At 39.2% G+C, this 46,908-nt stretch carries 41 protein-coding genes, 3 pseudogenes and 1 riboswitch; of the genes and pseudogenes, 30 read left to right on the top strand and 14 right to left on the bottom strand.

Annotated features, from left to right (window positions below):
• Nucleotides 1-80: 80 nt before the first annotated feature.
• Both B2V22_RS08470 and B2V22_RS08465 read right to left on the bottom strand, forming a co-directional pair.
• On the bottom strand, nucleotides 81-962 hold the full coding sequence (locus B2V22_RS08470) for a polysaccharide deacetylase family protein (RefSeq protein ID WP_290491931.1): 882 nt from the start codon (nucleotides 960-962) through the stop codon (nucleotides 81-83).
• Between the two features lie 214 nt (nucleotides 963-1,176).
• Complete coding sequence (locus tag B2V22_RS08465) at nucleotides 1,177-1,752, bottom strand: rhodanese-like domain-containing protein (protein WP_290491930.1); 576 nt, start codon at nucleotides 1,750-1,752, stop codon at nucleotides 1,177-1,179.
• Nucleotides 1,753-1,914: 162 nt separating this feature from the next.
• Between B2V22_RS08465 and B2V22_RS08460 the strand changes: the two genes are divergently transcribed.
• Nucleotides 1,915-2,487 (top strand): TIGR00730 family Rossman fold protein, encoded by a 573-nt coding sequence (locus B2V22_RS08460; protein WP_290491929.1) that lies wholly within the window; start codon nucleotides 1,915-1,917, stop codon nucleotides 2,485-2,487.
• 32 nt (nucleotides 2,488-2,519) lie between these two features.
• Here the strand turns inward: B2V22_RS08460 and B2V22_RS08455 are convergent.
• A pseudogene (locus tag B2V22_RS08455) lies at nucleotides 2,520-3,503 on the bottom strand (IS30 family transposase); the annotation flags it as partial.
• Between the two features lie 52 nt (nucleotides 3,504-3,555).
• On the opposite strand from B2V22_RS08455, the gene B2V22_RS08450 reads away from it, so the two are divergent.
• The gene (locus B2V22_RS08450; RefSeq protein ID WP_111857479.1) at nucleotides 3,556-4,044 is read left to right on the top strand and encodes a GH32 C-terminal domain-containing protein; all 489 of its coding nucleotides are present in this window, start codon (nucleotides 3,556-3,558) and stop codon (nucleotides 4,042-4,044) included.
• 230 nt (nucleotides 4,045-4,274) lie between these two features.
• On the opposite strand, the gene B2V22_RS08445 is transcribed toward B2V22_RS08450, so the two are convergent.
• Both B2V22_RS08445 and B2V22_RS08440 read right to left on the bottom strand, forming a co-directional pair.
• A complete protein-coding gene (locus B2V22_RS08445; RefSeq protein ID WP_016896345.1) occupies nucleotides 4,275-5,615 on the bottom strand; it encodes an APC family permease in 1,341 nt (446 codons plus the stop codon).
• Between the two features lie 411 nt (nucleotides 5,616-6,026).
• Nucleotides 6,027-6,410 (bottom strand): hypothetical protein, encoded by a 384-nt coding sequence (locus B2V22_RS08440; RefSeq protein WP_290491927.1) that lies wholly within the window; start codon nucleotides 6,408-6,410, stop codon nucleotides 6,027-6,029.
• Between the two features lie 72 nt (nucleotides 6,411-6,482).
• Here B2V22_RS08440 and B2V22_RS08530 point away from each other — a divergent pair.
• Together B2V22_RS08530 and B2V22_RS08425 are read left to right on the top strand one after the other, a co-directional pair.
• Nucleotides 6,483-7,375, top strand: a pseudogene (locus B2V22_RS08530) (IS30 family transposase); the annotation flags it as partial.
• A gap of 220 nt (nucleotides 7,376-7,595) precedes the next feature.
• A complete protein-coding gene (locus tag B2V22_RS08425; RefSeq protein WP_290491921.1) occupies nucleotides 7,596-7,892 on the top strand; it encodes a hypothetical protein in 297 nt (98 codons plus the stop codon).
• Between the two features lie 301 nt (nucleotides 7,893-8,193).
• Here B2V22_RS08425 and B2V22_RS08420 read toward each other — a convergent pair whose 3' ends face one another.
• Nucleotides 8,194-8,709: a hypothetical protein gene (locus B2V22_RS08420; RefSeq protein WP_290491919.1), complete on the bottom strand. Its 516-nt coding sequence runs from the start codon at nucleotides 8,707-8,709 to the stop codon at nucleotides 8,194-8,196.
• A 196-nt stretch (nucleotides 8,710-8,905) separates the two neighbouring features.
• On the opposite strand from B2V22_RS08420, the gene budA reads away from it, so the two are divergent.
• The 6 genes from budA (at nucleotide 8,906) to B2V22_RS08400 (ending at nucleotide 12,790) form a co-directional block, all read left to right on the top strand.
• A complete protein-coding gene (gene budA, locus B2V22_RS08415; protein ID WP_290491917.1) occupies nucleotides 8,906-9,610 on the top strand; it encodes an acetolactate decarboxylase in 705 nt (234 codons plus the stop codon).
• Between the two features lie 35 nt (nucleotides 9,611-9,645).
• Entirely contained in the window at nucleotides 9,646-10,362 is a 717-nt protein-coding gene (locus B2V22_RS08410; protein WP_290491915.1) for a M48 family metallopeptidase, read from the top strand.
• A gap of 107 nt (nucleotides 10,363-10,469) precedes the next feature.
• Nucleotides 10,470-11,696: a dicarboxylate/amino acid:cation symporter gene (locus B2V22_RS08405; RefSeq protein WP_290491913.1), complete on the top strand. Its 1,227-nt coding sequence runs from the start codon at nucleotides 10,470-10,472 to the stop codon at nucleotides 11,694-11,696.
• 214 nt (nucleotides 11,697-11,910) lie between these two features.
• The gene (locus tag B2V22_RS08525) at nucleotides 11,911-12,144 is read left to right on the top strand and encodes a VOC family protein (protein WP_396159036.1); all 234 of its coding nucleotides are present in this window, start codon (nucleotides 11,911-11,913) and stop codon (nucleotides 12,142-12,144) included.
• Nucleotides 12,114-12,263 carry a VOC family protein gene (locus B2V22_RS08520; RefSeq protein WP_396159038.1) on the top strand — a complete coding sequence of 50 codons (150 nt, stop codon included), beginning with the start codon at nucleotides 12,114-12,116 and terminating at the stop codon, nucleotides 12,261-12,263. Before B2V22_RS08525 ends, B2V22_RS08520 begins: the two co-directional genes overlap by 31 nt.
• Before the next feature lie 26 nt (nucleotides 12,264-12,289).
• Nucleotides 12,290-12,790, top strand: a complete 501-nt coding sequence (locus B2V22_RS08400) for an SRPBCC domain-containing protein (RefSeq protein WP_290491911.1) — start codon at nucleotides 12,290-12,292, stop codon at nucleotides 12,788-12,790.
• Between the two features lie 63 nt (nucleotides 12,791-12,853).
• Here B2V22_RS08400 and gpmA read toward each other — a convergent pair whose 3' ends face one another.
• Complete coding sequence (gene gpmA, locus B2V22_RS08395; protein ID WP_290491909.1) at nucleotides 12,854-13,543, bottom strand: 2,3-diphosphoglycerate-dependent phosphoglycerate mutase; 690 nt, start codon at nucleotides 13,541-13,543, stop codon at nucleotides 12,854-12,856.
• A gap of 261 nt (nucleotides 13,544-13,804) precedes the next feature.
• A riboswitch (Fluoride riboswitch) is annotated at nucleotides 13,805-13,901 on the top strand.
• A 48-nt stretch (nucleotides 13,902-13,949) separates the two neighbouring features.
• On the opposite strand from gpmA, the gene B2V22_RS08390 reads away from it, so the two are divergent.
• The 3 genes from B2V22_RS08390 to nox all read left to right on the top strand — a co-directional run bounded on the left by B2V22_RS08390 (nucleotide 13,950) and on the right by nox (nucleotide 18,644).
• On the top strand, nucleotides 13,950-15,131 hold the full coding sequence (locus B2V22_RS08390; RefSeq protein ID WP_290491908.1) for a cation:proton antiporter: 1,182 nt from the start codon (nucleotides 13,950-13,952) through the stop codon (nucleotides 15,129-15,131).
• Between the two features lie 540 nt (nucleotides 15,132-15,671).
• The gene (locus B2V22_RS08380) at nucleotides 15,672-16,892 is read left to right on the top strand and encodes an AI-2E family transporter (protein ID WP_290491906.1); all 1,221 of its coding nucleotides are present in this window, start codon (nucleotides 15,672-15,674) and stop codon (nucleotides 16,890-16,892) included.
• A gap of 414 nt (nucleotides 16,893-17,306) precedes the next feature.
• A complete protein-coding gene (gene nox / locus B2V22_RS08375) occupies nucleotides 17,307-18,644 on the top strand; it encodes a H2O-forming NADH oxidase (RefSeq protein ID WP_083068980.1) in 1,338 nt (445 codons plus the stop codon).
• 100 nt (nucleotides 18,645-18,744) lie between these two features.
• Here nox and B2V22_RS08370 read toward each other — a convergent pair.
• Nucleotides 18,745-19,487: pseudogene (locus B2V22_RS08370) on the bottom strand (alpha/beta fold hydrolase).
• Nucleotides 19,488-19,847: 360 nt separating this feature from the next.
• On the opposite strand from B2V22_RS08370, the gene B2V22_RS08365 reads away from it, so the two are divergent.
• The 11 genes from B2V22_RS08365 (at nucleotide 19,848) to B2V22_RS08315 (ending at nucleotide 33,317) form a co-directional block, all read left to right on the top strand.
• Entirely contained in the window at nucleotides 19,848-20,081 is a 234-nt protein-coding gene (locus tag B2V22_RS08365) for a fibronectin type III-like domain-contianing protein (protein WP_290491937.1), read from the top strand.
• A 95-nt stretch (nucleotides 20,082-20,176) separates the two neighbouring features.
• A complete protein-coding gene (locus B2V22_RS08360) occupies nucleotides 20,177-20,605 on the top strand; it encodes a pyridoxamine 5'-phosphate oxidase family protein (protein ID WP_290491903.1) in 429 nt (142 codons plus the stop codon).
• Between the two features lie 701 nt (nucleotides 20,606-21,306).
• Nucleotides 21,307-22,047, top strand: coding sequence for a CPBP family intramembrane glutamic endopeptidase (locus tag B2V22_RS08355; RefSeq protein ID WP_290491901.1), 741 nt, complete (start codon nucleotides 21,307-21,309; stop codon nucleotides 22,045-22,047).
• A gap of 379 nt (nucleotides 22,048-22,426) precedes the next feature.
• Nucleotides 22,427-23,962: a LysM peptidoglycan-binding domain-containing protein gene (locus tag B2V22_RS08350; protein WP_290491899.1), complete on the top strand. Its 1,536-nt coding sequence runs from the start codon at nucleotides 22,427-22,429 to the stop codon at nucleotides 23,960-23,962.
• 214 nt (nucleotides 23,963-24,176) lie between these two features.
• Complete coding sequence (yycF, locus tag B2V22_RS08345) at nucleotides 24,177-24,893, top strand: response regulator YycF (protein ID WP_290491897.1); 717 nt, start codon at nucleotides 24,177-24,179, stop codon at nucleotides 24,891-24,893.
• Between the two features lie 9 nt (nucleotides 24,894-24,902).
• On the top strand, nucleotides 24,903-26,798 hold the full coding sequence (gene walK, locus B2V22_RS08340; protein ID WP_290491896.1) for a cell wall metabolism sensor histidine kinase WalK: 1,896 nt from the start codon (nucleotides 24,903-24,905) through the stop codon (nucleotides 26,796-26,798).
• Nucleotides 26,785-28,347 (top strand): hypothetical protein, encoded by a 1,563-nt coding sequence (locus B2V22_RS08335; RefSeq protein WP_290491894.1) that lies wholly within the window; start codon nucleotides 26,785-26,787, stop codon nucleotides 28,345-28,347. Before walK ends, B2V22_RS08335 begins: the two co-directional genes overlap by 14 nt.
• A 2-nt stretch (nucleotides 28,348-28,349) precedes the next feature.
• Nucleotides 28,350-29,171 carry a two-component system regulatory protein YycI gene (locus B2V22_RS08330; RefSeq protein WP_290491891.1) on the top strand — a complete coding sequence of 274 codons (822 nt, stop codon included), beginning with the start codon at nucleotides 28,350-28,352 and terminating at the stop codon, nucleotides 29,169-29,171.
• A gap of 18 nt (nucleotides 29,172-29,189) precedes the next feature.
• On the top strand, nucleotides 29,190-30,968 hold the full coding sequence (locus B2V22_RS08325) for a DUF2207 domain-containing protein (RefSeq protein WP_290491889.1): 1,779 nt from the start codon (nucleotides 29,190-29,192) through the stop codon (nucleotides 30,966-30,968).
• Between the two features lie 65 nt (nucleotides 30,969-31,033).
• Nucleotides 31,034-31,849 (top strand): MBL fold metallo-hydrolase, encoded by an 816-nt coding sequence (locus B2V22_RS08320; protein ID WP_290491888.1) that lies wholly within the window; start codon nucleotides 31,034-31,036, stop codon nucleotides 31,847-31,849.
• 112 nt (nucleotides 31,850-31,961) lie between these two features.
• On the top strand, nucleotides 31,962-33,317 hold the full coding sequence (locus B2V22_RS08315) for a S1C family serine protease (protein ID WP_290491886.1): 1,356 nt from the start codon (nucleotides 31,962-31,964) through the stop codon (nucleotides 33,315-33,317).
• 885 nt (nucleotides 33,318-34,202) lie between these two features.
• Here the strand turns inward: B2V22_RS08315 and B2V22_RS08310 are convergent.
• Nucleotides 34,203-34,877, bottom strand: coding sequence for a potassium channel family protein (locus B2V22_RS08310; protein WP_290491884.1), 675 nt, complete (start codon nucleotides 34,875-34,877; stop codon nucleotides 34,203-34,205).
• Nucleotides 34,878-34,887: 10 nt separating this feature from the next.
• The gene (locus B2V22_RS08305; protein ID WP_290491882.1) at nucleotides 34,888-36,249 is read right to left on the bottom strand and encodes a TrkH family potassium uptake protein; all 1,362 of its coding nucleotides are present in this window, start codon (nucleotides 36,247-36,249) and stop codon (nucleotides 34,888-34,890) included.
• Between the two features lie 206 nt (nucleotides 36,250-36,455).
• On the opposite strand from B2V22_RS08305, the gene rlmH reads away from it, so the two are divergent.
• The 3 genes from rlmH (at nucleotide 36,456) to B2V22_RS08290 (ending at nucleotide 39,609) form a co-directional block, all read left to right on the top strand.
• Nucleotides 36,456-36,935: a 23S rRNA (pseudouridine(1915)-N(3))-methyltransferase RlmH gene (gene rlmH, locus B2V22_RS08300; RefSeq protein ID WP_290491880.1), complete on the top strand. Its 480-nt coding sequence runs from the start codon at nucleotides 36,456-36,458 to the stop codon at nucleotides 36,933-36,935.
• 116 nt (nucleotides 36,936-37,051) lie between these two features.
• Nucleotides 37,052-37,759 (top strand): hydroxyacylglutathione hydrolase, encoded by a 708-nt coding sequence (gloB, locus tag B2V22_RS08295; protein WP_290491878.1) that lies wholly within the window; start codon nucleotides 37,052-37,054, stop codon nucleotides 37,757-37,759.
• 356 nt (nucleotides 37,760-38,115) lie between these two features.
• Nucleotides 38,116-39,609, top strand: a complete 1,494-nt coding sequence (locus B2V22_RS08290; protein ID WP_290491876.1) for a carbon starvation CstA family protein — start codon at nucleotides 38,116-38,118, stop codon at nucleotides 39,607-39,609.
• A 197-nt stretch (nucleotides 39,610-39,806) separates the two neighbouring features.
• Here B2V22_RS08290 and B2V22_RS08285 read toward each other — a convergent pair whose 3' ends face one another.
• The gene (locus B2V22_RS08285; RefSeq protein WP_290491874.1) at nucleotides 39,807-40,511 is read right to left on the bottom strand and encodes a VIT1/CCC1 transporter family protein; all 705 of its coding nucleotides are present in this window, start codon (nucleotides 40,509-40,511) and stop codon (nucleotides 39,807-39,809) included.
• Nucleotides 40,512-40,680: 169 nt separating this feature from the next.
• Complete coding sequence (locus tag B2V22_RS08280) at nucleotides 40,681-41,661, bottom strand: DUF1002 domain-containing protein (RefSeq protein ID WP_290491872.1); 981 nt, start codon at nucleotides 41,659-41,661, stop codon at nucleotides 40,681-40,683.
• A 503-nt stretch (nucleotides 41,662-42,164) separates the two neighbouring features.
• On the opposite strand from B2V22_RS08280, the gene B2V22_RS08275 reads away from it, so the two are divergent.
• The 3 genes from B2V22_RS08275 to B2V22_RS08265 all read left to right on the top strand — a co-directional run bounded on the left by B2V22_RS08275 (nucleotide 42,165) and on the right by B2V22_RS08265 (nucleotide 44,448).
• Nucleotides 42,165-42,659 (top strand): Lrp/AsnC family transcriptional regulator, encoded by a 495-nt coding sequence (locus tag B2V22_RS08275; RefSeq protein ID WP_290491871.1) that lies wholly within the window; start codon nucleotides 42,165-42,167, stop codon nucleotides 42,657-42,659.
• Nucleotides 42,656-43,840 carry a pyridoxal phosphate-dependent aminotransferase gene (locus tag B2V22_RS08270; protein ID WP_290491870.1) on the top strand — a complete coding sequence of 395 codons (1,185 nt, stop codon included), beginning with the start codon at nucleotides 42,656-42,658 and terminating at the stop codon, nucleotides 43,838-43,840. Before B2V22_RS08275 ends, B2V22_RS08270 begins: the two co-directional genes overlap by 4 nt.
• A gap of 65 nt (nucleotides 43,841-43,905) precedes the next feature.
• Complete coding sequence (locus tag B2V22_RS08265; protein WP_290491869.1) at nucleotides 43,906-44,448, top strand: cysteine hydrolase family protein; 543 nt, start codon at nucleotides 43,906-43,908, stop codon at nucleotides 44,446-44,448.
• A gap of 364 nt (nucleotides 44,449-44,812) precedes the next feature.
• Here B2V22_RS08265 and B2V22_RS08260 read toward each other — a convergent pair whose 3' ends face one another.
• A complete protein-coding gene (locus B2V22_RS08260; protein WP_290491867.1) occupies nucleotides 44,813-46,216 on the bottom strand; it encodes a glycoside hydrolase family 1 protein in 1,404 nt (467 codons plus the stop codon).
• The coding region (locus B2V22_RS08255; RefSeq protein WP_290491865.1) for a PTS sugar transporter subunit IIA at nucleotides 46,203-46,908 on the bottom strand (706 nt) is incomplete at its 5' end. The genes B2V22_RS08260 and B2V22_RS08255, both read right to left, overlap by 14 nt.

Here is a 46,908-nt window from a genome sequence, read left to right as displayed (position 1 = left end):
CAGTTTTCGGGTAGAGATTCACCTAAACAGACACTATCTTTTTGCGTGTATAAATATTTTTTAAAAATCAAGTGGTTAGATTATAAGTCAGCCATTTCGTCTCGTGTAGCGATGTCACGGGCGTCAACAAATTCATATCCTTTGGCTTGGATACCGTCTAGTATGGCCGGCATAGCTTCGTTAGTCCAAGTTAAGTCGTGCATTAATAAATTAGCGCCTGGGGATAAGAATTCAGTGTTCACCATGACATCTGCTAGCGTTGCTGGGTCTGAATAGTTTTCGTCCCAATCAAAACCATACGACCAGTTCATCGACACCATATTTTCTTCTTCTAAAATCCCTTCTAATCCTGGGGCTTCAATACCGTGTGGTGGACGGAAGAATTGTGGGCGATAACCAATAACTTCTTCAATAATATCTTGGTTACCAATAATTTCGTGACGCAAGGTTTCTTCGTCAGGTACTTGGTCAAGACTATAATGCGTAAGCGTGTGGTTACCAATCACATGACCCATGTCGGCAATCTCTTTTAATGCATGCCTGCCTTCTTCGCCATCTTCACCTTGTAAGTACATACCGTTGACGAAGAAAATCCCGTAAATACCGCGATCGGCCATAGCTTGTGCTTCCTCTACTGACGACGTTGGTGTTTCGGGTAACTTCCTTGGTACATCATCGACAGTGGCGAGTACAACATTAGGGTTCGCATCCTCATTAGCCGGCAATACACTTGAAATCTCAGGGTCGATATAGTAGTTAGCTACTTGATTATCTGTTTCTTCATTAGTATCCTCATCTTGGTCAATGCTTTCCGCATCTTCACCATCATTAGTATTGTTAGCCTCTAAAGATTCACTAGAAGTAGCTTGTTCTTGGGACCCATCGCCATTTTCTTGTTCATTTCCAGCACAACCAGCTAAAAGCAAACCTGTTAATAATAGAATGGGTAATTTTTTCAACATGTTCTATTCCTCCCTATAAGATATAATATATGTCCATTATACACTAATGGATAAAAAATACGGAAAAAACCCATTCAAATTCCAGGAAAACAATCACGCAAATGAAAAAGATAGTGACCGCTGACTTGGCAATCACTATCTTTTTAGCAATATTAGTGGAAATTCTCCTCAGTAAAGCAACATAGCAAATTAAAATAAAATACAGCTAAAACAATTATTCCCCTTGTGGTTGAATGACTGCTTTGATGCCGCCTTCGATGACATGCGTTTTGTTGTAGCCATGTGCTGTTAAGTAGGCGTCGCCTGCTGTGGCGCGGCCGCCTGATCCACAGAGTATGTAAATATCTTTGTCGCTATCAATTTTTTCTAAGTTATCCGCTAGCTTTTCTAGTGGGATATTGACCAAGTTTTTCTCTGGTGCTGGGCGGGTAATTTCATCTGGGTGACGTAAGTCTAATAATACATAATCCTGGTCATCAGGCAATTGTAAGAAATCTGCTGCAGTGATTTCTGCACTGGTAACCAATACTTCTTGCGGGATATCTTCAAAAAGAAGATAAGCGTTTGGATCTAAGTCTTCAAAGTCAACAAGCGATTCTTCCTTATCTGTAAGGATGACGAGGTTTTCTTTGTTTTTGACCAAGCCATCCCAGTATTTGTTTTTTTGTTTGGCTGTGACGTTCAAGCTATTCGGCAAGTGACCTTGGCGGAAGGTTGTATTGTCACGGATATCCACCACTACTTGGTCTTGTAAGTTTTCATATGCGATTTTATTTAATGTTGTTGTCATATAACCACCTCTTCTACTTGTATTATGACAGGATACGTGGGGTGGGTCAATGCGGATGCTTGATAAAGAATACCAGCAGGATGCGTTTCGCCATTTTCTAGGGAGGTACTTGTCAGATGCTGATGGTTTGCCTAAAATATTGGGAAAGAAGGGGTGTTATGTATGGAACTTAAAAGTGTTGCGGTATATTTGGGATCGGCTGTTGGGGATGATCCGGTGTATGAAGAAACGGCGACAAGGGTCGGCGAAGTGATTGCTAAATCAGGGCGGACTTTGGTTTATGGCGGGTCAAATGTGGGTTGTATGGCTGCTGTAGCGAACGGGGCTTTGGCATTTGGCGGCGATGTGATGGGGGTTGTGCCACAGAAGTTGGCGGACAATAATATTCAACATCCTGACCTGACTAAATTGTTTGTTGTCCAAGGGATGCACGAACGGAAGGCGCAGATGATTGATTTGTCTGACGGGTTTATTGCCTTGCCGGGTGGTCCAGGGACCATGGAAGAGTTGTTTGAGGTGATTTCCTGGAAGCAAGTTGGTTACCACGATAAACCAATCGGGATTTTGAATGTGAATAACTACTATGATGGCTTGTTGGACTTTTTAGATTTCCAAGTCGATCATGGGTTTATGCATCAACAATACCGGGATATGTTGTTGGTTGAAACTGATCCGGAAGTCTTGTTAGAGAAAATGGCTGCTTATGAACCAACAGCAGAAGCGAAATGGAAATAGATATAAAGTCGAAATAAATGTATCTTCAATTGTCAGATTAAGTGCAACGATTCATTAAAAAATACTTCATAAGGGGTTTTCCAGTTTAGACATTTCCGTGGTCGCGTGTTTAATTTATTCGCTCATTCTTGAATTTGACTATCGAAAATACCTGAAATATCTTCACCTTTAGGTGAATATTCACGTAATAAACCATTAGTATTTTCGTTTGTACCACGTTGCCATGGAGCATGTGGATCTGGAAAATACACTTTAGTGCCATTTAATTCTAGCGTTATTCGACTATGTTGGGAGAATTCTTTTCCTCTATCGGGTGTAACGGTTTTACATTTATCTTCTCCTATATTTCTTAGTAGATTGATCATACAATCAATCACATTTTTAGAGATTTTCTTTTCAACCTTACCAAGTAGGGAAAAACGATATCTACGATCGACTAGAGTTACAATACAAGCCCTACCTGTTTTACCGGCTACAGTATCAGCTTCCCAATGACCAATCTCAAGGCGCTCATTGGCAGCAGATGGCCGTTCATGAATCGTATTCGAAATTGGTATTTTTCCACGGCGCTCTCAATAATTGTTTGTGTGTCGTGTTTTACCTCGATGTTTTAACTTACGAATTGCACCTTTATTGCCGTGAGAAAGATTCGGTTCATCAAAATCTCCGCGATATATTGCACGATAAATCGTATTATAACTAAGAGCTTGCTGATTTATTTCTAGTCTCATTCGGGCACTAATCTCCTCTGGAGACCATTGTTCTTCCAAAAAGAGTCGTTGTACCCGAGAATGAATTTCAGTATATAGAAGTATGCGTTTACGACCACACTTTCTTCTCTTTCTTTGCTGATACTTTTCTTGTGCTTTTGAGGGAGAATAACTTTTTTCTTGAATAGTATTCCGCTTTAGTTCTCTTGAAATTGTTGATTTTGCACGATTTAGTTGCTTAGAAATATATCCTAAAGACTTTCCTTGCTCATGCAATAGGAATATTATTTCGCGTTCATTAAATGAGTATCCTGTTTACCAAGATGGTTGGACAAATTGTTTAAATTTAGTGAAGGAATTGAAAGTAAAAGGAAACCAATTATATCAATATCCTGTAGAAGAAATGAACAAAACTAAACGATTGCTTGAAGAAAAAGCAGAGAAAATAAATGGTTTGGTAACTTTACACCAGCCAGATGAAAATGCTTATGAATTAGAAATTCTTCTTCCTGAAAATCAACAAGGGATCCTCTATCTTTTGGCAAATAAAGAGCGGACTCGCTACTTAAAAGTTGATTTTGACTCAGAACGAGGTTTTGTTGAAGTAGACCGCACGAATGTAGGGATTGGAAAGATGAATGAAACAAAATCAACACGTCAAAGTAAATTCCTTCCAAACAAAGAGTTGAAGATGAATATCTTCGTTGATACTTCATCCGTAGAAATCTTTTTCAATGATGGTTTGAAAGTATTATCGAGTCTTGCTTTCCCAGAAAAAGAAGATACATTTATCTTTTTGGAAATGAAAGAAAGTCATGTCAGTACGCGCCTTTTTAAAATTGAATAGAGCATTCAAATAGAGACAAGCTCCAAAATTCGGAGCTTGTTTCTATTTTTTTTCTTCGAACGTATCATTACTGCTCGTCGTCATTCATTTCTTTAGGAAATGTGTATGATACAGCTCATAAAAAAGTTCTGTACTATACAAACCTCCCCAAATCCCTATAAACCACCCCAAAAAAATGCAAAACAAGCAGCTCCCATATGGGGCTGCTTGTTCGATAATCTATGCCAATATTATTCTTCTTCAATTAAAACGGGAGCTTTTTGATTTTTTTGAGTATATAAGAAAACAGGAACACCTAACAGAGTCAAGACGATTCCCAATAAAGCGTTGAACGGCTGCGTCAGCAAAGTACTCATTAAAATAAACAAGCCTCCTGCAATTGCTACCAGCGGAATAAAGGGATAGAGTGGCACTTTGTAAGAGCGCTCAATTGCGGGTTTTCTTTTCCGCAGGATAATGACTGCCAGGAAAGTCATGGTAGAGAAAATCCATATAACGAATACAATCAAATCAGTCAGCTGATTGAACGAACCGGACAGCATCATCACGACAGAGATAGAAACAATCATTATGCCGCCATTCATTGGGACATAAGTTTTGGGATGCAAAACACCGAACCAATCAGCAAAAGGAAGCAATCCTCTTTTTGCCAGTACATAGGGAATGCGCATAGCAGAAATGAAGTAGCCATTCATTGCACCAAAAACAGAGATTAAAATTCCCACCGTGATTAATTTGCCGCCAATACCTGGAAACAGTTTAGAAGCAACAGCTGCTGCAGGGGTAGCAGTACCTGCAAGAGTAGCGCTATCGACTACAAAAAGATAGGCAACATTGATTGCAAGATAAACGGCCATCACGATGGAGAGTCCGCCGACAATCACACGAGGCAATGTCTTCCCGGGATTTTTCATCTCTCCCGCCAACGTCCCCACGTTCATCCAACCATCATAAGCAAAAAGGGTGGCAACCAGTGCTGAGCTAAGAGCAGTCAGGAAAGAATGGTCTTCTGAAACAAAAGGCATAAGGCTCTGTTGACCTCCTCCAGGATAAAGTAACCCAGCAATAATGATAATAAAAAGAGGAATAAGTTTCAGGAAAGTAGCGACATTTTGAATTCTGCTGCCATGCTTCGTTCCCATAAAATTCATGAGGGCTATAAAGAGGGCGGTCCCAATCGCAATGGGAATGATCAATTGATCGCTTAACCCGAAAAGATTGATAACTTGCGTCGCAAAGATAATGGCCAAAGCCGCAAAGTTTGCTGGGAAATAAACAATCATCTGTGCCCATCCAGCCAGAAACCCCCAAATCTTTCCATATACTTTTTCCATATACAGCATTAATCCGCCCGATTCCGAGTAAATCGTGCCAATTTCAGCAACAGTCAGACCACCAGTGATGGTAATGATACCGGCAACAAACCAAGCCAACAGCCCAACACCCGGAGCCCCGCTAGCAGAATACACCGCTGTAGGCTTAAAGAAGACCCCCGCTCCAATTACAGTACCCACTAATACTGTCAGCGCAGTCAAGCCGCTGATACTTTTTTTCAATTCCGTTTTTTCCATGTTTTCTAATTCTCCTAAATGACCTTTGTCAGTGATACGTCCATACATTCTAGGGACGAAAAAACGATTCGTCAAGAACTAGTTCATAGCAGAATCAACAAATATGGCGCAGGCATTTTTATTGCCTGTGCTACCTGCCATGAATAGACAAGAGAAGGGTTTTGATTTGCAGTCTCTGATTAAAAAAGGAAAAATCGATATGAAAGATAACCTTCAGAAAAGTATTTTATGTTTCTTTTAGATCAAATGGAATGGAAAAGTGGGAAGGCCGAGCGATTCCTACTGTCAAAAATACCTCCTTCACGTAATCAACTGCTAAGCCTTTCGTGAAGGAGGTATTTTTCTTTATATTCATTTTACATCTGTAAATCCTCTTAAAAATGATCGTCACAGCATTCTACTTCTGTCTTTCTAAGCCTTTTTATTTACGGAAGTATCAAAAATGCTATCAATTGCATCCTTTAATGCGGCGTTAAATTCCTCATCGGTCTGGTTGACGTTCAGGTCTTGGGAGAGAGCACGGGAGAAGCTGGCGATCAAACCATCATTTTCTTTCAGTTTTACGTTTGCCTCATCCCTTGAATAACCGCCGGAAAGGGCCACGACCCGAAGAACATTTAGATGGTCAATGGTTTCTTTATAAGTATTAGCCACAGTAGGAATTGTCAACTTCAACATAACATGATTGTCTTCGTGTAAGGTATCCAGATTCCGCAGCAATTCTTCTTTCAGAATAGTCTCCACTTCATCTTTTTTCTCACTATAGGTGTCGACTTCAGGTTCAATGATTGGCACAAGCCCCGCATCCAGAATCTGTCTGGCAACTTCAAATTGTTGCTCGACAACTGCCCGGATTCCTTTTGGGTTCAGCTCCAAAATGGAAAAGTGTATGACACCTACTATTCTGTTTATGACGCTGATGCAGGACAGGCCTTCTATGAAAATCAACGACTGAACTGTGGCAGACGCCCCAAATGGGCGAACACAAATGCCTTCATTGACTGGGCAGATGACAAAATGTTAAATGAAAAATGGTCGCCGGACATCGTAGTCGGATTTGCCAGAAAACACGCGCTGTTCGATTGTGCCATCATTCCTGGAACAACTGCTCTTTATCAATGGATTGACCGCGGAATCATGCGAACAAAGAACATGGACTTGCTTGAAAAACTGTCCCGTAAAATCAAAGCGGGCCGCCCAGGACACCGTCCCAACAAGCGTGTTCTCGGGACGTGAATTGAAGAACGCTCTAAAGAAGTTGAAACCCGGGAAACATTCGGTCATTGGGCAATCGACACAGTCGTGGGAAACAGACCAAGTCGGATGCCGTGCTGCTGACGCTGGCTGAACGGCAGACACGCTTTGAAGTCATCCTAAAGTTGAACGGGAAGGACACCGAATCGGTGGACCAAGCGGTTCAACAGCTAAGAGAACGGGCTGGCGCTAACTTCGATCAATTATTTAAGACCGCGACCTCCGACAATGGCTCGGAGTTTTCGGGGCTACACGATGCTCTGCAAGATGTAGCTGACGTCTATTTCAGCCACCCCTATGCTTCTTGGGAGCGTGGGACGAGCGAAAATCAGCATAAATTAATTCGCCGTTTCGTCCCCAAGGGAAGCCCGATTAGTGAGGTGAGCGAGAACCAGATTTTGCGAATCCAGCATTGGATGAACGATTACCCGCGGAAAATTTTGGGTTATGCAACACCACATGACACATTTGTTCAAGCATTCAAGCAAGAACGATTGGGGGCTTGACCTATCATTACTTGACCTCGGCATGGCTTCATGTCTGGAAAGATGGCCTGAGGCCAGACTGGTCGGAAGACCACCATCCCTCAGTTCATTATCAGAGGGTCACTGATTTAGAATAACAAGGCAGTTACGGTACCAAACAAATGAGTTACCTGTAGTGGCTAACTTAACCTTGAAATTTACGAAAAAATAAAAACATAATTTTTAGGAAGGAAGTATTCAGTTGGTTCAATTGTTTTCCATTGTTTCAAAACATAGAGGCGTGGATTTCCATCATCCCCGTTCCGAGAAAATTGGTCATCCTGAAGAAATTGATGTTTACCTTGCTCTCTTTATCAAAACAAATGCTATTTTTTATATAAATGATAAACTTCATCAAGTGAGACCAAATTCTATAGTTATATTTTCTCCTGGCACTTCTTTTTCTTATAATAACCCTGAAGGTGATTGCATTAATGATTACTTTAGATTTCATTGTTCGGATCCAGATTTTTTTAAAAAACTGTGGATCTTTTTTTGAATTTTTTATGTGTTGCACTTAAATTGTAAATTCGTCATATAGAAAAAGGGGCTTTGACATTAGTGTCAGGCCCCTAATTACTATTTACCACAAGTCGTAATATCAGGCTCTTCTTACGAAAGGCATCCGTATGTCGCTGCGTTCCGTCGGCTGTCCCACAAAAGTCAAACTCTTTCGATGCTTTCCAAAATACGCCAATTACTTCCGGTAATTGTTCGGCTTTTTAAGGTGTAAGAGCCGACACCAAGAAAGGAACCTTTGGAAGATTAGAGCAGCGACTTTTGTCGCAGCTCCAATCTATCTACCACAAATCTTCTGCTTGGTCGTAATAAGTCTGGTATTTTTTGATGATATCGTCCTTTTGCTTCAAGATGTTGGCTAATCCTTTGACCAATTCGCTGGATGTTTCTACCATAGACATGTCTTCTTTTTGGCTTAAAATGGCGTCGGAAACCCCGTCGTAGGGAACAGCTTCGTAGATTTCGTCCAAAACTTTAGTGATTTGGTGTTCTAACCGTTCTTTTCGCTGGTCTTCATAGGCCTTAATTTGCGGTAGGGCACTGATCATATAGCGAAAATCAAGGTGGCGCGTCATTTGCCCATTTTGCACGAGGACATATTCCTTCTCAAAGGGAGAAATGCCAGGAAATTGGCCATTAATTTGGTACCAACCGTCATAAATTTCCCAGACGCCGGGCCGGATCTCAGGCTGAAAATCCCGCTTCAAAACAAACGTCTCATCATCACCAGTAATTTCCGCCATCCACCGCTTCTCATCCTCGCCAATCGGCATCAAAGGCAACTCGTGCGAAATCATCCAACCACTCCTCTCAAATTTTTTGCCTCGTAAGTACTAGTAAGTATAGGAAAAAGGGTCAACAATTTCAAGCTGGCACTCCCGCAATAGCTTGCGAGACGAGGGTAAAAAAGGTAGTATGGACATGACAAGAAGTGCCATCGTTTAAATAAAATGAAAATGAACTGTGCACAGAAAGCGATATGGGGAGACAGATATGGCGAAACTATTTCAACATCAAACATTAGGTGACTTAATGGCGGGCTTTTTCGATGGGTCGATAACCATAGAATCCTTATTAAAAGAGGGTAACTATGGGATTGGCACCATGGACCATTTAGATGGGGAATTGATCGTGATTGACGGTAAGGCATACCAAGCCAAGGAAAATGGTGAATTAATCGTTTTAAAAGGGGATGAAACCGTGCCGTATGCCGCCGTGACTGACTTTACCCCTGACCAAACCTTCACTGTAAATGAATTATTTACCCTAGATGAATGGCATCAGTTTCTAAAAAGGAAATTGAAATCCTTATCGACATTTTCAGTTATCCGCATCGAAGGGTCTTTTGATTTCATGCATACCCGAGTCATTCCGCGCGTTGAAGAACCTTTCCCACGCTTTGTCGAAGCCAGTCGCAAGCAACCCGAATTCAAGCGAGAAAACGTCAAGGGCACTTGCATCGGGATTTACGGTCCTTACTTATTTGAAGGTGTAGTTAAACAAGGTTTTCATTGCCATTTTATCAGCGAAGACAAGAATTTTGGTGGTCACATCATTGATTATAGGATTAATCATGCAGATGTATCCGTCCAAACCGTCACCGACTTCCACCAGCATTTCGCAACGGATAATACAGCTTTCATGAATGCCAAAGTCAATTACGATAACCTCATTACAGAAATTAACGAGAGTGAATAAGGGCAGCCATTTTGCCAAAGTAATCACGCAAGGAGGTGCCAGCTATTAAAATTGATATGACCATCGCGGGCTATGCCGTTCAAGTAACCAAGCAGGCCAACTATAAAAATTTGACCTTAAAAGCCGTCCCGCCGCATGGGGACCTGCGCATTTCAGCACCTAAATATGCCAGTAAAGCCGCTATTGTCGCCTTCGTGGAAAATAACTTAGCACAAATTGAGCGGATGCAGGCGGATATCCAAAACCGCTATCAGGACGAAGTCAAACACTATGAAACTGGTGAAAACCATTATTTATGGGGCCAATCCTATCCTTTACTAGTCATTGAAAAACCGGGGCCAACATCTTGCCAATTAGTGGATGACCATCTAGTTTTAACTGTCAAACCAGGAATGGACCAGGATGAGCGGGCACAAGTTATGATAGCCTTCTACAGACAAGAGTTGAAAGAACAATTAGCTATTACCGGGCCTAAAATGATGGCCCATATGGATGTATGGGCCAATGAATTTCGGGTCAAGCAAATGAAAACCAGATGGGGAACCTGCAATATCCAGAAGAAACGCATCTGGATTAGTTTAAGCTTGGTCGCCGCACCGTTAATTTGCCTAGAATCAGTCGTTGTTCACGAATTAGTCCATTTACTAGAAACCAACCATACCAAGCGGTTCTACCAGCTAATGGACCAATATTTTCCGAAATGGCAAGAAGCAAATGCAATTTTAGCGAAATTACCTAGTGTGTTTCATTAAAAGTCTGTTAAAATAGAAGCAGTAATCTCATAATAATAAGTTAAGCCCCAAGTTGATTTGGGACTTTTTTCTTTTTGAGATAGAAATGATTTAGAGGAGTTGTTCATATGGCAAAGAAGGGGTTTAAAATACCGCTAGCCTTGAAATTAGTAATTGCAATTATATTAGGAATCATTGTTGGCCAATTTGGTTTTCTACCAGAAATTTTCTTCCAAGTATTAAAAACATTATCCGGACTATTCTCCGAGTTCCTGGCCTTTATCATTCCATTGATGATCGTCGGCCTGATTATTCCAGGTATCGCCGAACTAGCAGAAGGTGCGGGTAAACTTTTAGGGATCACCGTAGCCATTTCCTATGGGTCAACAATCATTGCCGGTATCCTAGCTTACATCGTTGCCAGCAATATATTCCCAATGTTTATCACCTCCGACTTGGCAAATACTATTCAGGAATCAGGTGAAGGGGCAACCGCCTTATTCTCAATTGGTCTAGAACCCATGTTTTCAGTTACCACAGCCATCATCTTTGCCTTTATGTTAGGTTTGGGGATTTCTTGGCTACGAGCTCGCGGACGTGGAGAAGCCTTGGCAAATGTCTTTACAGACTTCGGTAAGGTCATCGATTTAACCTTACAAACAGTCGTGATTCCATTGCTACCATTCTATATCTTCTTCAATTTTGCGGATATGTCATATTCAGGTTCAGTATTTGCCGTTATGTCAGTCTTTTGGCGAGTCTTAGTCACTGCCATCGTCTTACATTTACTATACCTAGCCTGCATGTTCGCCGTGGTTGGTGCTTACGCCGGTAAGAACCCAATCCAAATGATGAAGAATCAAATTCCGGGTTGGTTAACAGCCGCTGGTACCCAATCATCTGCCGCAACCATTCCAACAAACGTTGAAATTGCCCGGAAAAATGGCATCTCTGAGCAAATAGCTAACTTCGTTGTGCCACTATGCGCCACTATCCATGTAGCTGGCTCAATGATTACCATCACATCTTGTGTGACAGCCATCTTAATGATGTACTCAATGCCAATCTCAATTGGTACAATGGCTGGCTTCATCATGATGTTAGGGATCGCTATGGTCGCTGCACCAGGTGCACCAGGCGGGGCTATCATGTCAGCCTTACCTTTCTTACCAATGGTTGGTCTAACAGAAGCTTTCAACCAATTAGCCATTTCTTTATACATCACACAAGACTCATTTGGTACCGCAACAAATGTATCAGGTGATAACGCTATCGCCATCATCGTCGATGCAATCTACAAAAAAGATAAAAAGCAGCACAGGCTAAATAGATTTACTAAAAAGGATTCAGTGTAGAAGCTGGATTCTTTTTTTTATGAGGGATAGGCCTAACTGTGATAGACTGTTCGAAATTTCACTTTCTTGTGGTAAACTATATAGGTATTAGTGACGTATGACTGATTAATACCCAATAAGGAGTATTGCGCCTTGTGTATGATTTAGTGACGGCGATTGTGAAGAGGCGGTTCGCTTCTATAGATATTTGATTCCGAATTCAGAAATTTAGCGCATTGAATACTATCCGGATGCCAGTTTAGCTGAACATTTTGAGAGTATATTAGGTAAAGTTATTACGGCCGAGTTCATTTTAAATAACCAACCTTATATTGCTTTGGATAGCGGTCCATATTTCCGTTTTAATGAAGTGATATCTTTGATGCATAATTGCGAGAGTCAGGATGGAATAGATTATTACTGTGAAAACTATCCGCTATTTCTGAAGCTAAGCAGTATAGTTGGGTAAAAGATAGATATGGTTTATCATGGCAAATTGTACCGGCAAATATTGGCGCGTTACAGCAAAATCCAGCACAGATTCAAGTCATGATGCAGATAAGAATATTGATATCCAAAGGCTATTAGATTTAGCCTAAGAGAAAGGAAACACGATGTTATTTGGGCAATTAATTGAAAACGAAAGTTCGTATACACTATACTTTGAAAGGGACTTTTACCAGTCAAAAGAGGCGGTATTCAACGCATTGACTGATCCAATCATTTTTTCAAAATGGTATCCATTCGCAACAGGGGAAATGGATGGCCAAGTGGGCGGATTGATCAAATTTGACGATGGCGAAGGGAATCTTTACCAAGGTGTGATTACTAAGTTTTCACTTGAAGATGGTTTTGAGTTTATTGAAGATGGTCGCGATGTGATGCGCATGGAGATAACTGAAACGGAATCTGGTGCTAAATTACATTTTAACCATACATTTTCAGACCTTGCCTGGGTAGTGCAAACGGCTACCGGTTGGCATAATTGCTTAAATGTATTCGTGCAAATCATGAACGGTCAACCCCCACAATGGCCATTGCCAGATGAATTGGTTGAGTTAACGCAAGCTTATGAAGCACAATTTAAAGAGAAAAAATTTAAAGAAGAAAAATAGCTTAGAAGTCGAGGAATACAATGTTCCAGACTTCTAAGCTATTTATTTGCATGTGATTACATGTTATTTGGCGATGTGTTTCGTTAAGACTTTTTTGTTTGAGATATGAAGCTTTTCGTCAACGTCATAAATAATGGGTTCACCGGTTGCAATTTCTAAGTTAGGAATATCTTCATCAGAAATACCCTCCAAGTATTTGGTTAATGACCGCAAACTGTTACCATGAGCGACAACAAGGACATTTTTGCCTTCTTTTAAATCAGCTGCAATATGGTCTTCCCAATAGGGCATGGTCCGGTTTAAAGTGTCTTTTAAACTTTCGCCAGCTAATAAATGGTCGATATCAAGGTCTTGGTAGCGACGGTCAAAAGTATTGGTAGTGGCTTGAGGCGGACGGACATCATAAGAACGGCGCCAGATATGCACTTGGTCTTCACCGTGAATAGCGGCCGTTTCTGCCTTATTCAAACCTTGAAGCGCGCCGTAATGACGTTCGTTTAACCGCCAGTTCTTGTGGACTGGTAAGTAAAGTTGGTCTAAATTATCTAGCGTATAAAAAGTTGTTTGAATCGCACGTGCTAGTAGGGAAGTGTGTACAACATCAAAAATCAACCCTTCTTCTTTAAGCGCTAAACCGGCAGCCTTAGCTTCTTCCACCCCCAGAGGACTTAAAGCCGGATCTAACCATCCGGTAAACACATTTTGTAAATTCAATTCACTTTGTCCGTGGCGGATAAATACTAATTTAGCCATCTTTCTCCATCCTTTCAAGGGTACTGCCGTTTTACTTTTAGGTTCACCTATACTATACACCCGCGTAAAAACTATCGCAAGAAAAGACACCTCAAATTCTTTAATAACAAGCGAAAATGTCTGGTCGATTAGTTTTTGTATATATGATGATTTCACTGCTTTTAAGGCTATGATAGGTATGTGAAGGGCGATGGTCTTCTATAATCATACGTGTATTTTATACCTTGTATTTTTCCGAAAAAAGGCGTATGCTTAGGGAGTATAAAAAGAGGGAATGAGGTTCTCCCTGGTCAAGTAGATGGTGATTTCAGGCCATCCCATACCGAACCGCTGAAAAGCTGATGACTTCTGCAAGTAAAACTGCAGGCGTATCAGCTTTTTTTGTGCCTGCAAAAAGGAGGAAATTATGTTACTATCGTTAGGTTTTATCATTATTGTGGGGTATTTATTGGGGCGCTTGTTGAGGGCGATGAATTTACCTAGTTTAATCGGCTACATCATCGCTGGCTTAATCATGGGGCCGTCATTTTTCAATCTAATTGACCAAAGTACATTGGATATATCCAGTGATTTAAGACGGATTGCTTTAATGATCATCTTGCTTAGAGCGGGTTTAAATATCGATTTGCAGGACTTGAAGAAAGTAGGGCGCCCAGCCGTCTTGATGAGCTGCCTACCAGCTACCCTAGAAATTATCGGGACAATCATTCTGGCACCAATATTCTTTGGGATGTCATACTTATCTGCAGCTATCTTAGGGACTATTATCGCGGCCACATCACCGGCCGTTGTCGTTGCCCGCATGTTAGAATTAATGGGTAAGGGATATGGTAAGAAAAAAGGGGTACCGCAAATGATTCTAGCGGGTTCCTCTATGGATGATATCTTCGTCATCATCATATTCACTGCCTTAACAGCCCTTGCTGAAACCGGTGAATTCCATTGGGTAAGCATGATATCTATACCAACTTCTATCATATTAGGCATCGCTGGGGGATTATTAGTAGGTTGGCTACTGTCACTAGCCATTGAAAAATTTCAATTATCAGGTGGATACCCAGTCATCTTAACCTTTGGGATGGCCATGTTATTTGATGGGGTTGAAAAAGGCATGACAGGACCAATTGGCTTCTCAGCCTTACTTGCTGTGATGGCAATGGGCTTTATGATGCTTCGCGTCAATCCAGTTCAAGCCAAATCTGTTCAAGTAGGGTTTAATCATTTATGGCAAGTCTTTGAAATTATCCTATTCGTGTTAGTTGGTGCCAGCATGTCCATCGAATCCGTCAAAGATTCAGGCCTCCTTGCAGTAGTGTTAATGCTCTTGCTGTTGCTATTTAGAGGACTTGGTGTACTTTTATCTGTTTTGGGCACTCAATTAAACAAAGAGGAAAAAGCATTCGCCGTCTTTGCCTACATTCCAAAAGCAACAGTACAAGCTGCCATAGGCGCTGTGCCCTTAGCGATGGGCTTACCAAGTGGTCAAATTATTTTAACTATATCAGTCGTTGCCATCTTAGTCACCGCACCGCTTGGCGCAGTCTTAATCGACCAAACCCATAATCGACTATTGCGTGATGATCGATAAATAAGGATATAAAAACAAATAAAAGCTGGCTCTCAGAAAAATGAGGACCAGCTTTTTTGCTAGTAAGTGATTGTGTATTATAGAATGGTGCAGGGAAGCCACCATCTACAGGATTAATGTCAACGTTGATAAATTTACCGTCATGTGATGCTAAGAATACTGCTCCATTGGCGGGCGATATCTTCGGGTTGACCAACATTGGGGTTTAAGGCTCCGCTGCCACCCCAGAACTCCGGTTGCAAAGTGGGCGTAACAAACAGATACTCCTTTGGCAGGGTGACATTACCCACTTAAAAGTTGACGCCAATGTCAACGCCGCCAACAAGGATGGTCTTGGCTGTTTTATGCCAAATTATCTTTGTATTAACAACGCCATTAGCTTGATATGTTAAAATATATATAAGACTATGTGGTGAGTATCACGACTACTCTTGTTTACCAACAGTCATAATATCGGAGTTTGGTCCAACGCGTGAATTCTTAGCGATGTTAGTCACACTTCCTATGTATTAAAGAAAAGAAAAGAAAGAGTTGAGTTAATTGAAAAAATTAAATGGTCCAACAAAACAAGGGGTTCAATGGTTGGCATTGATTGCGGTATTTATATTAGCCGTCATCAACTGGTCATATCTTGTCCAAATAGTCTCTATGATTTGGTCAGTGATTTTTCCCTTAATCTTAGGTGGGATGATTGCCTTTGTCCTAAACCTATTGATGACTTGGATTGAAAAGTACCTGTATCCAAATGCCAAAAATAAATATCTAAAAGGATCTAGACGACCTGTAGCTATTATTTTAGCAATCTTAATCATTTGTTTAGTCATTGCAGCGACTGTCGTTATCGTCGTACCACAATTGGCTTCAGCAGTCATGACCTTAATTGATGCTATTCCTGAAACGATTCAAAACTTAACAGATTGGTTTAACCGTCAAGGTGCATTAATACCTTTAGTCAATGAATTGGCCAACCAAGTCAACATTGACTGGGGCAGCATGTTTTCTAGTGTAGCTAGTGGGATTAATAGCTTAGCATCTAATCTCGCAACCACTTCTGTTTCCGTATTGACCACTTCTGTTGGGGCAGTAACCAACATTTTCTTGGGTATCCTATTCGCCATTTATATTCTTTTTTCAAAGGAGAAATTGGGCAAGCAAGTGGACCGGTTGCTGACCGTTTATGTCAGAGATGATATTCAGCAGTTAATTGAGAATGTGGCGCATGTGGCCAATGAAACATTTTCTAAATTTATTTCTGGTATGGTGACCGAAGCCATCATTTTAGGGGCTCTGGTGACAGCTGGATTGTTCATTCTGCAAATTCCTTATGCGGCTATGTTAGGTGTCCTGCAAGGTGTTATGGCTTTAATTCCAATTATTGGGGCCTTCCTATCGGGTGCGGTTGGCGTCGTGATCCTACTCGCTTTAAACCCAACTTATGCTGTGGTTTATCTCATTTTCGTTTTCTTTGTCCAACAATTAGAAGGGGACTTGATCTATCCACGAGTTGTAGGGGACTCAATTGGCCTACCATCTATGTGGGTCCTGTTCGCTGTAACTGTTGGTGGGGGCTTGATGGGTATTCCTGGTATGTTAATCGGGGTGCCGGTCCTAGCTTCTATCTATAAGATTATCAAGATTGATGTCCAATACCGTGAGCAAGTTCGTCAAGAAGCAGGGGAACAAGATGTTGAACCGGTTGTGCGGTTCCTAGAGAGTCTACGCCACCGAAATCTAACAGACGAAGAGATTGATAAGATGTAACATCGTATGAAAATGCACAAACTTTTTCACATGCGACACATTCACAAGTGGAAAATACGGTAAATGTTGATATATAAAGAAAAGACGCCACTTAATTGTGAGTGTCTTTTTCATTTGTATAGGTTCAAAACCAATAAAAATACAAAAAATGTACAAAAATGCCTGGATTTGTGAAATAACGAATTTGAAGTTGAAAAGATTATTTTTAGTGAAATAACAAAAATTGCAATAATCAACCCACAAATAAAGGGGTTAAATAAGTTTTTCACAAACTCTCTTTTAAAATTGCTTGCTAGTGACTTTGTGAGCTTTTATAAATTATACAACTTTGGTTTGTCATCCCAAAAAAATGGTGTTATTCTAAGCTTGTAAATAAATGAGCAAACGATATATACATCGAGGAGGAAACATTTAATGAAAGTTGTAGTAGTAGGGACTAACCATGCAGGTATCTCAGCAGCAAATACATTATTAGATTCAGATCAAGACGTAGAAGTTACATTAATAGACCGTAACTCAAACTTATCATACTTAGGTTGTGGGACCGCATTGTGGGTAGGACGTCAAATCGATAGCTACGAAGGGTTATTCTACACAAATGCTGCAGATTTCGAAGCTAAAGGTGCTAAAGTATCTTTGGAAACGGAAGTAAAAGAAATCGACTTTGAAAATAAAGTTGTATACGCAGAAACTAAATCAGGTGAAAAATTAGAAGAAAACTATGACAAATTAGTTTTAGCAACTGGATCTCTTCCAATCGCACCTAAATTACCAGGTAACGACTTAGAAGGATTACACTTCCTAAAATTATTCCAAGAAGGTCAAGCAGTTGACAAAGCCTTAGCAGCAGACGACGCAAACGTTGTATGTGTTATTGGTGCTGGTTACATCGGTGTTGAAATCGCTGAAGCAGCAGCTCGTCGTGGTAAAGAAGTACACATCTTCGATGCTGAAGAACATTCATTAATGAACTACTACGATGTAGACTTCGCAGTAGCAATGGACGAAAACCTACGAGCTAACGGCGTTCACACTCACTTTGGTGAATTAGCTGAAGAATACTTAGGTGAAAACGGTAAAGTAACAGGTCTTAAAACGACTAACGGCGAATACAAAGCTGATGTTATCATCAACTGTATCGGTTTCCGTCCAAATGCTGGATTAGGTGCAGACCACTTAGATACATTCGTTAACGGTGCTTACTTAGTAGACCGTACATTCAAAACAAACGATGACTCAGTATATGCAGTAGGTGACTGTGCAACTAACTACTCAAACGCTGTAAATGACACAGCTTATATTGCATTAGCTTCAAACGCTGTTCGTTCAGGTATCGTTGCAGGTCAAAACATCTTAGGTAATCACGTAGAAGGTGCTGGTATTCAAGGTTCAAACGGTATCGAAATCTTTGGCTTGAAATTAGTATCTACTGGTTTATCAGTACGTGCAGCAGAGAAAAATGGCTTGAAAGTGAACTACACAGACATCGAAGATACACAACTACCAAGCTTCATGCCAGCAGAAGAAAATGGCGAAGTTAAATTGCGTATTGTATACGAAGAAGAATCTCGTCGTATCGTAGGTGCGCAAATGGTATCACGCTATGATATATCAATGGGTATCCACATGTTCTCATTAGCAGTGCAAGAACAATTAACAGTCGATAAATTAGCATTATTAGACTTGTTCTTCTTACCTCACTTCAACCAACCATACAACTACATCACAAAAGCAGCGTTAAAAGCTGAATAATTAAAATCTAAAAATTAAACTTTAAATCATTGAAAAAGGGCAACCCTCTTAGCTAACCTCAGCTAGGAAAGGTTGTCCTTTTTTCGTGATGTTGGCAATCCTATAAGTGGCCTAAGAAGAATGTCGTCATCATATCCATTGTTTTTGTCCTAACCAAATGGTCTTCATCCTCGTGTACAAAAATAATATTGTCCAAGTGGCTGTTGTCTTTTACGAACCCCACAGTCTGGTCATAAGGGACCCGCCAATCCCGTTCGCCGTGCCAAATGAAGAAAGGACTGCCTGCTAAGCTGTCAACCTGGGTGGACAAATCATACCGGTCAACCCAAGCCGTCAAATCTCTTAAATCATCTGGAACAAACCGGTTAGATAATCTGCTGGCATGTTCAATTAGTCGCTCTCGGTATTGGATAGGGGTAGGTGAACCCATCATACAAGACGCTACTTTAATTTCTGGATGGTGGGTCAGTAAAGCAGATGATGTAAACCCGCCCATAGAAGTCCCACCAATCCCGATCCGGTCATCTAAGACCAAACCCAGTCGTTTGAAATGTTGGATAATAGCCCCGAATTCAAATAAATTAGATTGGATACTTTGCCAAAAAGTCAATGACGGGATGGCAGATATAGCTTGCTTGCGACGACCATGGTTCATAGCGTCTGGTAAGAGGACCCGAAAACCTACTTGGGCCAACTTTCGGCCTGGGTCAAATTCAGTTCCTTATTGGATTGCCAGCCGTGATAGTAGACAATCAAGGGTAATGGGGCATTTCGCTGGTCTAAAGGGACGACTTCAAGCAAAGGTATCTCGCCAATTTGTCGTCTTCTAATGGTTGTTTTCAATGGCACTTCCTCGCATTCAATCACTGGTTACAGCTACTGTTCACTTGCTAATATAGAGGCAGCTAAGAGCAAATGCAAACATTAAGAACTAGCTGATAGTGGGTGATTTAAGCAATTTAGCAGACGCTAAAGAAGTGGTTAAGAAGCAAATATTTATTATCATGGCCAGATTAGTAGTCCCAGAAGGGGCAGACATGAAGACGGCCACTGGTTGCTGACTTAGTATTTGCCCTGGCTAGTCCATCTGGTAAAGTCCCAATAACTTACCCAGCTTGCGATGAAGAAACCATTTTCTACGGTCACTAAGAATGTCACCCAGGTGTCGACGACGGTGCGGAATTGCTATAAGTTTATGTAGCTATCCCAGTCGACAGGCAACCACCAATGCGGTTAGTTGGATTCAAGAAAAGCTACTTAGAAGCAGTAGAAACAACAGATATCATTATCACAATTGATCCATTTACAACCAACCACCCACTAGGTGTGTGGGTCAACAAGGCCCGCGACTTTATCATCAATCCCGGTGAGGATAATTTCAACCTAGATAACGATAGTGATAATACACCGTTCACTTTATCCATCACCATTCAATAGTTTTTTTATGGATTTTTGATTTAGATTCTACTAAAGAAATATGAGGTTTTGCGATACAATAGAAGAAAGTAGAATGATGAAGGAGATGTTGAAAAATGGCATTACAAGATTACATGACAATCTTAGAAAATATAGGTGCAGCGGTTTTTGCGACGGTAGACAGTGAAGGGAAACCTCGTACACGGTTTGCGAATGTTGGTGTGGCGAACGAAAATGGGATTTTCTTTATGACAAAACCAGGTAATGAATTCTATACTCAATTACAAGCAAATGAGCATGTATCGATTTCAGCTATGTCAAATGACGAAAATGGGATTCAAGCCATTACCATTGACGGTAAAGTGCGCGAAGTTGATCAATCTTACTTAGAGGATATTCTAAAAGACAACCCATATGTAAAAGATGTGTATCCTGATGAAGAAGACCGGAAATCAGTTGTTGCTCTTCAAGTATATGAAGGTAGTGGCTTCTACATGAACTTAAAAGAGCATAAAAATGACACATTCGAATTTTCAGCAGAATAATAAAATTACTAGGAAGCCTTGGACTTCAGTTTTTTCTATCATTGTCTTAGATATAAGATGCAATTCAGGGCGTCTAGGCAGGAGAAGCTGGCAGAAAAATGAAGTGGCCCATAAAATGTGACGCGAGCGATTATGGAGAGGATACCTAACTGCTCTTAAGTACTTTACTAGCGGCGAGACTGGCTACAGCTTGGGTTTGATAACTTGTTTGACGGTTCAGACTGTAACGGAGTGTCCCAAACATGCTCATATAGGGCAAGACATCCTTGCTTCACCGCGAAGGCATGATAGCGAAACTTCCGCCTATGGGTTAACTTAAAAACCAAGCATACTGCAAATCATACAATTGGAACTGAAATTGGGGAGAGACAAAAAATCTCTTCCCGTTTTATGTACTTATTGATTGAATGAATTTCATATTGAAGAGATGCTATGTTTTCAATGCTACAGTTTTTCTAACTTTTATTTTCATATTCTTGTCACAACTACAATTACATAAACTTCTAACTGCAGTACCATCGTTCTAAATATCTTTACGCTTGTTCATAGATATTAGTTTTTGAAAGTATCTTCACTAGTCTAGTGAATTCATTTTTTAGGTATGGTAAGGTTAGGGTAATTTATTTTGATATAAAAAATAAGTAAGTCTTTTATCCTATATAGAAGAAAGTTTTAATCAATAAAAAAGTTAGGGGTATTATATGGGGAAAAGGAAGGATCGAAATACGGATGCTTATTACCAAGATTCAACTAGGCAGAAGTGGACAGGTTGGATAGTTGGCGCGGCTAAGGTTGTTTTGTGGACGATTGCTTATACTATAATGGTCTCAGTTCCTCAATTATACGTTATGTTTGCTAGCTATTTGGATAATACCTGGTTAACGTTATTAGGCATTCTAAGTATTGTTTATATGTTTGCTGTGAGCTATTGGTTTTATCGCCGATATCAAAAGCAAAATCCAGAAAATGTTGTGGGATTAACTTGGGATGATATTCTAAAGGACTTGGCCATTTTTGCAGGTGTTTTAGCCTTTAAGATAATTATGTCAGTCATTATGGGTAATATGTACGGAGTAGAGACGACGGTAAATGATGATATGATTTTTGGTTTGCTAGGTAGTAATAGCAATATCCTAGTGGCCTTAAACCTGGGCTTGACCGTGATTACTATGGCCCCAGTGATGGAGGAAATCATTTTCCGCGGTATGATCAGTAAAGGGATGTTCAAGGATAGCTTCTTCACTGCAGCTATTATCATCTCTTCAATCTTCTTTTCAAGTATGCATCTTTCAGGAAACTTCATTTCTTTCATTATATATGCAGGAATCGGGGCGGCTTGTTTTATGGCTTATTGGCGGAAGAAAAATATCAATGATGCCATCTTTATTCATTTCTTGAATAATGTACCGGGCGCAATCGTGATTATATTTGGTTTATTTTAGGAAAATTTATTTGAATAATGCCTCTTTGAAGCGTGTTGATGAGATATCGGTACTACTTTAAAGAGGTTTTTTTACATTTATTGCATCTAATATTACATTATTGTTACAGAGATATGGCGTTTATATTTAAAATAGAAATCTTTAATTTGAATTTAAGAATTTCTTAAAAGATTGATTTATTAACCTTTTTTAAAGTTTTTAAATAATATTTTTGTGATTTTAGTACAAATAAGGTGAAATTTATTAACGAAATGTAGCGTAAGAATAAGGATTTGCGTAAGAAAGAGTAAATGATTTGTAACCTGATTGTTACGGAAAATTGCAGTTTGCTTGTATATAATAGCTATTGTAATTAGAAATTTCAGGGGGTAGAAATTTAATGAAGTTTTCAGTAAAAAGAATGGTAGGGACATCGTTAGCGACGTCAGCGGCTTTAGCAGCCTTTGCAACCACTAATGTTTCAGCAGACGAAGTATATACAATTGAAACGGGAGATACTTTAACTGCTATTTCACGTAAATTTGATTTATCAATCGCTGACTTATTAGAAGTGAACACAATTGATAACCAAGATTTAATTATCGCAGGTCACGCTTTAAATATTCCAACTGTTGATGCGCCAGTAGTAGCAAGCACTAAACGTGTAGCAGATGCAACTAACGTATACACAGTTGTTGCAGGCGATACTTTAAACAAAATCGCTGCAGATTTTGATACAACAGCACAAAACTTACGTGATTTAAATGGTATTTCAGGGGACTTGATTTTAGTTGGTCAACAATTAAAAGTTCAAGGTGAAGTAGCGCAAGAAACAACAATAGAACAAACAGCTCCTGTAGCTGAAGAAACAGTTGAAACAGAAGTAGAAGCTACTCCAGTAGTCGAAGAAACTGTTAACAACTATGTAGCAGACGAAAATGGTAACTACACTGTAGTTGCTGGCGACTCTATCAACAAAATTGCAGGTCAATTTGGCGTTTCAGCGACTGAATTACGAGCACAAAACAACTTATCATCTGACTTGATCTTAGTAGGTCAATCAATAGCTATTCCTGGCTTAGCTGCAGCACCTGCTGTTGAAGAAGCACTAGTAGTAGAAGAGACAGAAGCAGTTGCTGAAGTAGCACCTGTTGAAGCAACATTAGCTACAGAAGAAGCTGAAGTAGCACCAGTTGCAAATACAGTAGAAGAAACTGAAACTGCTGACGCAGAAATCGAAGCACAAGTTGCGGCTGAAGAAGCATTAGCAGCTGAAGAAGAAGCGCAAGCAGCAGCAGACGCACAAGCGGCAGCTGAAGCAGAAGTAGAAGCAGCGGCTCAAGAGCAAGCAGACGCAGAAGCAGCAGCTCAAGCGGAAGCAGAAGCACAAGCAGCGGCGGAAGCTCAAGCGGCAGCAGAAGCAGAGGCAGCAGCTCAAGCACAAGCAGCGGCAGAAGCTCAAGCGGAAGCGGAAGCACAAGCAGCGGCAGAAGCAGAGGCGGCAGCTCAAGCAGAAGCGGAAGCACAAGCAGCGGCAGAAGCAGAGGCAGCAGCTCAAGCGCAAACTGGTAACGTAACAGCATTATTAAACAATGCGTACGCACAAGTTGGTGTCCCTTACTTATGGGGTGGTAAAACGCCATCAGGTTTTGACTGTTCAGGTTTCGTAAACTATGTTTACAAACAAACTTATGGCGTAAACGTTGGTAGCTACACTGGTGAACAACAATACGCTGGTCCAAAAATCTCAGTTTCATCTGCACAACCAGGCGACTTAATTTTCTGGGGTTCATATGGTTCTCCATACCACGTAGCGATTTCATTAGGCAATGGACAATATATCCATTCACAACGTCCCGGTGAGACAGTTCACTCAGAATCAATCAACCCATACTGGGCACCATCATTTGCTGTAAGTATGGCTGCTTATAACTAAGCAATCTTTTAAATATGAAATAGAAAAGGTCGAGATGATTACCCCCCTCGGCCTTTTTTTATTAGAAAAATTTGGTTTCAAAAGCATATGTCAATAGCTATGAAAGCCCTTTAGTAGGCATTATTGGCAATTTCATTCAAAGGTGTTAAAATAAGGTGATAAGTTCTAGCTAAATTTCCAAGATCGGATGTTCACAATCAAGGAGAGCAAATAAATGAAGAAAATATTAATCGTTGACGATGAGAAACCAATCTCAGATATTATATCCTTCAACCTAAAAAATGAAGGTTATGAAATAGATACTGCCTATGATGGGCAACAAGCTTTAGAAAAATTCGTATCATTCCAACCAGACTTAGTAGTCTTAGATTTGATGTTACCAAAAGTTGATGGGCTAGAAGTCTGCCGTCAAATTCGTAAAGACAGCCAAGTACCAATCATCATGCTAACGGCTAAAGATAGTGAAATTGATAAGGTATTGGGGCTTGAATTAGGGGCGGACGATTACGTAACCAAACCATTCTCAAACCGTGAGTTAATGGCACGTGTAAAAGCCAATATCCGCCGTACTGCGGTAGTTGCTGAACCAGTAGCAGCTGACGAGGTGACGGAGAAAGACAATATCATTGAAATTGGCGATTTATTGATCCATGAGGATGAGTATATTGCTTCTAAAAATGGGGAAGATGTTGAGTTAACACACCGTGAGTTTGAGTTGCTACATTATCTTTCACAACATATTAACCAAGTAATGACGAGGGAGCACTTGCTTCAAACGGTTTGGGGTTACGATTATTTTGGTGACGTTCGTACAGTGGATGTAACTGTTAGACGTTTACGCGAAAAAATCGAAGAAAATCCAAGTCATCCGAAGATTTTAATTACTAGACGGGGCGTTGGGTATTTCCTTAAAATTCCAACTCAAGAATAGAGGTCAGTCATGCCAAAACCAAGGAAGAAATCTGGGATTCCTTTTTTCAAATCTATTCATTTTAAAATACCCGTTATTTTTATATTAACGCTACTAATTTCGCTCCAAATCGTCGGAGCGTATTTTATTCGTTCACTAGAAACGGAAATGTTAACGTCGTTTGATGACCAAGTAACGAGTCAAACCACTTTTATCATTGATAATATACAAACGGTGATGGAAGATGAAGATTTGAATGAGGATGAAAAAGAGACGCAGGTGAATTCAATCTTGCGTCGCTTTAATAATGATAGTGTATTAGAAATTCAATTATTCGATAGCAATGGTTTCTTATTAGCTACTTCAAACCCCACTTCGCAAGCCTATGTTGGGCAAAGAACAGTGGATGAAGATATAGAAGAAACTTTATATACGGGTATTCGTAGTGAAACGTCAGGCTACGATTCCAATCAAGAAATCCGCATCAAAAAATTTGTGACACCAATTTTTTCTACGGCATCTTCAGGCGCCATGATTGGTATTTTAAATGTGACTGCAAATCTAGAGACTATCTATAGTCAGATTCAAAATATTATGTCTCTATTCTTGATTGCATCAGGTATTTCACTTGTATTTACGACAGGATTAGCGGTGTTAATCTCTAGCCAGATCATCAATCCACTACAAAAAATGCGCGATCAAACCAAGCAAATTGCTGAAGGAAACTATTCAACTACTTTGGATATCAATTCAGAAGATGAGATTGGACAGTTGGCAGAATCTATCAACTACCTATCTGTTCGGGTTGGGGATGCACAAGACCTAACTGAAGCAGAACGGCAGCGGTTGGATTCAGTCCTACGTCATATGACGGATGGGGTTATTGCTACCGATCGACGCGGAAAAATTACCATTATAAATGACCGGTCATTGAGTATTCTGAATAAGACACAAGAAGAAGTGATTGGGGAATCTATTATTGAAGCCCTAGACCTTTCTGACCGTTTCTCATTTAGAGAGTTATTTGACCAACATGAATCTATCCTATTAAATTATGCAAATGATGATGGGGAAACAATTATTCGCGCTGAGTATTCAGTTATTCAACGAGAATCTGGCTTCATTTCCGGTTTGGTTTGGGTATTAACGGATATTACGGAACATGAAAAAATTGAACGTGACCGTAAGCAATTCGTTTCAAATATTTCTCACGAGTTGCGTACACCACTAACGAGTGTGCGTTCTTACAGTGAAGCATTGGTAGACGGGGCCATTAAAGATGAAAAAGTAGCGGTAGAATTCTTGAATGTTATTCAAACTGAAACTGATCGTATGATTCGGATGATTTCAGACTTACTACATCTTTCTAGAATGGACGCCAAGCAACAGGTGATCAACCGAGAGTTGATTATTTTCAAAGACTTGGTGAATCATATCTTAGACCGTTTTGACATGATGCTTCAATCGGAAGATTATGAAGGTAAAAATTATATTATTAAACGTGAATTAATGGAAGAAGAGGTCTGGGTAGAAATTGACCAAGATAAGTTAATTCAAGTTATCGATAATATTATGAATAACGCTATTAAATACTCGCCAGATGGTGGGACAATCTATGTGCGTTTAATGTCTACACATAACCAACTGGTTTTAAGTATTCAAGACCAAGGGTTAGGTATCCCTCAAGAATCTATTCCACATCTATTTGACCGTTTCTACCGGGTAGATAAGGCGCGTTCACGTGCTCAAGGTGGTAGTGGGTTAGGTTTATCTATCGCAAAAGAAGAAATTGAATTGCATAACGGGACAATTTGGGTAAATTCGATTGAAAACAAAGGAACCACATTCTTTATCTCACTTCCATTTGAGGAGTTTGATAGTGATGATTGGGCAGGGGAGGATGAATGGGCCGATGAAGCAGAATAAATGGAATTGGATCCTTCATGCGATACTTGTCATACTAGCACTTGTATCGGTTGCTGCTTCAGTCAGCAACCTCTATGGGCCTAGTGCCTTAAATGCCTTTTTTAGTCAGGCTGATCAAGAAAGTAATCGGGAAACCACTACTGAATTGAATAATATGGCGATTTCTAATGAAACAACAGACGAAAATTCGACTGAAGAAGTTGAAATTACGGCGTCACAGACTTTAATTTTACATAGTGAGTCGGATGAATACGTAGCAATCGATAATATGTCAGCGGTGAAAGAGCTAAAACATGTTGCCGCAGGATTTGACTATGATAGTGAAATCGAAGAAGATTCTGCCTATAATATTCGCAACTACGTCCAAACTCAACCCTATATTGAAGATAAATTGAACAATGAAACACCGATTAACTTGTTAATTGCAGATACGTCTAGACTGCCTGAAGAATTACAGGAAATTGCAATCACTTCTTATATTTATATTATGGAAACCAATGAAGTCTATCTATTGAATGATGTGACTAATACGGCCTATTCGTTGACTATTTCAGATAATGTAGATGATGTAATGGCCGAAGTCCATGATTATTTATCTTCATATGAAGACTTAATGGAACCTGTTGTGCCAGTTACCCTAGCCAATGGAGTGTCTTATATATCAAAAGATGCACAAGAAATTGAACGGTTCACTTATTTACAAGAGCGTCAACCAACAACTTACTTCTTGAATCATTTCTTTGAAACACCAGAAGATATCCATGACTATTCAATGAATAATATTTCACGCTATTATACAGAAGGTCGTCAGTTAACGATCAATATGGAAACTTTTGAAGTATTCTTCTTACAAGATAATACGGAAGCGGAAGAAACGAATTTAAACCAACAAATTGAGGTCACATCAGCTGCCATGGCGGATATTTTAGCTGACCAAACATCATGGTTGTATGCAGAAGCTAATGGTGACGATGAAAGAGAGATGATCACTTATCGTAAGTATGTGAATTCACTGCCGGTTTTTGGGAATAATTACGTCTCAAAAGCACATTTTGTCATGTCTGGTGATACCATTCAAAATATTTATATGTCTGCTTTGACTATTCAAACCCAAGTGACAGATTTATCAGAATCTTATGAGGTTATGTCAGGTGCAGATGCTTTAGATTTACTGAATAATGCCGGTTATCCTAACGAGGACATTTCGGAATTGGTCTTGGGCTATCGTTGGGTACAGAATCCTGAAACGAGCCGCCTAGTAGAATTAATCCCTTCTTGGCATATTCAAATTGGGAATAAGTGGTTTATGCTTGAAGATTTAATTGATATGAGTCAGTATCCATCACTGCAGACTACGTATACTGAATCTGGTGAGGCCGTTGATTTATCTCTTTATTTTGACAATCTAGGCCAACAGGTGAGTGAAGAAGAAGTGAAGACTCAGTTAGACGAAAGTATTTCAGCATCTTTTTCTTCTGATGTAGCCGAAAATGATTATTCTCAAGTTTTGAACCCGCCATTATCAGAAAGTGACGAGGAGGAGAACTAGCAATGAATTTTAAAAAAGTAGAAGTCATTTTTATTCTAGCTTTCCTGATTTTAGATGTATTTCTGATTAATATTTTTATGAGTAAATATGTGGGGACATCGAATCAAGCGATTGAAAATCAGTCAGTGGATATTGTGAAGGAATTTAAAGCCAATGATATTCAATATGATGAGATTTCAGATGAGATTTTGCGGATTCCTTTTATTAGGGCCTTAAATACTACCTTAGATGAAGAGGATGTGTTAGCTGTCACAGAAGACACGCAAAGTGTTGAAGTAAATGCCAATCAAATCTTGGGACAGATTAATACGCCCATTCAATTGGAAGGGGTTACTAGTGAAACACCAGCAGGAGAACTTTCTGATTCTGCCTTAACCAGCTTGAATCAATTTATCAATAGTGAAATTTATCAAGGAAGCCAATATCGGTTTATTAGCTATGATAAGAATGCAGGTAGGGTCACTTACATGCAAGAAACGGCATCGGGTGCAGTGATTGCGGATGGGACTGGGGAAATTGTGTTCCAGGTAAATGATGATTTTGCAGTCTACGCCTATGACCAGACGATTGTTGGTGGTACGGCGACTCAAGGTGAGGAACGGACGGTCATTAGTGAACAACAGGCCCTTGAAAATGCCTATTTAAACAACAGTATTCCAGATGAATCAACGATTGTGCGTTCATTCTTATCATACCGGGTGACCCTAGTGCTTGATGAAATGACACTCTACCATCCAGTGTGGACCTTATTGATTCGCACGAATGAAGGGACGACGCAGCGTGTATTTGTAGATGGTATCAATGGGGCAATTATGACCCAATAATTGGAAAGAGGACGATTCATGTTTCAAAATTATCAAGAAAAAGTCAGTGACCGCTGGCACCAGTTTACGATTATCCTAGTGAGCTTAGTGGCGATGTTCCTTTTTGCAGGGGATAAGACTGAAGTACAAGCGGAGGTGTCGGTGAGTGACTATACGGCGATTGTGAATGTGCAAGCGGATGGGACCATGCAACAAGAGGAGACGATTGGTTTTGATGTGAAGGGGACGGTTGAGGAATTTAACCATCGGATTGCCCTGACGGATATGAGCAAGTTGGTCAGTCTTGGTGTGGATATGAAGAGTGTGTCGGCGGATTCTTATTTCACTTTTGTGGAGAGTGATTCAAATGAAGTGGGGACTTTTACGGTTTCTACTGCCAATGATCAAGCGGCGGACATCACCATCTATAATACGGTGACGGATGCACCACATATTACCCAGGTTTCAGCGACGATTTCAGATGCTTGGACCAATTATTCTGAATGGACGATTTTAAAGAACAGCTTTCTAGCATTACCGTATGACGTCGATCTAGCCACTTTAACTGTCACATTCCCGCAAGCCGTGCCAGAAGATCAATCTGATTTAATCGTTTCAGGTCCTGGCAAAACGGACTTGCAATGGGCTGACGATAGAAAATCATTTACAATCACAGTGGATAATTTAAAAGCTGATGAAAGTGTGGCCCTTCAAATGTACATGCCGGTGTCTATCCTACCTGATAACAAAAAGGTGGGGGCAGACTCTGAAGGCCAATCCACTATTGAAAGCATGCAGGCTAGCCAAGAAGCTGCGACTAGTTTACAAAGACGCCAAACCATGCAAATGTGGGCTGTGGCAGGGACTTTATTTGTCTTAATTTTTGCTTATACTATTTATTTATATATGAAAAAACGCAAAATTGTCATTGCTGTTCCGAACAAAAAAGGCTTTGTTGCTAGTCAACCCAATGCTTACGGTCCGCAAACTGTGGCCCACTTAATGGGTAAAGGCTATTCGGACCATCAAAAGATTGTCTTATTAGTCTTAGAGATGATTGAAGCAAAAGTTTTGGCGGCGCATTTTGAAGTTAATAAACGTGGTCAATTAGCGGATATTCAAGTATCAACACTGAAACAGGAAGTTAACCATCCAGCAGGCCAATTGTTATTAACGAAGCTTCATGAAAATACCCAATCTAGTCGTGATGTGGTATCTTTAAATGACTTAGTTTTCAACAATACGGGCAAGGTAACGATGATGTCACGCTTTGGCCGGAAATTAGTCCGGAAGATTAACCAAGTAGCTAAACAACCCTTAACCAAAGACGGTGTTTATAGTAAAATGAATCAAGTTTACATGGCTATTCTAACCCTTTATATGGTAGCATGGTTATTTGGAACAGGTTTCGTGATTTACTGGCAATTGCAGCTGCAAACTTTAAATGTATGGGCTTTGTTATTGCTGGTTGCCAGCGTGGCATTGGTTGACCTTTTACAAAGAAATGTCTTACCAATGCGGAGTGAAAAAGGGGTATCCTTATTCAAATTGTGGCATGGCTATTTGAAGGGCATCGGCAGCCAGTTAATGAATCCGGATGCTTGGGGCCGTCAATCGGCAGAATGGTTGGACCATCAATATTTATATGCTTGGGTTGCAGGGTCGAATGTGAAGGTTGCTAAGGCGCTGGAAAAAGAGGCGCAGGTTGTCCAGTTACCTTTGATGGGTTCGGCACAAGCGATTGACCATTTACAGTTAGGGAAATTGAAGTGGCAACCACATGCTGAGAAAGTTACGGATGATGACGTCGCTGAATAGTTGGTGACAAGATGAAGAATAATAAATGAAAAAGTAACAGTATTTAGATCTAGAAGGAGGCAATCATGGAGACTGCACAAAATGATTTTACAATGCGTGTTTCCATGCTCGGCAGTAGCTCTAGCGGAAACGCTACTTATATTGAAACCCCTAAGCGGAAAATTTTAGTGGACGCAGGATTTAGCGGGAAAAAGATGAAAGAATTGTTAGCCGGCATTAATCGCGATATCAATGAGATTGATAGTTTATTTATTACGCATGAACATTCAGACCACATTAAGGGAATGGGGGTTCTTGCGCGTAAGTACGATTTAAATGTCTATGCTAATGAGGCGACCTGGCAAGCAATTGGGAGTAAGGTTGGGGTTATCCCAGTAGAAAAACAGCATGTCATGGAGCAAGGTGATATACTAACTTTAGGCGATGTGGATATTGTGTCCTACGGTGTGAGCCATGATGCGGCAGATCCACAGTTTTATGCCTTTCAAAAGGATGACCGACAGTTTACCATTCTAACGGATACAGGTTATGTGAGTGACCGGTTAATTGGCTTGTTGAAGAATTCAGATGGCTATTTAATCGAATCCAACCATGATTTGGACATGTTGCGGATGGGTGCTTATCCATGGTCTTTAAAACAACGTATCCTTGGTGATGAGGGCCATTTATCAAATGATGCCGGTGCTCAAGCCATGATTGATATGATTGGGGATAGAACGAAACGTATCTATCTAGGCCATTTATCTAAAGAGAATAATATGAAGTCGATTGCACATCAAACATGTGTATCAAAAATGGTTCAGGCTGATCTTGGTGTTCATGAGCAATTTGAAGTATATGATACCAGTCCAGACAAGCCAACAAGCTTGTTTACCTTATAAATTTTACAAATTTTTATAGGATCGCCTGTAAAAATTCATAAACAATTCAAATATACTTAGTATAATAAAAGTGTTAAGAGTCTAAAATAAAAAAATCGAGGGGGATGAGCATATGTCTCAGTCAAATGATCCAAATAATTTAAATGACCAGTCATCAGTGGATAACCAAAATGATGAACCAATTAAAAATCCAAATGAACCACATAGACCTGAAAAGAAAGAACGTAAATTGACCGCCTTACAATCAGGCTTAATTGGTGGTGCAGTTGCTGCTGTGTTAATTTCTGGTGTGGGCTATGCTGTGACTACTGCCAATGATCCGGATGATCAGATTTCAACTGAAGAAGTGCAATCGATTGTAGATGAAGCAGTTTCTAGTGCGCAAGCTGATAATACAGCTTCTTCAGTCCAATCGACTTCACTTGATGTGACTACGGATGTTTCTGAAACTGTAGCTAATGTACAAGATTCAGTTGTTTCTGTTGTGAACATGACAGAGTCTGTTTCAACATATGACTTATTCGGATTTACTTCACCAACTCAAGACGAATCTACAACAGCGTCTTCAGAATTAGAGACTTCTTCTGAGGGTTCAGGTGTTGTCTACAAGGTTGATGGGGATACTGCTTATGTTGTCACTAACAACCACGTAATTGACGGGGCAGATGCGATTAATATTATTATGGCTGATGGTACCCAAGTTGAGGCTGAAGTGGTTGGTTCTGATCCATGGACTGACTTAGCGGTATTGAAGATTTCTTCAGATATTGTGACAACCGTTGCTGAATTTGGGGATTCTGATAGCTTGAAAGTAGGGGAACCTGCGATTGCAATTGGTTCACCTTTAGGTTCTGAATATGCGACTACTGTAACGCAAGGGATTATCTCTGGTTTAGATCGTTCTGTAGCTGTTGATACTGACGGTGATGGTACGTCTGACTGGGTGGCTAATGTTATCCAAACAGATGCGGCGATTAACCCTGGCAACTCTGGTGGTGCTTTATTGAATGCTGCTGGGCAAGTGATTGGGATTAACTCAATGAAAGTGTCTAGTGATGAAGTTGAAGGTATGGGCTTTGCTATTCCATCTGCAGAAGTTCAAACAATTATTGCACAACTTGAGGAAAATGGCGAAATCGTTCGACCTGAGTTGGGTGTATCTATGGTTGACTTAAACCGCGTTTCATTAGATTACCAATCTCAAAACTTACAATTACCGGATGATGTTGATGGTGGTGTCTACATCGCAGAAGTTGTGGCTGGTTCAGCTGCTGAAGCTGCAGGCTTGCAAGCGGATGATGTTGTTGTAGAATTTGCTGGTGAAGCAGTGACTGACTCAGCGTCATTGCGTCAAGTCTTGTACCAACAAGAATCTGATGCAAGTGTGGAAGTATCCTTCTACCGTAATGGTGAATTACAAACAACGACAGTACAATTACAACCACAAAATTCAAGTACTGTAAGCTAGAAAGTAAAAGTGCTAACTTTTTAAAGAGATAAAAGATAATGAGGTACTGTAAGCCTTGGACTTACGCTTTATCGATCATTGCCCTAAAGAGCAGTGGAACCGAAATGAGTTAAGGTCTAATTCCTTGTCTGACTATTCATTCTGTAAGATCTAAAGACCATAGATTGATATAGATCAGCCAATCTGGATTCACTGCTAAGGCATGCTAGGTAAGCTTCAGCCTCAGGGCATATCTCGTTTTAAATATCTCCACTTTCTAACAATGGTCTATATATATTCAACTAAGCTCAACCTATAATCGGGTTGGGCTTTTTCTTTGTCGCTGATTCTTGCTGTCTAATAGTAATCGTTAAACACATACAACTGGATCAACAATTTTAAACAGAAATTTAAAACAGATTGGCACGTGTAATGTCATTGCATCTTGTTAATCTAGCCGTAATTTGGGGACCGTGTTTTAAGGCAACTATCAACTGAAGGAAACTTTATTTTACATAATGAAGAAGGCGTGAACATGGTTTGGCTTTTGCTTAATGAAGTTAGTGTTATTTCGTGTTAAAGATGATATGGCTGCTGGATAAAGCATTAATCCTATTCTGGCGGAGAATTCCCTACTTATCCCCACATCTTATCCACAATCATGTGGATAAGATGGGTAAATTGTGGGCAAAATTATGATAAGGGTAAAAACATTGTGGTATGAGCTTTGTGAATTGTGAATGCATCTGTGGATAATGGGGATAAGTAGGTGGGTCATTTGTTTTTTCGGCAAAAGGCTGATAAATCAAGTTTGTGTCTTGTGGAGATTGTGGATACTTTTGCTAGATTCTTGGTAATAAAAAAGGCTGAGGCCTGCGCCGCAACCTAAAAGTTGTATAGTGACTATTAACGAATTTCACGTAAATAATCAGCTTTTTCAAATTTATCAGTATTAGCAATAGCTACGTAGATATCATCTGCTTGAATGATATAGTCAGCAGGAAATGTTGTAGTTAATGCTTCACGGCGACGTTTGCGAATACCAATGATATTAATGTCATAACGTTGTCGTGTATTTAGTGAAGTTAATGATTTGCCAACCCATTCTTCGGGCGCACGGAATTCGACAAGTGAAGTTTTATCGTCTAAATTAATGACTTCTTCAATTGTATTATGATTCATACGACGCGCAATTTGAACACCGGATTCTTTTTCTGGTTGTACAATGGTATCTACACCTAGCGCTTCTAAAACTTTACGGTTGGTTTTATTTTTAACCTTACAGATGATATGGTTGATACCTAATTCTTTTGCATTAATAACGCCTAATACAGAAGCTTCAAGGTTGGTACCTGTAGAAATAACGATCGCATCACATTGGCCAAAACCTAGGTTTCGCATATATTCTATATCAGTAAAGTCTCCAACTGAACCAACTGTTAAGTAACCATCTAAACGGTTTACATTTTTTTCATCTAGATCACAAGCAATGATTTCAACACCGCTTTCGGATAATTCTTTAGCGATTGTAGAACCAAAAATACCTAAACCTAAAATACCTACTAGATTCATTTTTCCCATTTTATAACACCTATCCTATTAAAATATTTGTGTTTGTATATTTAATATCACGTTTTTTATCTTGTTTACTTGGTAATAAAGAAAGGAACATAGTCATTGGACCAATCCGTCCCATAAACATTAATGCCATTAAAATAATTTGACTAGCCATAGAAAGCGTTGGTGTTAAATTGGCTGTTACACCAACGGTTGCAAACGCAGAAATGGTTTCAAATAGTATATATAAGAAATCCACTTGAGGATCAAAAGCTAAGATTAAACCAGAACCAATAATTAATAAAGTGGTATATAGTAAGAAGATAACAAATGCCTGACGTAATAGTTTTGATGGAATCGTGTGTTTATCAAAGTTGATAAATTCTTTTTGTCTAATCTCTGCAATAGCTAGCATTAATACTAAAGCAAATGTTGTTGTTTTTAAACCACCAGCTGTACCACCAGGACTACCACCGATAAACATGGTAACAACGAACACCAATAAACTAACAGGATGTGCCAAAGTATAATCGATAGAAGCAAATCCCGCTGTACGCATAGTAACAGTTTGAAAGACAGCGGTCATAAATTTGTTACCAATAGACATCTCTCCAATTGTGTCGTTATTGTTCCACTCGAAGGCTAGAAATAACAAAGCCCCAAACGTAATGATTAAGATAGTCATTTTTAAAGCCAATTTAGTATGTGGGCGTAATTGACGGATCGCTTTTTTAAAAGCAGATTTTGGTCTAGAACGGTCGAATTTCTTCATTTGGTTAGCCACATCAAACCAAACTGAAAATCCTATACCACCAAGAATAATAAGAGAAATAATGGTCCAATTAACCACTGGCTGTGTCTGTAAACCTATCATAGAAGAGTTTCCTAATGGGTCAAACCCAGCATTACAGAAAGCAGAAATAGCCATAAAGATACTCAGAAAAGTACCGCGACCTAAACCATATGTAGGAATAAAATAAGTAGCAAAGAGTAAAGCACCAATACCTTCAATAATAAAAGTGTATCGGAAAATTTTACCTAGCCAATTGGCAATGTCGTTTAGTGAACTGTTGTTTAAAGCACCGGAAACGGCAACTTGGTCACGTATAGGGACATTTTGGCCAATTCTAAAATAAATAAGCGAGATGAAGGTCATCAACCCTAAACCACCGATCTGGATTAACAGCAACATAATAATCTGTCCAAATGTATTATAGGTATCATAAATAGATTCAACCCATAAACCTGTCACACAGACAGCAGAAACAGCAATAAATAGATGGTCAAAGTATGTTGCATCTGACGTGGCCGCCTGGCTAATTGGTAGACTCAGTAGTAGTGAACCTATGATGATGACGACAGCAAATGACAAAGCAATCTTTTTGGCACTAGACAATTGACTCACCGGTTTTAGAAAATAATCCAGTCCCCTATGTATTAAATTAATTGTGATAACCTCCCATAAAATTTGATGATTTTAAGAAATATTAAGTTTTATTTTTCAAATACGACTAATTATAAACACTTTAGCAGAAAAATCTAGTAGAATAAAAAATAAAAAAGGTAATAACGAAATATTTGCATGATAGGAGTTATTTTTGCATGTTAATTAAAATCATCTCAGTTGGAAAATTGAAAGAGAAGTACCTAAAACAAGGGATTGAAGAATATAGCAAGCGTCTTTCACGCTATACAAAGTTTGAAATGATTGAAGTGAAAGATGAACCGACAAAAGAAAATGCTAGTGAAACGGAAGATGAAATAGTGAAGGATGTGGAAGGTAGACGTATCTTGAATAAAATAAAACCGGATGATTATGTTTATCTGCTAGCGATAAACGGAAAGATGCTATCCTCACCAGAATTAGCTAAATCAATGCAAAGTCAGATGACACAAGGGAAATCAACTTTAGTATTTGTGATTGGGGGATCCTTAGGTACGAGTGAAGCGGTCAATAAACGCGCAAATCAAGCCATTTCTTTTGGCAAAATGACCTTACCTCACCAATTGATGCGTTTAGTGTTAACAGAACAGATTTATCGCGCCTTTAGAATACAAAATAATGAACCTTATCATAAATAAAAATTGTTTCAGTTTGATAAATGGCGATTAGTATGCATGATATGTTAAGATGCAAGAGAAAGATTACGTATATATGGATTATGTTAAGTATATAAGGAGTAGTGAGGAGTATACCTATGAATATTTTCCCGATACATGCATTAGCAGATAATTATATTTGGATGATTGAAGATACAGATAGTGTTGTGATTGTTGACCCGGGTGAAGCAACAGAAGTTTTATCTTATATCGAAGTAGAAAAACCTAGTCAAATTGCTATTTTATTAACACACAAACATGACGATCATATTGGGGGTGTAGAGGAAATTATCCAGGCCTACCCAGAAACTAATATCTATGGTCCGAGTGAAGTGCCAGGGTTTGACGAAATGACAATTTTAGAAGATGGTAGCCAAGTAGACATTTTAGGGCACACTGTAACGGCTTTACTGTCAGCTGGCCACACAGAAGGGCATTTAGCTTATATTGTAGACAATCATTTCCTATTTTCAGGGGACGCCATGTTTTCAGCCGGTTGCGGCCGGGTTTTCACAGGCGACTACCAAGCAGCCTTTGATGCCTTAGAAACTTTTAGCCGTTTAGATGATGACATCGCTGTATTTGCAGGACACGAGTACACCTTAACCAATTTAAAATTTGCACATTCAATATTTCCAGAAAATGAAGTAATTGCTGAAGCCTTAGGGCAAGCAGAAGTTTTAAATGCTGCAAACCATCCTACCTATCCTTCAACCATAGGTAGAGAAAAAATCATTAACATTTTTATGCAAGCAGAAGATGTCACAGCATTTAAAAATTTGAGAAATTTACGAGATAATTTTTAAAACATTCAAGCGGGAAAATATTATGGGGAGGTAGCAGTGGATAAGCTAGCTCTCTTTTTTTATTTACACTTAGCTACAAAAGTACTTGGATTAGTGATGAATACAAATTTGTACTGTATATTGCGTTTTTTATATAAGAGAAGCATGAAGCTGACAAGTGAGAAAATGAAAATGAGGTATGAAAAGGTTTGTATCATAGCGTTTAAATTGCTCTTTTTCTCATATTCATAAAAACAGCAATGTACAAATAAATGGCGAGGCAATGATTTTCTTCAAGTAAAATTGACTTGTACATCAGTATAGCGTGATAATATACTAGTATAACGCTTACATTGATAAAAAGGGAGGAAATTTTTATGTGGACATTTATAATAGGTGTCGTCGCTTTAATTGTAGGATACTTCACCTATGGTCGCTATATCGAGAAAAACTTTGAGCCAAATCCTGAACGGACAACGCCAGCGGAGGTTTTACAAGATGGCATGGACTTCGTACCAATGCCTAGATGGAAAAACGCAATTATTGAATTATTAAACATCGCTGGTACAGGACCTGTATTTGGACCGATTATGGGTGCTTTATATGGGCCGGTCGCTTATTTATGGATTGTTTTTGGTTGTATATTTGCTGGGGCGGTTCACGATTACATGTTGGGGATGGTATCTCTTAGGAATAATGGGGCACAACTACCCGCTTTAGCAGGTAAGTATATTAATAAAGGAACTATGCATGTAGTGAACTTATTTGCTTGCTTACTATTATTATTGGTAGGTACTGTATTCGTTTCGTCACCTGCAGCGCTTATTCAAAGCTTGTTGCCAGGTAATGTTGCTTTAATTATCATTATAATTGCTATTTTTATTTACTACATCATTTCAACAGTTTTACCAATTGACCAAGCAATGGGGAAAGTATATCCTTGGTTTGGTGCAGTACTCATCATTTCAACTTTAGCAATCGGTTTAACATTGGTCTTTGGAGACCACTCAATGATTGAATTGTCTTCAGCTACTATGGCAAACTTTCATCCTAAAGGCTTGGCTATTTTCCCAGGTATTTTCTTCACTATTTCTTGCGGAGCGATGTCAGGTTTCCATGCAACCCAAGCACCAATGGTATCTCGTACAATGGAAAATGAACGCGAAGGTCGCTTCACTTTCTATGGTATGATGATTGCTGAAGGTGTTATCGCGATGATTTGGGTAGCAGCTTCATTAGCCTTATTTGACGGTGAAACTTTATCAGGTATGATTGATGCAGGGACTGCTTCAGCAGTTGTGAATGCCGTATCATTAGAATTATTGGGACCAATCTTTGGTACTTTGGCAATTATTGGCGTTATTGTGTTACCGTTATCTTCTGGTTTATCTGCTTTCCGCTCATTGCGTATTATTATTGCAGACTATACCCACATGAAACAAGACACATTGCCAAAGATAATGACGATTACTTTACCAATTTATGTTATTTCGTTCTTCTTAACATTCGTAGACTTCAACATGCTATGGCGCTATTTCAACTGGGCCAACCAAGTCACAGCCGTATTAGCCTTATTGGTGACCACTCGTTACCTATTCCTTAAAGGCAGAAACTACTTCGTGACCTTAGTTCCAGGTATCTTCATGCTATATGCCGTTGTTGTATACCTATTAAGTGAACCAATTGGCTTTAACCTAGGCCTAAGCAACTTATCTTACTGGGGCGGGGCAGCCATTACCTTGGTATTACTTGCTGTTTACTGGCGTCAAGGCGTTAAGCAAAAAGAAGCCATCGATCCAAGTTCAAAACTATTGAACGACGAATTACAAATCAACCAATTATATCCAGAATTGGTTGAGAAACATAACTAATCGGTAAATCTTAAAAGTAACATATTGACTCATAAGAATGAATTGCCAGCAAATGAGCGTTTGAAAAAAAAGCCGAGTAATCATTATTTGATTGCTTGGCTTTTTATTTATACTCACTTACTCGGAGATTATATTTAATAGAAAAAGCGTGTTGCGCCTATTTACATTGGCAAAGCGTAATCTCATCTTAAAGAATACTAACTACCCAAAATAAAACCTATCATATAAGCAATTAGTGCAGCGGCACCTCCTACTAATAACATTTCCATACCAGAGCGGACCCAGTTAGTTAAAGTTAACTTTGATTTGATTGCACCTAAAATAAATAGCGTAAGTCCAGTTAAAGTACCAGCAACTATAAAAGTATTCTCCATAAGAAATGTTGAAAAAGAAGCAAAGACATATGCAATCAAAGGAATAAACCCAAACAAAATAAAGGAGAAAAAAGTAATTAAAGCATTAAACATAGGATGCGCTTCTGTTTCTGCGGCGCCAAATATCATGTTTATACGCTCTTGTTCGATTACTTCTGGATATTTAGCTAATGTTTCTGAAATGAGTGAAGCATCTGTTTCTGTAAGCCCTTTGTTTATATAATATTCCTTGAAATCAGTTAGCTCGGATTGAAAATCATATTTGAAATTAGATTGGTGTTGTTCAATCTCTTTAGAGATAAATTCGTTTTCTGACTTAGAAGATAAGTAATCACCGACAGCCATTGAAAGGCCATCCGCTAACAAGTTTGAGAAGCCTAGAACAATTACAATCTTAAAGTCTAAAGCACCGCCAGTAACGCCGGAAACTACTGCAAAAGTTGTTATTATGCCATCTAAACCACCATAGACCATACTTTTCACATAATCACTGTTCATACGAAAATTGAATGGATTAGCTTTGATCATTACAATCCCTCCCTCATACAGCTATTATAGACTTTGACGTTTATTTCAGTCTATGTAGTATAGTGTGAGTGTAGCGATCACCTCATAAAAAAAGTCTCCAAGACTATTTTTTGTTGAGAAAAAATAGTTTTGGAGACAATATGGTTCTCTTATGCAAGCGTTTGATTGACTATTCGTTATTGTTTTCCTTGCTATCTGAGAAGTTAGTACCAAAGATGTTATCAATAATGGATAAGATACGGTCCCAAATGCCTACAGCGTCTTCTTTTAATTGCTCAGTATCTGCATTTTCAATTGCAGATGAAGCAGAAGCAGCCACATTACTTGCAGCGTCAGATAATGAGCTTGCTAAGTTAGATAATTGTGTTTTCTGTTCTTCACTTAACTCAAGGTTTGAGAAGTTTTTCATTTGATCAATAATCGCTTGGATGTTGTCTTCAGAAATTACACCATCTAAGTTGTAGTTATTGATAACATTATTTACGATAACAGTAATTTCATCCACTGAAATTGAGCCACCATTTTGGTCTTTCAAGTCAGCAATTTGTGCTTTAATATCCGCAATCGCAGCGTTCATGTCGCTATCAGAGTAGCCTTCAGTATCTTCGTTTTCTTGCGTAATTGAAGAAGTTACCGCTAACTCGTCTTGCGCCACTTGACGGGCATCATCATCTAATGAATAGCCAGCATCTTCAAAGGCTTTATAAACACCTGCTAGGGCACCAGAACCATCTACTGTAACAGCAGAAGCAACCTTAATGTCAACATCAACTGCACCCGCAGTGATAGCCGCATTCTCATATTGTGCTTCTGTGATATCTGTAATTGTATCTGGCGTTTCAATTTCAACTGTTACGCCACCATCATTATCAGCGGGTGTGATATAAGCTGAAGAATATACTTGGTTGTATGGGTAGCTATCTTGTAATAAGTCGTTTAATTCATCAACAGCAACTTCGATTTCAGTCGTGCCCTCTTCAACACCTAATAATTCTTTTGTTTCATTATATTGGCTCTCATCTAAAGTTTCCCCGTATGTAAACATTGGGTCAATGGCAACCTTATCTGCTAATTTATTTGGTGTAGCTACGGCAAGTCCTACAGCTAAAACACCACTAGTTAATAAAATTCGTTTTGTAAACTTTTCCATCGTATGTTTCCTCCTACAGACTGATTATGGCCATGAAGGTCCTAGTTGTCGGTAACCCCATTGTATCATTTTTAATTGGAAAGGGTTTTAGGAAACTTTTAACAAGGATATAAAAATTGTTTAAGGAGAAAAAGAGTGCGAAAGATGATGCTTCTTGTCTAGGTGTTATATGATTAGGATGTGGAGGAATGTCGTTAGGTACGAGTATTTCTGAATTTTTATCATTAAAGGAATTTTGGAGAGTATTGTTTTAGACTCTGTATTTTTATACCAAAGGTTTATGGAAAGAATCATAAGTGAAGGAAGGCTAATGATTTGGTGAAAAGAGCTATTAGCCTTATCACTACAAAAATATTCTATTTCATATATAATAAAATAGTACGTGTTTTTGAAATCGGGGTGAAATCAAAATTTTTTATTAAAAATATTCAAATTAAGTGACAAAAATTCAGTTTAAACGTATGCTTAAGTCTACAAGTTATGTCGTTTTTGGAGGGAAAAAAATGAACATCGAACAGAAAAAAGAATTGCTAGCAATTTTAGCTCAGGATGCTCGATTAGCACCTAAAACTATCGCTAACATGATTGAAGCAAACGAAGAAGAAGTAGTTGCTCAAATCGCTGCTTATGAAAAAGATAACGTGATTGCCGGCTACCACACAATGATCAACTGGGACGTTGCCGATGATAACTTGTTATCAGCAATGGTGGAAGTAAATGTTGATTTACATCATGGTGTATCTTATCAAGATATTGCGGAGACTATTTACCAATATGACCAAGTAGAATCTTTATACTTGATGTCCGGTACGTATGATTTCTTATTATTGACGAAACGATTAACGATGCTTGATATCTCAAAATTTATCTCCAAATTAGCGGCTATCGATGAAGTTAGCGCTACAACAACCCACATTGTAATGAACCGCTATAAAGAACAAGGGGTTGTCTATAAAGATATCAAAGAAGATGGCGGACGTATGGTGATTTCACAATGACAAAATCTCAAAATAAAACCGTTATAGACATGGAACCATCTGGTATCCGACGTTTTTTCGACATTGCCAATGAAATCGAAGGCGTGATTTCGCTTGGTGTAGGGGAGCCTGACTTTCCAACGCCTTGGTCAATTCGTGAAGAAGCGATTCGGGCCATTAGAAAAAGTAAAACTTATTATACTGCCAATGCTGGTTTAATTGAATTGCGTCGTGCAATTTCAAAATATGTAGACCGTAAATATGATTTGAAGTATGATCCAGATACGGAAGTGATTGTCACTGTAGGTGGTTCTGAAGCCATTGACCTTGCTTGTCGTGGGTTAATTAACCCAGGTGATGAGGTATTGTGTATGGACCCTTCATATGTATCATACACACCGTCGATTGAACTTGCAGGTGGGATTCCGGTACCAGTGAAGCTACTAAGTGAGCACGACTTCATTTTACAGCCAGAAAATATTGAAGCATTAATTACAGATAAGACAAAGGCGATTATTTTAAACTATCCAAACAACCCAACAGGGGCAGCGGCAACACGCGAAGAGTTGGAAAAATTGGCTGATGTGATTAAGAAACATGATTTATATGTCTTAACGGACGAAATCTATTCTGAAATCTGGTATGCTAAAGATAAATATACGTCAATCGCTTCATTTGAAGGGATGAAAGAACGGACAATCTACATTAACGGGTTTGCTAAAGCCTTCTCAATGACAGGTTGGCGAATTGGTTACCTATGTGGACCGGAAGCTTTAGTGGAACAAATGTTGAAAATCCACCAATTCACAATTATGGCTGCACCAACTGTGTCCCAATATGCGTCGGTTGTTGCCTTAGAAGACTGTGATGATGATGTAGAAGCGATGCGGAAGGACTATTTAAAACGTCGTAACTTCCTATTAGGCCGATTCCGGGATATGGGCCTACCTTGTTTCGTACCACGCGGGGCGTTTTATACCTTCCCTGACATCCGTGAATTTGATATGACCAGTGAAGAATTTGCCTTAGCACTTCTTGATGCGAAGAAATTGGCTGTTGTGCCAGGTTCTGCATTTGGTGAGGGTGGGGAAGGATTCTTACGTATTTCATATGCTTACTCAATTAAAGAATTGACGATTGCCATGAATAAAATAGAAGAATTCGTTACCGAGCTAAGAAACAAAAAAAACAAAGATAAATAGTGCGTATATAAATGCACATTCATTTTCAAAGAATTTATGCACACAACGATTGAGAGGCAAATATCATGGGTAAAGATGCATTAATCATTGTAGATATGAGTAACGATTTTGTAGCGCCAAACGGTTCATTAACCGTTGGCCAACCAGGTCAAGCCATTGTACCTTATATAAAAATCTTGGCAGAAGACTTTATTGGCCGAGGAGATAATGTGGTCTTGGCTATGGATGCCCATCAAGTGGATGACCCACATTTTAAATTGTGGCCAGCTCATAACGTGGTTGGGACAGAAGGGCAAGCACTCTACGGTGAATTGCAGGACTGGTTTCAAGCTAACAAAGAGAGTGAATTGGTTAAATACCTGCCTAAAGAAAATTACAATAGTTTCTTTAATACTGGTTTGGCGGACTTGTTACTGGATAAAGACGTTGATACAGTCCATGTTGTTGGTGTCACCACAGATATTTGTGTGTTCAATACAGTTAGTGGGGCGGATGCCTATGGATTTCAAACGAAAGTCCATGCAAATGGCGTTGCCACCTTTACTGATCTAGGGGACATCATGCTTGAACATATGACACGTTGTTTCCACACTGAAATCATCCAATAATAATTGTCTCGCAAAGTTTGCATAAAAATTGTTCTATTAATGAATAGGTCATGAATTTTTCTTTTTTCAAGTATAACGTGTTGTTTTACTTTATTGATAGGAAATCATGGCCTTTTTAGATGCACAAAAATAAGAGTTGTTCGTAACTTCTAGATAATTTTCACCAACACTATTTAAAACAAAACAAAAACTCGACGCCAGCTGGCATCGAGTTTTTGTTATCACAAGTACTATTTAGAATCTACACCTCTTGTGTAGTTGTTTGAGGCATTCTAAATTTTCCATAAACTCTCCCTCCATACAATATGAGCAGTCCAATGGAGATGCCAACTAAGCTTACAGGATATGAATAGGTTGCTAAGAACTATAAGTTGTGACCGTTAGACTTTATAACGTCTTGGTACCAATAATAACTATCTTTTGGAATACGACGGAGATCTTTCTCGTCGAAATCAGTGCGGTCTATATATACGAGACCATAACGTTTTTTAAAACCTTGATGTGAACTTAATATGTCGATTATCGACCAAACATTATATCCAAATACGTCAACACCATCTTTAATAGCATCTTCAATAGCTAGAAGGTGAGACTTAATATAATCAATGCGATATCCGTCGTGAACCTTGTCATTCACTAGATTATCTGCAGTTCCTAAGCCATTTTCTGTAATAATAAGGGGCCTCTTATATTTGTTCCAATAATCATTTAAGGCAATTCTTAAACCAGAAGGGTCAATTTGAGCACCGTATTCAGACTCCTTTAAGTTCTCATTTTTCAGAATTTCCCAATATCCATACATGTTGTAATCTACGATATTAAAGCCTTCGATTTTTTCACCTTTGATATGGTTGGCGTCAGCAGGTAAGTGTCTGGAGGTTAAAGTACGGTAGTAATTCACTGTAATGAAGTCAACAACAGACTCGGATAAACTTACAACATCTTCTTCAGAAATATTAGGCATGCGGTTAGTTTCTTTGAGGTATTCTAAGTAATAATTTGGATAAGCCCCGTTTACATGAGTATCGATACAGTAATCTGTTTTGAGGCGGTTATTCCAAATAGCTGACATCACATCTTCAGGTTTATTCGTAGCTGGGTAAGTCACTGTGGCTGATATAGAAGGCCCAACACTACCACCATCAACTAATTGCTTACATAATTTAGAAGATTTTGCATAGGCTAGAAACATATGGTGGTCCATAATCACTCTAAGCCTTTCAGCTTCTTCCCCTGTAGCATCGTAAATATTCATTCTTTCATTAACTCGGACCATTAAATTCTGTTCATTATTAATCTGCCATTTTTTTACGCGATCACCGAAAGCTTGGTAGCAAGTTTCAGCATAGTTTACAAAAGCCTCGGTCGTTTTGCAAGAAGCCCAACCATTGTATTTTTCGACTAAAGAGAAGGGGAGGTCGAAATGGTATAACGTGATAAAAGGCTCAATATTATTCGCTATCAATTCATCGATAACATTGTTATAAAAATCAATCCCTTTTTCATTTACTTTACCATCACCCTCTGGAAAAATTCGGGCCCAAGATATAGAGAATCGGTACATTTTTAAACCTAGCTCTTTCATAAGTTGAATATCTTCTTTATAACGGTGATAAAAATCACTAGCGACTTTAGTGTCAGCTTGTTTGTTGCTTTTTTTAAATGAATTATAATCGGCTACCGTAAGTCCTTTACCATCTTCATTCCAAGCTCCTTCGATTTGAAAAGCGGATGAGCTGGCACCCCAATAAAAATTATTTGGAAACATTAGATCCTCCTTCTAAGGTAAATACACTATCTTGATTTGTTATTGTTTGATTACTTTGAATACCGTGTAATTTAAATTCTTCATTATTCGTAATGATTGTAAAAACGGTGGTGTCGTATCCAGCTTCCTCAATCGCTTTAATATTGAAGTTAGCTAACAACTGATACTGTTCGACATAATCACCAACCTTAACATGACTTTGGAAATGTTGACCATTCAATTCAACCGTATTGATACCGATATGAATCAACAATTCTATACCATCATCTAATTTTAGGCCAAACGCATGGTTAGTTGGGAAGACAGCAACAACCTCACCAGAAGCAGGAGCTAAAACGATGCCTTCTGAAGGGCTGATAGCAATACCTTCACCAAGTAAATTATTGGCAAATGTAGGATCATTTACAGTATTAATCGGTACAATTACACCTTCAACTGGTGCAACTATATTAACCTGATTAAGTTTTTCGGTGGTAGTTTTTTCGTCAGTAGAGCTATTCGATGATGAATTAGAAACCGGGATGTCCTCAAAACCTATCACATAAGTTAATGCGGTTGCCCCAATGAAAGCAACTAAGCATCCCACAAGATAGTATATGAAAGGATTCAGGCCAAATGCTGCATATGTAAATATAGTTAGAATACCATTATTAGCAAAGGCATCACCATATACATTCCCATAGCCCATAATA

It is taken from the genome of Aerococcus sp. UBA6277 (assembly GCF_002440555.1).
Taxonomy (GTDB): Bacteria; Bacillota; Bacilli; order Lactobacillales; family Aerococcaceae; genus Aerococcus.
The sequence above is the reverse complement of the archived record's forward strand: the minus strand, read 5'-3'. Positions and strand labels throughout refer to the sequence as shown.

What these genes read in the sequence shown, in the direction of transcription:
- B2V22_RS08260 (WP_290491867.1), bottom strand. Translation starts at nt 46,216, where the DNA reads ATGTTTCCAAATAATTTTTATTGGGGTGCCAGCTCATCCGCTTTTCAA.
- B2V22_RS08315 (WP_290491886.1), top strand. Translation starts at nt 31,962, where the DNA reads ATGTCTCAGTCAAATGATCCAAATAATTTAAATGACCAGTCATCAGTG.
- B2V22_RS08325 (WP_290491889.1), top strand. Translation starts at nt 29,190, where the DNA reads ATGTTTCAAAATTATCAAGAAAAAGTCAGTGACCGCTGGCACCAGTTT.
- B2V22_RS08275 (WP_290491871.1), top strand. Translation starts at nt 42,165, where the DNA reads ATGAACATCGAACAGAAAAAAGAATTGCTAGCAATTTTAGCTCAGGAT.
- B2V22_RS08330 (WP_290491891.1), top strand. Translation starts at nt 28,350, where the DNA reads ATGAATTTTAAAAAAGTAGAAGTCATTTTTATTCTAGCTTTCCTGATT.
- rlmH (WP_290491880.1), top strand. Translation starts at nt 36,456, where the DNA reads ATGTTAATTAAAATCATCTCAGTTGGAAAATTGAAAGAGAAGTACCTA.
- gloB (WP_290491878.1), top strand. Translation starts at nt 37,052, where the DNA reads ATGAATATTTTCCCGATACATGCATTAGCAGATAATTATATTTGGATG.
- B2V22_RS08420 (WP_290491919.1), bottom strand. Translation starts at nt 8,709, where the DNA reads ATGATTTCGCACGAGTTGCCTTTGATGCCGATTGGCGAGGATGAGAAG.
- yycF (WP_290491897.1), top strand. Translation starts at nt 24,177, where the DNA reads ATGAAGAAAATATTAATCGTTGACGATGAGAAACCAATCTCAGATATT.
- B2V22_RS08320 (WP_290491888.1), top strand. Translation starts at nt 31,034, where the DNA reads ATGGAGACTGCACAAAATGATTTTACAATGCGTGTTTCCATGCTCGGC.
- B2V22_RS08265 (WP_290491869.1), top strand. Translation starts at nt 43,906, where the DNA reads ATGGGTAAAGATGCATTAATCATTGTAGATATGAGTAACGATTTTGTA.
- nox (WP_083068980.1), top strand. Translation starts at nt 17,307, where the DNA reads ATGAAAGTTGTAGTAGTAGGGACTAACCATGCAGGTATCTCAGCAGCA.
- B2V22_RS08405 (WP_290491913.1), top strand. Translation starts at nt 10,470, where the DNA reads ATGGCAAAGAAGGGGTTTAAAATACCGCTAGCCTTGAAATTAGTAATT.
- B2V22_RS08280 (WP_290491872.1), bottom strand. Translation starts at nt 41,661, where the DNA reads ATGGAAAAGTTTACAAAACGAATTTTATTAACTAGTGGTGTTTTAGCT.
- B2V22_RS08465 (WP_290491930.1), bottom strand. Translation starts at nt 1,752, where the DNA reads ATGACAACAACATTAAATAAAATCGCATATGAAAACTTACAAGACCAA.
- B2V22_RS08310 (WP_290491884.1), bottom strand. Translation starts at nt 34,877, where the DNA reads ATGGGAAAAATGAATCTAGTAGGTATTTTAGGTTTAGGTATTTTTGGT.
- B2V22_RS08445 (WP_016896345.1), bottom strand. Translation starts at nt 5,615, where the DNA reads ATGGAAAAAACGGAATTGAAAAAAAGTATCAGCGGCTTGACTGCGCTG.
- B2V22_RS08355 (WP_290491901.1), top strand. Translation starts at nt 21,307, where the DNA reads ATGGGGAAAAGGAAGGATCGAAATACGGATGCTTATTACCAAGATTCA.
- B2V22_RS08350 (WP_290491899.1), top strand. Translation starts at nt 22,427, where the DNA reads ATGAAGTTTTCAGTAAAAAGAATGGTAGGGACATCGTTAGCGACGTCA.
- B2V22_RS08290 (WP_290491876.1), top strand. Translation starts at nt 38,116, where the DNA reads ATGTGGACATTTATAATAGGTGTCGTCGCTTTAATTGTAGGATACTTC.
- budA (WP_290491917.1), top strand. Translation starts at nt 8,906, where the DNA reads ATGGCGAAACTATTTCAACATCAAACATTAGGTGACTTAATGGCGGGC.
- B2V22_RS08470 (WP_290491931.1), bottom strand. Translation starts at nt 962, where the DNA reads ATGTTGAAAAAATTACCCATTCTATTATTAACAGGTTTGCTTTTAGCT.
- B2V22_RS08460 (WP_290491929.1), top strand. Translation starts at nt 1,915, where the DNA reads ATGGAACTTAAAAGTGTTGCGGTATATTTGGGATCGGCTGTTGGGGAT.
- B2V22_RS08270 (WP_290491870.1), top strand. Translation starts at nt 42,656, where the DNA reads ATGACAAAATCTCAAAATAAAACCGTTATAGACATGGAACCATCTGGT.
- B2V22_RS08285 (WP_290491874.1), bottom strand. Translation starts at nt 40,511, where the DNA reads ATGATCAAAGCTAATCCATTCAATTTTCGTATGAACAGTGATTATGTG.
- B2V22_RS08390 (WP_290491908.1), top strand. Translation starts at nt 13,950, where the DNA reads ATGTTACTATCGTTAGGTTTTATCATTATTGTGGGGTATTTATTGGGG.
- B2V22_RS08360 (WP_290491903.1), top strand. Translation starts at nt 20,177, where the DNA reads ATGGCATTACAAGATTACATGACAATCTTAGAAAATATAGGTGCAGCG.
- B2V22_RS08335 (WP_290491894.1), top strand. Translation starts at nt 26,785, where the DNA reads ATGAAGCAGAATAAATGGAATTGGATCCTTCATGCGATACTTGTCATA.
- B2V22_RS08400 (WP_290491911.1), top strand. Translation starts at nt 12,290, where the DNA reads ATGTTATTTGGGCAATTAATTGAAAACGAAAGTTCGTATACACTATAC.
- gpmA (WP_290491909.1), bottom strand. Translation starts at nt 13,543, where the DNA reads ATGGCTAAATTAGTATTTATCCGCCACGGACAAAGTGAATTGAATTTA.
- walK (WP_290491896.1), top strand. Translation starts at nt 24,903, where the DNA reads ATGCCAAAACCAAGGAAGAAATCTGGGATTCCTTTTTTCAAATCTATT.